At 38.3% G+C, this 48,824-nt stretch carries 44 protein-coding genes and 1 pseudogene; 19 read left to right on the forward strand and 26 right to left on the reverse strand.

What is annotated here, in order from left to right; translation table 11 throughout:
* Positions 1 to 233: 233 nt before the first annotated feature.
* A complete protein-coding gene (gene tyrS, locus ODQ17_RS16425) occupies positions 234 to 1,466 on the reverse strand; it encodes a tyrosine--tRNA ligase (RefSeq protein WP_013196511.1) in 1,233 nt (410 codons plus the stop codon).
* Positions 1,467 to 1,527: 61 nt separating this feature from the next.
* Between tyrS and ODQ17_RS16430 the strand changes: the two genes are divergently transcribed.
* Together ODQ17_RS16430 and ODQ17_RS16435 are read left to right on the forward strand one after the other, a co-directional pair.
* Complete coding sequence (locus tag ODQ17_RS16430) at positions 1,528 to 2,655, forward strand: anhydro-N-acetylmuramic acid kinase (protein ID WP_252611094.1); 1,128 nt, start codon at positions 1,528 to 1,530, stop codon at positions 2,653 to 2,655.
* A 127-nt stretch (positions 2,656 to 2,782) separates the two neighbouring features.
* A complete protein-coding gene (locus tag ODQ17_RS16435; RefSeq protein ID WP_322904998.1) occupies positions 2,783 to 3,625 on the forward strand; it encodes an alpha/beta fold hydrolase in 843 nt (280 codons plus the stop codon).
* A gap of 63 nt (positions 3,626 to 3,688) precedes the next feature.
* Here ODQ17_RS16435 and erpA read toward each other — a convergent pair whose 3' ends face one another.
* The 4 genes from erpA to ODQ17_RS16455 all read right to left on the reverse strand — a co-directional run bounded on the left by erpA (position 3,689) and on the right by ODQ17_RS16455 (position 7,773).
* Positions 3,689 to 4,024, reverse strand: a complete 336-nt coding sequence (gene erpA / locus ODQ17_RS16440) for an iron-sulfur cluster insertion protein ErpA (RefSeq protein WP_003656048.1) — start codon at positions 4,022 to 4,024, stop codon at positions 3,689 to 3,691.
* 124 nt (positions 4,025 to 4,148) lie between these two features.
* Positions 4,149 to 5,153 carry a putative solute-binding protein gene (locus tag ODQ17_RS16445; RefSeq protein ID WP_013196508.1) on the reverse strand — a complete coding sequence of 335 codons (1,005 nt, stop codon included), beginning with the start codon at positions 5,151 to 5,153 and terminating at the stop codon, positions 4,149 to 4,151.
* Between the two features lie 352 nt (positions 5,154 to 5,505).
* Positions 5,506 to 6,513: a putative solute-binding protein gene (locus tag ODQ17_RS16450; RefSeq protein WP_003656045.1), complete on the reverse strand. Its 1,008-nt coding sequence runs from the start codon at positions 6,511 to 6,513 to the stop codon at positions 5,506 to 5,508.
* Between the two features lie 255 nt (positions 6,514 to 6,768).
* Positions 6,769 to 7,773 carry a putative solute-binding protein gene (locus ODQ17_RS16455; RefSeq protein ID WP_322904999.1) on the reverse strand — a complete coding sequence of 335 codons (1,005 nt, stop codon included), beginning with the start codon at positions 7,771 to 7,773 and terminating at the stop codon, positions 6,769 to 6,771.
* A 253-nt stretch (positions 7,774 to 8,026) separates the two neighbouring features.
* Here ODQ17_RS16455 and ODQ17_RS16460 point away from each other — a divergent pair, with 253 nt between their 5' ends.
* A complete protein-coding gene (locus ODQ17_RS16460) occupies positions 8,027 to 9,958 on the forward strand; it encodes an ATP-binding cassette domain-containing protein (protein WP_013196506.1) in 1,932 nt (643 codons plus the stop codon).
* Positions 9,959 to 10,008: 50 nt separating this feature from the next.
* Here the strand turns inward: ODQ17_RS16460 and ODQ17_RS16465 are convergent, their stop codons facing one another.
* The 6 genes from ODQ17_RS16465 to dnaA all read right to left on the reverse strand — a co-directional run bounded on the left by ODQ17_RS16465 (position 10,009) and on the right by dnaA (position 17,771).
* Positions 10,009 to 10,935: a hypothetical protein gene (locus ODQ17_RS16465; RefSeq protein ID WP_013196505.1), complete on the reverse strand. Its 927-nt coding sequence runs from the start codon at positions 10,933 to 10,935 to the stop codon at positions 10,009 to 10,011.
* A gap of 135 nt (positions 10,936 to 11,070) precedes the next feature.
* Positions 11,071 to 11,463 carry a cytochrome b562 gene (gene cybC / locus ODQ17_RS16470; RefSeq protein ID WP_005308364.1) on the reverse strand — a complete coding sequence of 131 codons (393 nt, stop codon included), beginning with the start codon at positions 11,461 to 11,463 and terminating at the stop codon, positions 11,071 to 11,073.
* A gap of 37 nt (positions 11,464 to 11,500) precedes the next feature.
* The gene (gyrB, locus tag ODQ17_RS16475; protein ID WP_004795574.1) at positions 11,501 to 13,969 is read right to left on the reverse strand and encodes a DNA topoisomerase (ATP-hydrolyzing) subunit B; all 2,469 of its coding nucleotides are present in this window, start codon (positions 13,967 to 13,969) and stop codon (positions 11,501 to 11,503) included.
* Between the two features lie 52 nt (positions 13,970 to 14,021).
* A complete protein-coding gene (gene recF, locus ODQ17_RS16480; RefSeq protein WP_005308367.1) occupies positions 14,022 to 15,104 on the reverse strand; it encodes a DNA replication/repair protein RecF in 1,083 nt (360 codons plus the stop codon).
* Between the two features lie 14 nt (positions 15,105 to 15,118).
* Positions 15,119 to 16,267, reverse strand: coding sequence for a DNA polymerase III subunit beta (dnaN, locus tag ODQ17_RS16485; RefSeq protein ID WP_005308370.1), 1,149 nt, complete (start codon positions 16,265 to 16,267; stop codon positions 15,119 to 15,121).
* Between the two features lie 97 nt (positions 16,268 to 16,364).
* A complete protein-coding gene (gene dnaA / locus ODQ17_RS16490) occupies positions 16,365 to 17,771 on the reverse strand; it encodes a chromosomal replication initiator protein DnaA (protein ID WP_005308372.1) in 1,407 nt (468 codons plus the stop codon).
* A gap of 681 nt (positions 17,772 to 18,452) precedes the next feature.
* On the opposite strand from dnaA, the gene rpmH reads away from it, so the two are divergent.
* From rpmH to mnmE, 5 genes are all read left to right on the forward strand, one after another.
* Complete coding sequence (gene rpmH / locus ODQ17_RS16495; protein ID WP_000831329.1) at positions 18,453 to 18,587, forward strand: 50S ribosomal protein L34; 135 nt, start codon at positions 18,453 to 18,455, stop codon at positions 18,585 to 18,587.
* Positions 18,588 to 18,616: 29 nt separating this feature from the next.
* Positions 18,617 to 19,009 (forward strand): ribonuclease P protein component, encoded by a 393-nt coding sequence (gene rnpA, locus ODQ17_RS16500; protein ID WP_004795567.1) that lies wholly within the window; start codon positions 18,617 to 18,619, stop codon positions 19,007 to 19,009.
* Positions 19,010 to 19,019: 10 nt separating this feature from the next.
* Positions 19,020 to 19,340 (forward strand): membrane protein insertion efficiency factor YidD, encoded by a 321-nt coding sequence (gene yidD, locus ODQ17_RS16505; RefSeq protein ID WP_003656027.1) that lies wholly within the window; start codon positions 19,020 to 19,022, stop codon positions 19,338 to 19,340.
* Between the two features lie 5 nt (positions 19,341 to 19,345).
* Positions 19,346 to 21,106 carry a membrane protein insertase YidC gene (gene yidC, locus ODQ17_RS16510; RefSeq protein WP_004795565.1) on the forward strand — a complete coding sequence of 587 codons (1,761 nt, stop codon included), beginning with the start codon at positions 19,346 to 19,348 and terminating at the stop codon, positions 21,104 to 21,106.
* A gap of 90 nt (positions 21,107 to 21,196) precedes the next feature.
* Entirely contained in the window at positions 21,197 to 22,552 is a 1,356-nt protein-coding gene (gene mnmE, locus ODQ17_RS16515) for a tRNA uridine-5-carboxymethylaminomethyl(34) synthesis GTPase MnmE (RefSeq protein WP_322905000.1), read from the forward strand.
* A gap of 49 nt (positions 22,553 to 22,601) precedes the next feature.
* Here mnmE and ODQ17_RS16520 read toward each other — a convergent pair whose 3' ends face one another.
* Positions 22,602 to 22,865, reverse strand: coding sequence for a metal/formaldehyde-sensitive transcriptional repressor (locus tag ODQ17_RS16520; RefSeq protein WP_004795563.1), 264 nt, complete (start codon positions 22,863 to 22,865; stop codon positions 22,602 to 22,604).
* Positions 22,866 to 22,922: 57 nt separating this feature from the next.
* Here ODQ17_RS16520 and dmeF point away from each other — a divergent pair, with 57 nt between their 5' ends.
* Both dmeF and ODQ17_RS16530 read left to right on the forward strand, forming a co-directional pair.
* On the forward strand, positions 22,923 to 23,885 hold the full coding sequence (gene dmeF, locus ODQ17_RS16525) for a CDF family Co(II)/Ni(II) efflux transporter DmeF (protein WP_322905001.1): 963 nt from the start codon (positions 22,923 to 22,925) through the stop codon (positions 23,883 to 23,885).
* A 95-nt stretch (positions 23,886 to 23,980) separates the two neighbouring features.
* Positions 23,981 to 24,679, forward strand: a complete 699-nt coding sequence (locus tag ODQ17_RS16530) for a DsbC family protein (RefSeq protein ID WP_322905002.1) — start codon at positions 23,981 to 23,983, stop codon at positions 24,677 to 24,679.
* Between the two features lie 50 nt (positions 24,680 to 24,729).
* On the opposite strand, the gene ODQ17_RS16535 is transcribed toward ODQ17_RS16530, so the two are convergent.
* The 6 genes from ODQ17_RS16535 to ODQ17_RS16560 form a co-directional block, all read right to left on the reverse strand.
* Positions 24,730 to 24,981, reverse strand: a complete 252-nt coding sequence (locus ODQ17_RS16535; protein WP_000269732.1) for a GlsB/YeaQ/YmgE family stress response membrane protein — start codon at positions 24,979 to 24,981, stop codon at positions 24,730 to 24,732.
* A 172-nt stretch (positions 24,982 to 25,153) separates the two neighbouring features.
* Positions 25,154 to 25,681, reverse strand: a complete 528-nt coding sequence (gene hpt / locus ODQ17_RS16540; protein WP_004795560.1) for a hypoxanthine phosphoribosyltransferase — start codon at positions 25,679 to 25,681, stop codon at positions 25,154 to 25,156.
* Between the two features lie 217 nt (positions 25,682 to 25,898).
* Positions 25,899 to 27,221, reverse strand: coding sequence for a guanine deaminase (gene guaD, locus ODQ17_RS16545; RefSeq protein ID WP_005308391.1), 1,323 nt, complete (start codon positions 27,219 to 27,221; stop codon positions 25,899 to 25,901).
* Positions 27,222 to 27,277: 56 nt separating this feature from the next.
* Entirely contained in the window at positions 27,278 to 28,333 is a 1,056-nt protein-coding gene (locus ODQ17_RS16550; protein WP_322905003.1) for an aromatic ring-hydroxylating dioxygenase subunit alpha, read from the reverse strand.
* A gap of 297 nt (positions 28,334 to 28,630) precedes the next feature.
* Positions 28,631 to 29,587 carry a TerC family protein gene (locus ODQ17_RS16555; protein ID WP_013199302.1) on the reverse strand — a complete coding sequence of 319 codons (957 nt, stop codon included), beginning with the start codon at positions 29,585 to 29,587 and terminating at the stop codon, positions 28,631 to 28,633.
* Positions 29,588 to 29,905: 318 nt separating this feature from the next.
* Complete coding sequence (locus tag ODQ17_RS16560) at positions 29,906 to 30,502, reverse strand: phosphatase PAP2 family protein (protein ID WP_322905004.1); 597 nt, start codon at positions 30,500 to 30,502, stop codon at positions 29,906 to 29,908.
* 135 nt (positions 30,503 to 30,637) lie between these two features.
* Between ODQ17_RS16560 and ODQ17_RS16565 the strand changes: the two genes are divergently transcribed.
* A complete protein-coding gene (locus ODQ17_RS16565) occupies positions 30,638 to 31,888 on the forward strand; it encodes a low temperature requirement protein A (protein WP_322905005.1) in 1,251 nt (416 codons plus the stop codon).
* A 70-nt stretch (positions 31,889 to 31,958) separates the two neighbouring features.
* Here ODQ17_RS16565 and mpl read toward each other — a convergent pair whose 3' ends face one another.
* Positions 31,959 to 33,332, reverse strand: a complete 1,374-nt coding sequence (mpl, locus tag ODQ17_RS16570; RefSeq protein ID WP_322905006.1) for a UDP-N-acetylmuramate:L-alanyl-gamma-D-glutamyl-meso-diaminopimelate ligase — start codon at positions 33,330 to 33,332, stop codon at positions 31,959 to 31,961.
* A gap of 240 nt (positions 33,333 to 33,572) precedes the next feature.
* Between mpl and ODQ17_RS16575 the strand changes: the two genes are divergently transcribed.
* From ODQ17_RS16575 to ODQ17_RS16590, 4 genes are all read left to right on the forward strand, one after another.
* Positions 33,573 to 33,935 carry a DMT family protein gene (locus ODQ17_RS16575; protein ID WP_014207671.1) on the forward strand — a complete coding sequence of 121 codons (363 nt, stop codon included), beginning with the start codon at positions 33,573 to 33,575 and terminating at the stop codon, positions 33,933 to 33,935.
* 286 nt (positions 33,936 to 34,221) lie between these two features.
* A complete protein-coding gene (purE, locus tag ODQ17_RS16580) occupies positions 34,222 to 34,737 on the forward strand; it encodes a 5-(carboxyamino)imidazole ribonucleotide mutase (RefSeq protein WP_002115451.1) in 516 nt (171 codons plus the stop codon).
* 9 nt (positions 34,738 to 34,746) lie between these two features.
* Entirely contained in the window at positions 34,747 to 35,868 is a 1,122-nt protein-coding gene (locus tag ODQ17_RS16585; RefSeq protein WP_004795549.1) for a 5-(carboxyamino)imidazole ribonucleotide synthase, read from the forward strand.
* A 702-nt stretch (positions 35,869 to 36,570) separates the two neighbouring features.
* Positions 36,571 to 37,863: a lytic murein transglycosylase gene (locus ODQ17_RS16590; protein WP_322905007.1), complete on the forward strand. Its 1,293-nt coding sequence runs from the start codon at positions 36,571 to 36,573 to the stop codon at positions 37,861 to 37,863.
* 61 nt (positions 37,864 to 37,924) lie between these two features.
* Here ODQ17_RS16590 and ODQ17_RS16595 read toward each other — a convergent pair whose 3' ends face one another.
* The 6 genes and pseudogenes from ODQ17_RS16595 to ODQ17_RS16620 form a co-directional block, all read right to left on the reverse strand.
* Positions 37,925 to 38,299: a hypothetical protein gene (locus ODQ17_RS16595; protein WP_003656007.1), complete on the reverse strand. Its 375-nt coding sequence runs from the start codon at positions 38,297 to 38,299 to the stop codon at positions 37,925 to 37,927.
* A gap of 101 nt (positions 38,300 to 38,400) precedes the next feature.
* Positions 38,401 to 39,381, reverse strand: a pseudogene (locus tag ODQ17_RS16600) (M57 family metalloprotease).
* Positions 39,382 to 39,492: 111 nt separating this feature from the next.
* Positions 39,493 to 40,410, reverse strand: a complete 918-nt coding sequence (locus ODQ17_RS16605) for a matrixin family metalloprotease (protein ID WP_322905008.1) — start codon at positions 40,408 to 40,410, stop codon at positions 39,493 to 39,495.
* A gap of 329 nt (positions 40,411 to 40,739) precedes the next feature.
* Complete coding sequence (dnaK, locus tag ODQ17_RS16610; protein WP_004795542.1) at positions 40,740 to 42,680, reverse strand: molecular chaperone DnaK; 1,941 nt, start codon at positions 42,678 to 42,680, stop codon at positions 40,740 to 40,742.
* A 118-nt stretch (positions 42,681 to 42,798) separates the two neighbouring features.
* Positions 42,799 to 43,353 (reverse strand): nucleotide exchange factor GrpE, encoded by a 555-nt coding sequence (gene grpE, locus ODQ17_RS16615; protein ID WP_004795539.1) that lies wholly within the window; start codon positions 43,351 to 43,353, stop codon positions 42,799 to 42,801.
* Positions 43,354 to 43,515: 162 nt separating this feature from the next.
* On the reverse strand, positions 43,516 to 44,409 hold the full coding sequence (locus ODQ17_RS16620) for a LysR family transcriptional regulator (RefSeq protein WP_250629496.1): 894 nt from the start codon (positions 44,407 to 44,409) through the stop codon (positions 43,516 to 43,518).
* A gap of 107 nt (positions 44,410 to 44,516) precedes the next feature.
* On the opposite strand from ODQ17_RS16620, the gene ODQ17_RS16625 reads away from it, so the two are divergent.
* On the forward strand, positions 44,517 to 45,383 hold the full coding sequence (locus tag ODQ17_RS16625) for an MBL fold metallo-hydrolase (protein WP_322905009.1): 867 nt from the start codon (positions 44,517 to 44,519) through the stop codon (positions 45,381 to 45,383).
* Positions 45,384 to 45,774: 391 nt separating this feature from the next.
* Positions 45,775 to 46,005, forward strand: coding sequence for a hypothetical protein (locus tag ODQ17_RS16630; protein WP_000733015.1), 231 nt, complete (start codon positions 45,775 to 45,777; stop codon positions 46,003 to 46,005).
* 166 nt (positions 46,006 to 46,171) lie between these two features.
* On the opposite strand, the gene ODQ17_RS16635 is transcribed toward ODQ17_RS16630, so the two are convergent.
* Positions 46,172 to 46,540 (reverse strand): hypothetical protein, encoded by a 369-nt coding sequence (locus ODQ17_RS16635; protein WP_322905010.1) that lies wholly within the window; start codon positions 46,538 to 46,540, stop codon positions 46,172 to 46,174.
* A 211-nt stretch (positions 46,541 to 46,751) separates the two neighbouring features.
* On the opposite strand from ODQ17_RS16635, the gene ODQ17_RS16640 reads away from it, so the two are divergent.
* The gene (locus tag ODQ17_RS16640; RefSeq protein WP_322905011.1) at positions 46,752 to 47,822 is read left to right on the forward strand and encodes an alpha/beta hydrolase; all 1,071 of its coding nucleotides are present in this window, start codon (positions 46,752 to 46,754) and stop codon (positions 47,820 to 47,822) included.
* A 149-nt stretch (positions 47,823 to 47,971) separates the two neighbouring features.
* Entirely contained in the window at positions 47,972 to 48,523 is a 552-nt protein-coding gene (locus ODQ17_RS16645; RefSeq protein ID WP_322905012.1) for a peptidylprolyl isomerase, read from the forward strand.
* Positions 48,524 to 48,824 lie beyond the last annotated feature (301 nt).

Raw genomic sequence — 48,824 nt, forward strand, 5'->3', positions numbered from 1 at the left:
ATTCCAAAGATTCCAAAGATTCCAAAGATTCCAAAGATTCCAAAGATTCCAAAGACATATTAGAGCAAATGCTCTATTCTCAAGCTATATTTCGCTCTATCTTGTTATTTGCTTTGATTACTTTTCATTATTACTGATCTATAAATTGTTCCACGTGGAACGTTGAATTGTTTTTTTAATCCTTAAATAAAAAAGCAGGATTACTCCTGCTTTTTTATCATTACATAACATTCTTAGTCAGTGAACGTTACACGTGCAATTGCTTTTTTACCTGACTGAATAATGAAAGTACCGTTTTCTTTTACAGAGAAACCTGCATCAACAGCATTCCAGTCAACTTTTACTGCACCGCGAGCTACCGCATCTTTTGCAGCTGCAGCATTCGGATTTAATCCAGCTACACGTAGAATCGTGGCAATAAAGATTTCTCCACCAAACTCACCACGCGAAATAGTCACCTCTGGGGTGTCTTCTGGTACTTCACCTTCTGTAATAAGGTTGCCAGCACTTTTATGTGCATTAGCGGCAGCTTCTGCATCATGGAAGCGCTCAACTAGCTCAAGTGCAAGAATACGCTTTACTTCTTGTGGATTACGACCAGCAGCAATTTCTTCTAATAAAGCTTTGATCTCATCTAGAGATTTAAAACTTAATAAATCGAAATAGCGTTCAATTAAAGAGTCTGGCATTGATAAAACTTTTTGGTACATTGCCCCTGGTGTATCAAATACACCAATATAGTTACCTAAAGATTTAGACATTTTATTTACGCCATCTAAACCTTCTAGAATCGGTACAGTGATACACACTTGCGATTCTTGGCCATAACGACTTTGTAAAGTACGACCCATAAGTAAGTTAAAGGTCTGGTCTGTGCCACCTAACTCAACGTCAGCTTCAAGCGCAATGGAGTCATAACCTTGAACTAAAGGATATAAAAACTCATGAATTGCAATTGGCTGATGATTGCTATAGCGCTTAGTAAAGTCATCACGCTCTAACATACGAGATACAGTTTGCTGACTTGCTAGCTGAATAAGGTCAGCAGCAGATTTTTGATTAAACCATTCTGAGTTAAAACGTACTTTTGTTTTATTCGGGTCTAATATTTTGAAAACTTGTTCTTGATAAGTTTTAGCGTTGGCTTCCACTTGTTCACGTGACAACGGCGGACGAGTTGCACTTTTACCAGTTGGGTCACCGATCATCGCTGTATAGTCACCAATTAAGAAGGTAACTTCATGGCCCAAATCTTGGAAGGTTTTTAATTTATTAATAAGAACCGTATGTCCTAAATGTAAATCTGGCGCTGTAGGGTCGAAACCAGCTTTAATTTTAAGAGGACGATTCTCTTTGAGCTTTTTCAGTAAATCTTCTTCTGAAATAATTTCGTGCGTGCCTCGTTGGATGAGGGCAAGCTGTTCTTCGGCGGGCAAGAAATTTGACATCACAAAACCTAAACACATCAGTTATTCAATTTGTGCGATATACTAACATTTTTTCAGCGTCTTGCAGGGGAAGTTGCATATGAGCGCAATCTATATCGGCGTAATGACTGGCACTAGTATGGATGGTGTGGATATTGTTGCGGCTTCATTTGAGCCACTACAACTTCATGCCACTCTTACAGTTCCATTTGAACCCGAGTTACGTGATGAGCTTATGGCGTTAACTTTGCCTGATGACAATGAAATTGACCGCATGGGTAAAGCTGATGTTGCTCTAGCCAAAATGATTGGTCATGGGATTAATACTCTCATTGAAAAAAACCAGTTAGATCGTAGTCAAATTAAAGCAATTGGGTCGCATGGACAAACCATTCGTCATCGTCCAGAACATGGTTTTACTTTACAAATTGGTGATCCCAACATCATTACTGAAATTACTCAGATTCCAGTTGTTTCAGATTTCCGTCGTAGAGATATGGCTGCAGGCGGTCAAGGCGCACCATTGGTTCCAGCTTTCCATCAAGCATTATTTCAACATCCAAGTATTCATCGTGTGATTTTGAATTTGGGTGGTATTGCTAATGTGAGTATGCTGCCTGCCAATAATGCTGACGGCGTATTTGGTTTTGATACAGGGCCTGCAAATATTTTGATGGATGCTTGGTGCCATCGCCATACAGGTCATCCATATGATGAAAATGGTGACTGGGCAGCTTATGGTCATCCTATTCGCTCTTTACTCGACCGCCTTCACGCCCATGAATATTTTTCTAAAGAACCACCTAAGAGCACAGGACGTGAAGACTTTAATATTGACTGGTTAGATGATCAGTTAATCGATTGGCGAAATGATTTAACTTACGATGAATTAGAAGATACACCTGAAAACATCCAAGCCACCTTATTAAAGCTTACTGTGCGTGCTATTCAAAAAGCGATTTATCGTTCCGAGATGGAAACAGGTGAAGTATATGTATGTGGTGGTGGTGCTTATAACTCTTATTTATTAGAACAATTACGTTGGCGTCTTCGTAAGCACAATTGGTCTGTTCAACCTACAGATGTTTTAGGACTCTCCCCTACTTGGGTGGAGGCTACAGCATTTGCATGGTTAGCAATGCGTTTTGTAAATGGTTTAAGTGGTAATTTGCCCGCAGTAACAGGTGCTTCGGATTTCAGAATTCTAGGTACGATCACGGCGGTATAAAACTGTTTATTGATTTGAGTGGTCAGATTCGACCTCATAGCACATTTACTGACCCGAAATGCTGTTATTTAAATGAGCATAAAAACTCATGATGAATGCCAACAAAAATAATTTAAGGCATGTTTGTATGGATCTGACTAAACGTATTTCTCAATATACACGTGGGGCTTGGACATTCGATGTGATTGATTCAGGCCCTATAGATGGTCCACTCGTTGTTTTATTACATGGTTTTCCAGAAACTGCTCATAGTTGGGAGCAAACCTCCGAGTTATTGCATCAGCAACAATTTAGAACGCTTGCGATTCATCAACGTGGTTATAGTTTAAATGCTAGTCCTCAAAGCCGATTTCAATATTCACTGAGTGAACTTGTAGAAGATGTGGCAAGTTTAATTGAGCAGCTTGGTCAGCCAGTTTATTTAATTGGGCACGACTGGGGCTCGGCAATTGCCTCGGGCGTTGCGATGAAGTATCCACAATATATTCAGCATCTCACTTTAGTTTCTGTGCCCCATCAAGCTGCTTTTTTAAAAGCATGTTTAAGCAGCAGACAACTTTTTAAATCTTATTATTTTGCAATTTTTCAGCTACCGATTCTGCCCGAACTTTTATTTAAAAAGATACCTAAATTGGGCCGTAAATTTCTTAAGTCATCAGGTATGACCGAAGAGCAAATTGCGATGTTCGAGGCTGAGTTTATAGAAGAAAATAGATTAACTACGGCGTTGAATTGGTATCGTGGCTTTTTTTGGGACAAGCCTCAAAATCCGTTTAAAGTCATAGATGTCCCTACTCTATTTATTTGGGGTAAACATGATATTGCCGTTACAGAAAAAAGTGCCGAGCTAAACTCACATTATTTTAAAAATAGTTATGACGCAGTTTTTATGGATGCATCGCATTGGATTCCATATCAGAATGCGCCTGAACTGGTGCAATATTTTTTAGAATCTATACGTGATCAATGATGATCTGATAAATAAAAAACCTCTCAAAATAGAGAGGTTTTTTTTTTAATTTTAAAATTCTTTTTAAATCGAGAACGAAGAACCACAACCACATGTTGTTGTCGCATTTGGGTTTTGGATAATAAAACGTGAGCCTTCAAGACCTTCTACATAGTCAACCACTGAGCCAATTAAATATTGATAGCTAAGTGAGTCAACAAGCATTTTTACATCACCATTTACGAATTCTGCATCATCTTCATTTACGCTTTCAGCAAAATTGAAGCCATACGAAAACCCTGAACACCCGCCTCCTGTTACATATACACGTAACATGAGATCGTCATTCCCTTCACTATCACGGAGTTGGCGTACCTTATTGGCAGCATTATCTGTCAAAACTAGAGCTTGGGCATTCATGATGATTGTTCCTCGGATTTTGCTGTGCCTTTCAAAATAAAAAAGACCCTATATTGAGTATAGCATAATCAATATAGGGTCTGTCTCCGAAGTTTAAAGCGAATCTTGAGTATTTTTATCAAGATTATTTGTAATTCTCGTCCTGTAAGCCACATTCAAAGTTTTTAGCATCTTGCTTACAACGGAATTGCCACAGTAGTTTCATCATACGCTTATCGTACACACCACGTTGTGTAAGGTTAATTCGAGACTCCCGCATAAGCTTTTGGTAGCCTGGTTTATCGGCTGCAGGAACATCCATCCAGTATTTTTGTGGAATATCAGCTTTCATTTTACCCAAGATGGTAAAGGCACGTGGTAGCTGACCTGAAACCCATTCTCTAGATTTCTGACCAAAACCAGCTGGGAACTTATCAGGACGGATAATAATATTTCCGGTGACCTGTAAGATCGGATAGTTCACAATCGCACCTTTTGTTCCTAAACCTTTTTGTAGCTCTAAAGGCTTAAATGCTGCTGCTGGCGCACCAATAATATCAACTTGATGGTTATTAAATTTCGCACCGAAATTGGTTACGTCAGCACTAACAGCCTGTGCTCCTACCTGCTGAACCATAATTTTTTGTGCTTCATCATAGTCAAGAACAGCAATTTTCTTACCTGCGGCTTTCGCTACTGTATTGATGCTGCGATCGTTTACTAGAAGGTAAGCATCACCAACTGGAATAACACCGACAACCTCATAGCGACCATTAACCATATATTTACTAAAAGTCGGACTCGCTAAACCTTGCATTATTTTTACAGCAAGCTTGAGGTCAGGAATGGCCCCGATCGCGTCTAATGATCCAGTAAATGAGTTAAATTGACGGCCACGCATCCCTGACACACTAATACCATCACATTTGCCTGCTTTAAAATCTTCAGCAATCACAGCTTCATTCTGGTTTACTTTAAGTTCGATATCAGCTCCCCAGTTTTTAGCGGCAAGTTGATAATCCTTCATTAGTGCATACACATCGCCATTTTTACCAACGAAGTCAAAAACACATACTGTTTGTTTAGCCTGAGCTGCAAAAGAAACTGTAGTAAGTCCCATCGCAAGTAATAGCATTTTGGAAAATTGCATATTCTTTTTCCTTTCCTTGTGGAGTTTTTGTTTTTCGATACCAAGAAATTTCACACCGATCAGGTATGAATCGGATAGGCCTCATATAAAAATCATGATGGAATATTTGTATAGACCCTATTTGCTTTTATGATTTTATTTCCATGAAAAATAGATAGCGATTGCCCCACCTATTAGCAATTATTTTAATCACTCAAGTCCTTGATCCATTTTTATACCTTCATGTTTCCTTATGAAGTTTTTATCTAAATTTAGCTTAACGTCTTTCTAATTAACCACAATGGCAGAATTGACAGCACATATAAAACAAAAAGCCTAGAACTAAGTCTAGGCTTTTTGAGAGAAATTAGAATTATTCACCAGGCATTGAACATTCAAAGTTAGCCTTGTCTACAGAACAACGTGCTTTTTTCAATACAGACATCATTCCTGCATCGTAAACACCGCGTTTAGTTAAGTCCATACGGCCATCACGCAACATTTTTTGATACTTAAGTTTGTCTTCTGCACTTAAGTTCATTTTGTATTTGCCAGGAATTTGCGCTTCTAAACGGTTGATCATTGCAAAGTTCTTAGGTAACTGTTTAACGAACCAGTCACGAGATTTTTGACCAAAACCCGCTGGGAATTTATCAGAACGTAATACTAGATCTGCTGTAACGTGTAATACAGGGAAATTCCACATTACACCGTTTGCACCTAAACCTTTATTTAACTCTAATGGTTTGTAAGCATAAGCAGGCGCACCTACCATATCTACCTGACCATTGTTAAATTTCGCGGCAAAGTTTGAAATATCAGAAAGAACCGCTTGAGCACCTACACGTTGCACCATAATTTTTTGTGCATCGTCATAACCTAACACGGCGAATTTTTTACCCGCAGCTTTTTCAACAGAGTTGATGTTTTTGTCACGTACGAAAATGAATGCTGAACCTAGCGGAGAAATACCAGCAACTTCGTATTTTTTACCACCCATATTAGTGGTCATTTTTGCTGCATTACGCGCATCTAATACATAGGTAATTGCACGTTGAGCGATTTGGTTGTTTGGAACACCACCGAGTGAGTCGATAGATCCTGCGAATTTGTTATATTGGCGTGCACGCATTGCTGTCATTGCTACAGCATCACATTTGCCTGCTTTAAAATCATTATCAGCAACAGCCTCGTCCTGACGAGGAACTAAGTTAATTTCAGTACCCCAGCCTTTTGCAGCTAGAGCCCATTCTTCCATCATTTTATATGAGTCGCCTGCTTTTCCTAAGAGGTCGAATACACATACGGTACTCGCTGCTTGCGCTGAAGCAGAAAAACCAACAACAGAAGCGGCAGCCATAGCAAGTACGATTTTTTTCATTTTCTTCATCCTTCCACGGAACAGATTTTTTGTTTGAAGTTTCCTTTCAAAGACAGATATTAATCATGTTTTTTAGAAAAAAATAGAGCTTTTACTCAAATATTTTTATCTCATTGAACCATTGTTTGTTCAATTTAAATTATTTATTAGTGGTAAAAATCACTAAGTTTCCGTAAGTTACTTTTTATATTCACAATTTTCATACCCATATTCAGCTTTGAAATATATGTAGCGTTTTTGTGTTTAAAAAATAAACTACTCTCCATTAAGGGTACATTCAAAATTAGTTCTTTCAACCGTACAACGAGCACGCTTCAGCACACTCATCATTGTTGCATCGTATACACCTTGTTTTGTTAAGCTGAGGCGACCTTCACGTAAAATTTTTTGATATTTAGTTTTATCTTCGGCTGAAAAATTCATTTTAATTTTTGAGGGTACACCCATTTCTAGCCGTTTTATCATGGCAAAGTTTTGGGGTAATTGCTGTAGAAACCAAGCACGTGACTTTATACCGAAATCTGTAGGGAACTTATCACTTCGAGCAATTAAATCACCCGTAACGTTAACTACTGGGAAAGTAAACATTGCTCCTTTCCCTCCCACCCCTTTACCAATCTCTAAAGGTTTATAAGCATAAGCTGGTGCCGCAATTGCATCGACTTGTCCACTATTAAACTTTTTCACAAAATCGGTAATTTCTGAAGGAATAGGCTGCGCGCCAACACTTTCCACCATAATCTTCTGTGCTGTGTCATATTGCAAAATAGCAAATTTAGTACCGCGTACTTTTTCAATTGAATTCAGGTTTTTATCTCTTACAAATAAATAAGCCAATCCAATCTGAACAATCCCGACGACTTCGTAATTGGCTCCATTTTGTGCAGTTACCATACGATGTTTATTACGTTTATCTAAAACGTAGCTAATTGCTTTTTGGGCAATGGCATTACTGGTTACTCCACCAATCGCATCAATCGAACCTGCAAATTTATTGTAATTTCTCGCCCGCATGGAAGTCATATAAGCGGCATCACACTTGCCTTCACGCAGCTTACGGTCAACCAAAGCTTCATCTTGAAATGGAATTAAAGTGATATCTGCTTGCCACTGTTTCGCTGCAAGCGCCCACTCTTCCATCAGTTTATAGGATTCACCTGACTTTCCTAATAAATCAAACACACACACATTTTGTCCCGCATGTGCTGTTCCCATAGCACAGCAAAATGCTGCGCCAATTATCCCCAATCTTTTTTTCATTTGACTTTCCTTAGTCTAGTTTTATTAGTAGCTCATTAATCAACCAAAATTTAAACTGTTTTTATTTTAGCCATATTTTTTTAAATGTGTTCTATCTTGTTCAATATTTTGAGAATTTCGGACGAATAGCGAAATTTAGAATGTCTTGATATATGTAATTATTAACAGCTGCTCACTAAAATCCGGAAAGTTTTGTTTTCATCGGCAGTTCTCTTTAAAATACAGCATCCCTAACTCACCTCGATACAATAAGATGATTCAATTTGACCAAGTTTCTTTACGCCGCGGTGGACGTGTTCTATTTCAAAAAGCGTCTATGCAATTACACCCAGGTTGGAAGATTGGTCTAACTGGTGTAAATGGTGCAGGTAAGTCAACATTATTTGCTGCATTACTTGGAAGTTTAGGTGCCGATGAAGGTTCACTTACTCGTCCTACAGGCTGGACTGTAGCGCATATGGCTCAAGAAATAAAAGCCTTAGATATGCCTGCAATTGATTTTGTTCTTTCTGGTGATGAAGAATTTTGGGATATTCAAAATAAGCTTGCTCAACCAGATCAACTGACTGATTTTGAATTGGCTAAATTGCATGGCCGCTTTGATGAAATTCATGGTTATTCAGCACCATCTAAAGCAGCCCAACTCATGGCTGGTCTTGGTTTTCTAGAAAATCAATTACGTTTAAACGTTGAGAGTTTCTCAGGTGGATGGCGTATGCGCTTAAATTTGGCGCGTACCCTTATGAGTCGTTCAGATTTATTATTACTAGATGAACCAACTAACCATTTAGACTTGGATGCAATTCTGTGGTTAGAAGATTGGCTTAAAGCCTATGAAGGTACACTCATCCTCATTTCGCATGACCGCGACTTTTTAGATGCAATTACTGATCATATTCTTCACATCGAAAATCAGGAACTCACGCTTTACACCGGAAACTACTCTACATTTGAAACTACGCGTAGTGAACGTCTTGCCCAACAACAACAAGCTTTTGAGAAACAAGAAGAAACACGTGCTCATCTACAAAAGTTTATTGACCGTTTTAAAGCAAAAGCGACTAAAGCTCGTCAGGCGCAGAGTCGTATTAAACAACTTGAGCGCATGCAGCAACTTGCACCCGCTCATGTAGATACGCCGTTTACGTTTAGTTTCCGTGAACCCACCAAAATGAGTTCTCCTTTGCTGACTTTAGACAATGCCAGCATTGGTTATGGTGATAAACAAATAGCCGAAAAAATCAGATTACAAATTACACCAACCTCACGTATTGGTTTACTTGGTATGAACGGCGCAGGTAAGTCAACATTGATTAAGAGCTTGGTTGGTGATTTACCACTCTTAGCAGGTGAACGTAAAGCTTCTGAACTGCTTAACATTGGTTACTTTGCACAGCACCAAATGGATGCTTTAGATGGCCATGCTACTCCAATGTTACAGCTTGCTCGTATAGCAGATAAAAAAATTAGTGAAGCCACCCTACGTTCTTTCTTAGGTAGTTTTGGCTTTAGTGGCGAACGCATGGATACGCCATGTGAAACCTTTTCTGGTGGAGAGCGCGCCCGTTTAGCCCTCGCACTCATTGTATGGCAGCGTCCAAACGTTTTAATTCTCGATGAACCGACGAACCATTTAGATCTAGATATGCGTCACTCACTGAGCATGGCATTACAAGACTTTGAGGGTGCTGTTGTACTGGTTTCCCACGAACGTCAACTTATTGCAAGTGTTTGTGACGAGCTTCTTTTAGTACACGGCGGTAAATGTACCGAATTCGAAGGTGATTTACAGGATTATGCAAAATGGCTACGTGAAGCACGTCAGCAACTTATCAATGCTCAAACTGCTGTGGCTCAAAATAATTCGTCCTCAACCACTGCTGCCGCCCCAGCTAAAGTTGATAAAGAAGCACAGCGTAAAGAAGCAGCTCGCCGTCGTGAACAAACTCGACCTATTCGTAAAAACATTGAAAAAGTTGAGTCTCAAATTGAGAAGCTTCAACCGCAGCTTGCCAAAATTGAAGAATCTCTAGCAGACACATCTCTATATGAGGCTGCACGTAAAGACGATTTACTCAAACTTATGAATGAACAGACTGAGCTGAAGGCTAAACTTGAGCAACACGAAGAGCAGCTTTTAGAACTCATGATGGAGTTAGAAGAAATGGAAGCTTCTTTTGATTAATCTGTTTTCTAAAATAAAAAAGCCGATTTCTTAATCGGCTTTTTTATTAATTAATAAGGGGTATAAAAAGCCCCTAATTCATTTAAATTGCTATTTACAGGTAAAGGCCAAACATTGCTTGATTGGCTATCTGCGATATATAGATCATAACCGCCTCGACTGCCTGTTTGTCCGGCAAGAGACACCACCATGTAACGCTGATCTAAAGGCGCTGGATCTGAAGTATCATAATTAATGCTGTTAAATGGCAAACGTGTGGTTTGTTTATTAGCTATATCATAGAGATAGATCTGATCATGGGCATTTGTTGAGCTATACCAGCGCACATATAAAAACTGACTGCCTTGCCACCATACGGGATAATATGAGGCAATATTGGTTAGTTGTGTATCATAGGCACCTGACTGATCAATACTGAAAACTCTAGAATTATTTCCAGCACCTTTCGCATACAAGATTTGGGTGGTATTTACCATCGGATAAGGCATTGACTCTTCTATGTCCCAACCATTTTGAGTGACAGAAGTAATCGTCCGATCCGTCATTTTAACGATTTTTAAATCACCATTTTGTTTAAAAATAATACGCTGGTTATCTATGAATTTTGGATCTTCATCGCGTTTGTTATTTCCCTGAGTTAAGTTAATGGGTAACTCACTACTACCCACTTTCCAAGCATACACATCCCATGCATCGCCATAATGCTGCCCAGAGTTAACCCCCATAAAAGTTAACCATTTCCCATCTGGGGAAAAATGACCATTCATCATATGGTCGATTTTCCAGTTTGTGCCCAGTAATGTAGTCTGTTGCGTTGTGAAGTTATAAAGATAAAGCTTACTGTCCCATGCGTCATAATCACTATAACGATGAAATACTAATTTGCCATAAAAGGTCGGGACTGTAGCAGCATGCAATTGAAACACACTAGTGACAAAAACAATGCTACCCAATATGAGTTTATAAATCTTTTTCATAATTATATTGCCTATTGTTATTAGTAAGTACCGCCTAGAGAATATAACTTCCAATAGTTTAGGTGTTAAAAAAAATGCTTTTCTGGATACAAAAAAAGGGCTAATGATGATTAGCCCTTTCCCATAAAAAATCAATTATCTAAATTTTTTATGATTTTCATTTCGAATTTTGACTAAATTGATTGCTTCAGTTTTTGCTTGGTCTAATTGTCCTTGCTCAACTAATGCAGTTACTTTATCAATCTCAGTAACCAGCTGATCTAAACCAGCTTGGTACTCTTTTACCTGTACATTTCCTGAAGGTAAACCTTCGAGTTTATGCGGCAAATATTGCTTAGAAGAAACTGCTGCTTCACGCATTACAACAAGTTGTTGTTTCGCATTAGCAGCATCTTTCGCTTCAGCAAATGCTTTAGTGCTCTTAGCTAAAGTTTTCATATTTGTTTCTAAATCAGCTGCCCAAACAGCAGAGCTTCCTAGAAACGCACATGAGATTAATAAACTAGCTAATACTTTTTGACCCATCATCTTCTCTCCCTAGACTGATTTAGAATCGTGTTATCAATTAAGCATCAATATCCGCATTTAAAGCATTTTCTTCAATGAATGCACGACGTGGTTCCACATCATCACCCATCAAGCAAGAGAACATACGATCTGCTTCAATCGCATCGTCAATAGTTACCTGTAACATATTACGGTTTTCGGGGTCCATTGTCGTTTCCCAAAGCTGTTCAGCGTTCATCTCGCCAAGACCTTTATAGCGCTGAATCATCATACCGCGGCGCGAATCTTGCAAAATATGCTGCCAAACTTGATGGAAGTTAGCCACTTGAATACGGCGATCACCTTTTTGTAAATAAGCACCATCTTCAAGCAAACTGAACCAGCTCTTCGAGTTTTTCAACAAACGTGCATACTCAGCTGAATTCAATAAAGCTGCATCAAGCAAATATGCGTGTGGCAAGTTATGAACATATACTGTAATACGCGGCCAATAATGCGCAGATTTTTCACCTTGAGCATTTTCACGCTCAAATGACTCTAGTGTAATTTCTGGGCGTAGACTTGGCTGTAATCTTGTAATGATAGCTTTTACTTGATCAGCCCATTGTTGTACATAAGCCTGATCATGATTTTGATCGCTCTTGAATGCTTCTACTTCAAGTAAAGCATCCAATAAGCTAGCTGGATAACGTAAAGTTAAGCGCTGTAAGCTCTTTTGTGAAACTTGATAGTCTTGAATTACTTTTGCAAGAGCTTCACCCGTAATAGCAGGTGCTTCAGCATTGGTATGCAAAGATAGCTCATCAATCGCATTTGAAATTAAATAAGTTTCCAATGCATCATTATCTTTGATGTATTGTTCCTGCTTACCTTTTTTCAATTTATACAAAGGTGGCTGTGCAATATAGATATGCCCACGCTCAACCAATTCTGGCATTTGACGGAAGAAGAACGTTAATAACAAGGTACGAATGTGCGAACCATCAACGTCGGCATCGGTCATGATAATGATTTTATGATAACGTAGCTTATCGGGATTATATTCTTCACGGCCAATACCACAGCCAAGAGCGGTAATTAATGTACCTACTTCCTGACTAGAAATCATTTTGTCAAAACGCGCACGTTCAACGTTCAGGATTTTACCTTTCAACGGCAAAATAGCCTGCATTTTACGGTTACGGCCTTGCTTGGCACTACCACCTGCAGAGTCACCCTCGACAAGATATAGTTCAGAAAGTGCTGGATCTTTTTCCTGACAATCTGCCAATTTACCTGGTAAACCAGCGATATCAAGCGCGCTTTTACGACGCGTCATTTCACGTGCTTTACGTGCAGCATCACGTGCACGTGCAGCATCAATAATTTTACCTGCAATCGATTTTGCAGCTTGCGGGTTTTCAAGTAAGTAAGCAGAGAACTCTTTGTTCATTGCTTGCTCAACTGCTGGTTTTACTTCACTCGATACCAGTTTTTCTTTGGTTTGAGATGAGAACTTCGGATCAGGTACTTTTACCGAAATAATAGCAGTTAAACCTTCACGCGCGTCATCACCGGTTACATTGACTTTTTCTTTCTTGATAATATTTTCATTTTCAAGATATTGGTTAAGACCACGCGTCAACGCTGCACGGAAACCTGCTAAATGCGTACCACCATCTTTTTGAGGAATGTTATTGGTAAAACAACGAACGTTTTCTTGATAACTTTCGTTCCACTGTAAGGCTACTTCTACAACAATGCCGTTATCTGTATCCGCAGTGAAATGGAAAATCTCATTCAGATGAGTTTTACCTTCGTTAATGTATTTTACGAACTCAGATAAGCCACCTTCGTAGTCATACACATGTTCAAGGTTAATTCGTTCATCACGTAAAACAATACGCACGCCCGCGTTTAAGAATGAAAGCTCACGTAAACGACGCGCTAGGATTTCTACATTAAAGATAGTTTGACTAAAAGTTTCTGCACTCGGCCAAAAACGTACTGTTGTACCGCTTTTATCTGTTTCACCAATCACACGTAATGGATATTGCGGATCGCCGTGTTGATATTCCTGCTCATGCACTTGACCAGCGCGAGAAATCATTAAATGTAATTTACGCGAAAGTGCGTTTACAACAGAAACACCTACGCCGTGCAAACCACCTGAAACTTTATAGCTGTTGTCATCAAACTTACCACCTGCGTGCAGAATGGTAAGAATTACTTCCGCTGCAGAAACACCTTCTTCGGGGTGAATATCGGTTGGAATACCACGGCCATTATCAGAAACGCTTACTGACTCATCTTCATGAATAGTGACAATAATTTCATCACAATGCCCAGCTAAAGCTTCATCGATCGCGTTATCGACTACCTCGAATACCATATGGTGTAAACCGGTACCGTCGTCTGTATCCCCAATATACATACCCGGACGTTTACGAACTGCATCTAATCCACGTAATACTTTAATACTAGAGGAATCATAAGCCTTTTCATTGGTTTGTTCTGTTTGAGAGGCTGATTGAGACTCTGAACTCATGGTTTCTCCCTAGCAAATATAGGTTTATTCAAAGATGGTTAACATCAAAAAATTATGGTGAAGCAAGACTAACTTGACCGGATTCAACATTGAATAATTGATATGAAATAGACAGATCATGTAAGTGTTTTTTTACCGATGCATGATCTAAAGTTGTCATAAAAACCTGGCTACCAAGTTGGCTTAATCGTTCAATTAAACGTTGTTGTGCGGTTAAGTCTAATTCTGCTGTCAGATCATCTAATAATACCACAGTTTCCTTATTACTCGCATGTAACATTGCAATTTGTGACAGTTTTAAAGCAATAATCAGCAGTTTTTTCTGACCTCTTGATAAAACCACATCAGCGTGTCCAAACGGGGTTTTTAAGCGCAAATCTGCACGATGTGGACCATATTCGGTATACCGTCTTTCGATATCTTTTTGGTGTTGATTTAGCAGGTCTTGCATGAGTCCCTGCTCTGTATGAAAACCTGGACTATATTCCAGTTCAATTTCAAGATCAGGGAGTAATTGGCTCAAATCGTTTTGAAAAAACACATTCCATTGTTCCACAATACCCAAGCGCTGAGAGTGCAAAATTTCACCATAATCACTCAGCATTTTGTTCCAAGGCTCTAAATCAGCCAATGACAAATTTCTTCGGGTTTTAAGTAATGTATTTCGCTGTTTTAATGCGCGCGAATAGTATTGCCATGCAAAATAAAATTCAGGTTCCACGTGGAACATCAGCCAATCTAAAAGTTGGCGCCGTGGTTTTGCACCATGGTCAATAATGTCGGTACTTTGTGGATCAAGATGCTGCAATGGAAGCAATTTGGCAAGTTGGCCTTGGGTAGCTACGGTATCGCCATTGACCTTCATCAACTGCTCACCAGATGCTAACTTTTGCATGCCAATTTTCTCAGTACTAGACTGTGCAAAAACAATCGCATCTTCGGCAGCATACTGAATATAATTTTTAGGAATATGAGTACGAAATGATCGTCCAGTTGCAAGCAAATGAATTGCTTCCAGAATTGAAGTTTTCCCTGAACCATTAGCGCCATAAAATATATTAAACGGTTGCAACCCTTGGAGTGCAACCGTTTTTAAATTACGCACACGTTCAATGTTTAAGCGCGTAAGATGCATATTAGATAGCCAGACTATACACGCATCGGCATAACTACATAAGTTTGATCAGTATGTGCTGGGTCTTGAACCAAAACAGACTGATTCGCTTCACTCATACTCATGTTTACGTCATCGCCATCAAGTACACCCAATACTTCAAGCAAATATTGCGCATTAAATGACATTTCAAGCGGTACGTTTTGATATTGGATAGCTAAATCTTCAATCGCCTCATCTTGCTCAGGGTTATTCGCACGAAGCTGTAAAGAATCTTGATTAAAATTCAAGAAAACACCACGCAATTTCTCATTACTCAAAATTGCAACACGTTGTAATGATTGCTTAAATACATCATGGCTAATTAATACATGTTTATCGCCACCACGTGGAATTACACGACGATAATCAGGGAATTTTCCATCAATCAATTTTGTTGTAAAACGAACAGTAATATCACCCTGCTCTTTGTCACGACTTGGCGTATTGATGGTTACATTTAACAACTCACGACCAATCAACAATGTTAATTGCTCATCTTCAATACTCAATAAGCGCTGTAATTCACCAACAGCTTTACGAGGTACAATGGCCTGAACCAATTGAGATGATGTAGAAGAAGCCGTAATTTCACAAAGTGCTAAACGGTGTCCATCTGTTGTTACTGCACGTAATTGATTTTCATCAATTTCCAATAAAGTACCTGTTAAATAGAAACGTACATCTTGTACAGCCATCGCAAAAGCAGTTTTTTCAAATAAACGCTTTAACTCACGTTGAGTTACCTGTACTTGAGTACCTTGACTATTTTCAGTCGTCAATAATGGATAATCTTCTGCTGGTAAAGTTCCTAATACGAAACGGCTATTACCAGATTTTAAGATACATCTTTGATCTTCAGTAATTTGTAAATCAATTAATGCAGCTGTAGGCAATGATTTACAAATTTCCATTAATTTACGCGCAGGGACTGTGGTTTCCCCTGCTTCAAGGCATGCCCCTTCTGTTAAAACAGTGCTCGCAACCAGTTCGACCTCTAAATCGGAACCAGTAATGGTGAGCGCCTGAGCATTAGTCTGAATTTTGACGTTTGAAAGAATATTCAATGTATGACGACGTTCTACCGCACCGACAACATGCGATAAAACATTGAGTAAACTTTCTTTAGCGATTTTCAAACGCACGATTCATTCCTCTAGCAACTTGGAGCAAATATTTCATTTTTTAGCTGTGTACTATGCTGCACTTACGTAGACTTTGCAACAATGTCTTATTATTTCATTAACTCTGAAGTAGACGCAGTAGATTTTTATAATCTTCGTCAAAAATTGGATCTTCTCCGCGCAGACTGGTTACTTTTTCACAAGCATGCATCACGGTACTGTGGTCGCGTCCACCAAAAGCCATTCCAATTTCAGGAAAACTATCACCGGTCAATTCACGAGCAAGTCCCATTGCTAACTGACGTGGTCGAGCATAAATTCGCGTACGTTTGGGCCCTACTAATTCTTTTAATGGGATACGGAAATACTCACTCACCACACGCTGAATATTTTCTACACTAATCGTTCGTGCACGGATAGCCAACACATCTTTTAAAGACTCACGCACAACGTCAAGATCGATTGGAGCACCTTTAAAACGAGAAATTGCAACGACTTTATTAAGTGCCCCTTCAAGTTCACGTACGTTAGCAACGACTTGTTGTGCAATAAATAGTGCACAATTTCGAGGTAAATCAACGCCGCTATTTTCCGCTTTCTTTAATAAAATTTCGATACGAGTTTCAATATCTGGTGGTTCAACACCTACTGAAAGTCCCCAAGAAAAACGGGAAACTAAACGTGGATCTAACTCTGTTAATTCTTTTGGATAACGGTCTGAAGTTAAAATAATTTGTTTAGATTCATCAAGTAAAGCATTAAATGTATAGAAGAACTCAACTAGACTCGCCTCTTTACCTGCTAAGAGATGAATATCATCGACCAATAATAAATCCAAAGAACGGCAGTTCTTCTTAAATTCTTCTACTTTGCCTTTTTGTAAAGAACTCACAAAATCCTGAACAAAACTCTCAGAAGTCATATACATCACACGAGCATTTGGTTTGGCTTGTAATAAAGCATTACCAACTGCTTGCATTAAGTGTGTCTTACCTAATCCTGTAGGACCGTATAAAAACAAAGGGTTATGCTGTGAAGCACCTAATTGAGTTAATACTTTTCTACATGTTTCAGCAGCCATCTGGTTCGAACGGCCTTCAACAAATAAAGAAAAAGTAAACTGAGGATTCAGTAGTTTCTTTTTTGATGTTTTCGGATTGACGACACTATTCGCATGTGGGCTAGAAACAGACTCAGGCTCTTTTTTTACTTTAATACTTTGTGGTGGTGCAGTTTGCAAAGCAGCTGTAGTGGTTGCTGGTTGTTCGCTCGATGACAAGATACTGCCAGGACGAGAATCAACTAAAATCTCAACCTGACGTACACGTCCTTCTGACAACTGCTCAGCCAATATAGAAATTAATTCTAAATGATTCTCTTGAATGTAACGCGTCCAATAAGGGTTAGGAGCATAGAGACGTAGTATCCCTTCTACTTCTTCAGCAACTAATGGGCGAATCCACATCGCAAAGACGTTATCAGAGAGCTCTTGTCGCAAGCGAGTTAAGCAGTCTGTCCAAAGCATGTGTATCCCCTATTTTTGCGTTTTTAAATTCAAACAATCTAAAGATTCACCCTTCCATATGAGAAGGGGTCGCCATTCTAACCAAGTTATCCACATCTGTCATGACGAATTCGAGTGATTTTGTCTAAAAAGAAAACTCTTGTGAATAAATTTAAATTCAAAACCACTTGTGTATAACTTTTTGCACAACCTGTGGATAAATTATCACACAAACTTATCCACAATCCATAAATATAATAAAAACAGAGTTATCAACAACCCAAATACATGTTTTTTAAATTTAAAAGTACGAAATCCACAGAAAAAACCGCTCCTAATAAGAATAAATATAAATTTTAAAATTTGAATTTATTTAATAGGGGTGTGATCTTTTGTGGATAACTACAAAATATGAATTTAAATTCAAATGCAGCAAATCAAAGCCAAGATCATATCTTGTTTTGTTGATAAATATGTATATAAGGTGTGTATATAATAAAAGTTCTAATAAAAATAGACAATTACTTTGTGTATAACTTTGAAAACTATATATTGCACTGAATTATGACAATCATAAAAAGAAGTAGAGAGATTAAAAATTTGGGTTAAATACAAAACTTTCTTGGTTTTTCATTGACAGCGTAAACATTGCACAATAAAATCGCGGACCTTTATAGAAAGATCATTTTTGGGAGTTTCGATATGAAACGTACTTTCCAGCCATCTGAATTAAAGCGTAAACGCGTTCATGGTTTCCGTGCTCGTATGGCAACTAAAGCTGGTCGTCAAGTATTAGCTCGTCGTCGTGCAAAAGGTCGTCATAGCTTAACTGTTTAATACTGTTACGCTGACCAGACTTGGGTGTGATGACACTTTACAATTTTAGCACAGATGTGCGAATACGCTGTGCTGCAGATTATAAAAGTGTATTCGATGGTGCGCTTTTTAAAGTGCATCAACCCCATTTTTTATTTCTTGCAAAATTAACCGAACAGCCTAATAGCCGTTTGGGTATTGTTGTTGCTAAGAAAAAAGTGCGCCGTGCGCATGAAAGAAATCGAATAAAACGTCTTGCTCGTGAGAGCTTTCGTCTACATCAGCCGAATTTTGGATCAGATATAGATATTGTGGTAATGCCGAAAGTCGGTATAGAAGCGATTACGAATGCTGAGCTATATCAACAATTAGATTTTGCTTGGCAAAAATTACAACGCTTAGCAAAAAAACATTCTAAAGTTGGCACAACCTCGCAGAATTAAGAGATAGCCAATGGTTCGTTTTCTACGTTGGTTGATTCGACTGTATCAAATTGCGATTAGTCCGCTTCTTGGACCCCGTTGTCGTTATATCCCGACCTGTTCCCAATATGCGATAGAAGCATTGCAAACTCATGGTGCAATCAAAGGCGTTTGGTTATCTTCTAAACGAATTTGTCGTTGTCATCCGTGGGGCGGATCTGGATATGATCCGGTACCGCCAAAAGCAATTCGTTTTATTTCGTTTCATCAAATAGATTCTCAAACGCATCATGTTGCTGTACCCTTTCGTGATCGTTTACTGAAGCAAAATCTCTCTAACCATTTGGGGTAATAGATATGCAACAATGGGCCAGGTTTGCAATTCTCGGGGCCATGTTTGTCACCGCATATTTGCTCATTTTGGCTTGGCAAAAAGATTATGGAAATGCTGCAACTGCACCGCAAAAACAAGCGGCGGCTGTAAGTTCACATGAAGTATCTGCTGATTTGCCAAATGCTAAAAATGCAACAGTGGCTTCCGATGTGCCACAAGCAAATATTGCGCAGTCACAAACCACAGATGCAACTGCACCTGTGAATCAACAGCTTATTTCAGTACAAACTGACCTTTACCATATTTGGATCAATCCAAAAGGTGGTGATATTGTTCGTATTGAATTACTCTCACACGACAAAAGCAAAGACAGCGATCAGCCATTTGTTATGCTTGAAAATGATGCCAAGCGTACATATGTTGCTCAATCTGGCTTAATTGGTTTGAATGGACCAGATAGCAGTCGTGGTGGTCGTCCATTATATGCGGTTGAAAAAACATCATATACTTTGGCTGATGCTAAGGGTGTACAGGATCAAAAGGGTCAATCTGAAAAAGTTTTAAACGTTCCAATGGTATTTAAAACACCTGAAGGCGTTGAAATTATTAAAACTTTCACCTTTACCCAAGGGCAATATCCAATTGTTGTAAGACATCAAGTGATTAACCGTAGCCAACAAAGCTGGCAAGGTCAGATGTTTGGACAATTAAAGCGTGATAACTCTGATGATCCTGGTAAATCTTCTCAAGGTATTTTCACTCTAGGAACTTTCTTAGGTGGAGCTTGGGGAACACCTGATTCACACTACAACAAGCTTAAGTTTGCTAATTTCTCAGAAGAAAAAGTAAATACTGAAGCGAAAGGTGGATGGGTTGCGATTGTTCAGCATTATTTTGTAAGTGCTTGGATTCCTGGGAATCTTAAACTGACTCAAGCAAATGGTCAGCCTTATGTAGCTAAACTTGAATCTCGTCAATCTGCTGATCATATGAATATCATTGGTTTTACCTCACCAGTGATTAATGTTCCGGCAGGCACTTCAATGGAAGTGGACGCAAAACTTTATTCAGGTCCGAAAGTACAATCTGAATTAAAAGATTTAGCGGTTGGCTTGAATCAGACTGTCGATTATGGCTGGTTATGGCCGATTGCCAAGTTATTGTTCTTAGGTCTTCAATTCTTCCATAGCATTGTGGGCAACTGGGGATGGTCAATTATCTTACTTACCGTGATGGTGAAGATGATTTTATGGCCTTTATCTTCAAAAAGTTATCGTTCTATGGCGAAAATGCGTGTGATTGCACCAGAAATGCAACGCATGAAAGAAGAATTCGGTGAAGACCGTATGCGCTTCTCGCAAGAAATGATGGCTTTATACAAACGTGAGCAAGTGAATCCACTTTCAGGTTGTTTACCATTGTTGCTACAAATGCCAATTTTCCTTGCTTTGTACTGGGTACTCATGGAAAGTGTGGAATTACGTCACGCACCGTGGTTAGGCTGGATTCAAGACTTGTCAGCAATGGATCCTTGGTTCATCTTGCCGTTGATCATGGGTGCTACGATGTTTGCGCAGCAAATGTTGAACCCGCAACCTGCTGATCCTATGCAGGCAAAAGTGTTCCGCATTATGCCGATTATGTTCACGGTATTTATGTTGTTCTTCCCAGCAGGTCTCGTGCTGTACTGGATTGTGAACAACAGTATTACTATTTTACAGCAGTCGTTTATTAATAAGAGCGTTGAAAAAAGTCGTATAAATAAGACTGAATCAGCTTCTTAATCGTTGAACTTTTGCTGAATAAATCCGCTTAAGATGGTAATCTTAGGCGGATTTTTCTTTGGCTGGATTTTAGGTTTTTAGGTGAATAATATGCAAAGTCAAACCACGATTGCCGCAATTGCAACGCCACCAGGGCGTGGTGGTGTGGGGGTGATTCGCCTATCGGGACCTAAAGCTTATGAGATTGCTCAAAACCTGACAGAGAAAAACTTGCCTGAAGCACGTATGGCGGGTTTTCGTAAGTTTTATGATGCTGATGGCAGCATTATGGATGAAGGGATTGTTCTATGCTTTCCTAATCCCCACTCGTTTACAGGTGAAGATGTTGTAGAGCTACAAGGTCATGGTGGTCCAGTCATCCAAAATGCTTTGCTGGGACGTCTATTTGAGCTTGGTGCAATTGCTGCAAAAGCTGGTGAATTCTCCATGCGGGCTTTTGAAAATGGCAAGATGGACTTGGTACAAGCAGAAGCAATTGCCGACTTGATTGATGCGACTTCACAAGCTGCAGCACGTTCTGCTGTTCGCTCTTTACAAGGCGCTTTTTCAACAAAAATTAATACGGTTTTAGAAAAGCTGATCCATTTACGCTTGCATGTTGAAGCGGCAATTGATTTTCCTGAAGAAGAAATTGATTTCTTGGCAGACGGTAAGATTCTAGCTTTACTTGAAGATGTTCAGCAGTCAGTCCATGCTGTTCAAACATCTGCACGACAAGGTCAATTACTACGTGAAGGTTTACAAGTCGTTATTGCGGGTAAACCAAATGCAGGTAAGTCGAGCTTGTTGAATGCGCTAGCTGGCATTGAGCGCGCAATTGTGACCGATATTGCTGGTACAACTCGCGATGTTTTACATGAAAAAATTAGCTTAAATGGCCTACCAATCACCTTAACAGACACAGCTGGCCTACGTGAAACAGGTGACATTGTTGAAAAAGAAGGGATTCGCAGAGCAATTAAAGAAATTGAACAAGCTGATTTGTTATTGCTGGTTTATGATTTAAATCAAGGCGATGACCCATTAAAACTTGCTCAAGAATATTTTGCTGAACACATTGAACCGCGTCGCTTAATGTTAATTGGCAATAAATGCGATTTAACTGGTCAATTAGCTGAAATAAACGATTTTCAAGGGTTCCGTCATATTTCAGTTTCAGCAAAACAAGAGATGGGCGTACAAGGCCTCGTAGATGCGATTACAGCGCATGCAGGCTTCCACCCTGAGGAAGACACCTTTATTGCAAGAACACGTCATTTAGACGCAATGAAGCGCACACAGCTCTATCTTTCAGAAGCACATGAGCAACTTGTTGTGTTTAACGCAGGTGAACTCGTTGCTGAATCATTACGCCTTGCTCAAAATGCTTTAGGTGAAATTACTGGTGACTTTAGCGCTGATGACCTATTAGGCAAAATCTTTGGTTCGTTTTGTATTGGAAAATAATTAAAAAAACTCTGAATGATGCACATGGCTGTGTCATTCAGTCACCTCGTTAACCGTATCTTTTTAGAACCTTTAAAAACTCATCTAACTCATTCTGATCAACTTGTGCTTCTTTGAGCACATGGTGATGTAAGTGTTGTTCCATCAATTCACTCATCAAACCGTTTATCGCACCTTTAATGGCAGCAACTTGTTGCAGTATTTCTATGCATGAAATATCAGGCTGTTCAACGGCATGCTCAATACTATTAATTTGCCCTTTTAGTCGTTTTACACGATTAACTATTTTTTTATCCTGACCAATGTGACTCATCTGTGTTCTCTTGTATAATTCAATATACTGGTATGGAGTATATTGGGTTTAAATTTTATGCAGGATTATAGTGTATCACGTCATCATCAACATCAGTTTGATGAAGGAAATCCACTTGCACAAAAACGTATTTTGATTGCAACGATTTTAACGGCATCTATGATGGTGTTAGAAATATTCGGCGGATGGTTTTTCAATTCGATGGCGCTTCTGGCTGATGGTTGGCATATGAGTTCACATATGTTGGCACTCGGTTTAGCCTATTTTGCTTATCATGCAGCTCGTCATTATTCCAAAGATCGTCGGTTTAGTTTTGGAACTTGGAAAATCGAGATTTTAGCGGGTTATAGCAGTGCGATTTTGCTGATGGTTGTCGCCATTTTTATGGCTTTTCAGTCGATACAACGCTTATTTAATCCAGTTGAGATTTTTTATAATGAAGCGATTCCCATTGCAATTTTAGGTTTGGTCATTAACTTGATTTGCGCATGGTTACTTCACGATGATGGGCACCATCACCATCACCATCACCATCATGAGCATGAACAAGGACATCACCATCATGATTTAAACCAAAAAGCTGCTTTTTTACATGTGATTGCAGATGCTGTGACCTCCGTTTTTGCAATTATTGCGCTTTGCGCGGGTAAATATTTCGGTTGGGATTTTTTAGATGCACTTTTAGGAATTCTAGGCGCTATTTTGGTTGCAAAATGGTCTCTTGGGTTAATGAAAGAGACAGGAAAAACCCTTTTAGATGCAGAAATGGACCATCCTGTGGTTGAAGAAATTCGTGAAGTGATTGCTGAATTTCCTAAACACATTGAAATTACGGATATTCATGTCTGGAAAGTTGCAAAAGGTAAGTTTTCTTGTATTTTAGCGCTCGAAACTGATGATATTTCTTTAACCGCAGATCAGATTCGTCAGGCTTTATCAATTCATGATGAAATTGTGCATATATCGGTAGAAATTAATATTCTAAAACCTGCTTATGTTCCACGTGAAACATTGGCATAAATGAGTGGCAGTTTGGTTATAACTCGGTAATCAGTTCTGTTTTCAAAAGCTGAACTGATTAAAATGATCTCCTCTCCTACCTATGAGTCGGTTTTATGCTTAAAAAATTAGGAATATTGGCGTTATTTAGCTTAACTGCAAGTGTGAGTTTCGCTAATGTAGATACTGTTAGGGAAAATATTAAAAAACAATATCCTAATTTGAAAATTAGCAATATTCAGAAAACCGAAATGCCTGGGCTATATAGTGCTAATCTCGATCAGCAAATTATTTATATTGGTGAAGATGGTCAGCATATGCTTGTTGGTTCTATGATTCGATTAAAAGATCAGAAGAATTTGACCAAAGATCTGGTGTTAGGACAGAACTCAATTGATTGGAAACAATTACCTTTAAAAGATGCGATTAAAACGGTTAAAGGTAATGGACAGCATGTTTTAGCAGTATTTTCTGATCCAAACTGTCCTTATTGTAAGCAGCTTGAACCTGAGCTCGATAAGCTGAAAGATGTGACCATTTACACGTTCATCTATCCTTTAAAACCCCAGTCTATTGTTGTTTCTAGACAGGTGTGGTGTGCACCAAATCAATCCTATTCATGGAAAAAACTGATTCAACAAGGTGTTAAACCAACAGTTGCAAGCTGTGCTAATCCAATTGACCGTAATTTAGAGCTTGGAAAGAAACTAGGTTTTAATGGTACCCCTACCTTAATTTTTGCAAATGGATTTAAACTGGTAGGCGCTCGATCTGCCGAAGAAATTCAGGCAGTGTGGAAAGAATTAGGTTTATAAAATGAATTAAAAAAAGCACCATCAGGTGCTTTTTTATTGCCTAAAAGTCATTAACTTTTTCGTGCAATTAAATTGTAAATAAAGAGAATAATGACTGCACCAATTACAGATGCGATAAAGCCCGCAGCTGAATTTTCTCCATAAAGGCCAAGTAAACGACCACCATAAGTGGCTAGAAGTGAACCTGCGATACCAATTAGGGTGGTTACGATGAAACCTGCTTTATCATCCCCTGGATGTAAGGCACGAGCGATTAAGCCAGCAAAGAAACCAACTACAATAGCGACAATGAGTGACCACATATTTGTTCTCCAGTTGTTTTTTTGATGAAGTTAATGATTTTGCTTCATATTCTATCGTGCGGCAGAGTCATCTATTTTGTCTGTAGCAGATTGCGACTTTTTGTGTCTTTTTTGTTCGAAGCTAAAGTTTTATATAAAAAAATAGCACCTCGCGGTGCTACTTTTTTGAAATTTATAAACCAATTTCGCCAATAAATGGTAAGTGGCGATATTTTTGATCGTAGTCTAATCCGTAACCCACAATAAACTTGTCTTCAACTTCAAAACCTAAAAATTTCACTTCGAGATCAATTTCACGGCGAGATGGTTTACTCACTAACGTACACAATTGAATCGAATTTGGTTCGCGAGTTTGCAGCATTTCCATAACTTTGCTTAAGGTATTACCTGAGTCGATAATATCTTCAACGACCAGTACATCTTTACCGCGAATTTCACCATCAAGATCTTTTAAGATTTTAACATCTCGACTTGAAGTCGTACCGCCGCCGTAGCTAGACACTGTCATAAAGTCGAGTTCATGCGGTTTGGTAATCGTTCGGCACAAGTCTGCCATGAAAATAACAGAACCACGCAGTAGCCCAATCAGGACTAACTCTTTGTCGCTATTTGCATAGTGAGCGTTAATTTGCTCGCCGAGCTCTTTGACTTTTGCTTGAATTTCTTCGGTTGAAATCATGATGCTCATTGCAACAGTCATGTCAGATTCCTACAAGATATAAAAGAAAAAATAAAAAAGGTGTTGACCTGCAACACCTCTAAAATCTGAGTTAATGGTAAAATTTTAAAGCAAAATGATGTTTCATGCACCCTTTGATGACTCTGAAATTTTATCATTTTGGGCAATATGTCGATCCTGCTTTAATACAAGAGCACATATTCCAAATAATAACAAAAACTTAACAGCCCGATTTTTATTAGGCTGTTTCTTTTTGATAAGCACGGTTTCCATAAATATAAGTCGCCTCAATATTACGGTCATCACCTAAAGTGAATAATGCAAACAACGAATCTTCAACAGATTTGGATTTAGACTGGCGAAGTTGCTGTAATGCAGTTGGCTTAAGGTTGAGTACCACAAAGTCTGCTTCTTTACCGATGTTGAAATTGCCTAACTTGTCCTGCAAATCAAGCGCTTTTGCTCCGCCTAGTGTCGCGTGATAGAGCGCTTCATAAGCTGAAAGTTTATCGCCTTGTAACTGCTGGACCTTATAAGCCTCGTTAACAGTTTGCAGCAAACTAAATGATGTACCTGCACCGATATCTGTACCCAAACCTACTTTCACTTGTTTTTCCCAAGTTTTTTTCAATGGAAATAAACCACTGCCTAAAAACAGGTTTGAGGTTGGGCAAAATGCGATAGCTGACTGCGTATCATGCATACATTGCCATTCTTCATCTTCTAAGTGAACACAATGAGCAAAAACAGAACGTTTACCAGTTAGGCCATAATGTTGATAAACATCTAAATAGCCCGCTTGTTCTGGAAATAAAGATTTCACCCAAGCAATTTCATCTTTGTTTTCGCTTAAATGGGTATGTACATAAACATCTGGAAACTCTTGTTTTAACTGCCCTGCTCTTTCTAATTGTTCAGGTGTAGACGTTGGTGCGAAACGTGGTGTAATCGCATACAGAGCACGACCCTTGCCATGCCATTTTTCAATGAGTGCCTTGGTGTCACTGTAAGCCGTTTCTGGTGTGTCACAAAGCGCTTCAGGGGCATTGCGGTCCATGAGTACCTTACCAGCGATTAAACGCATCTGAACGCGTTCTGCGGCTTCAAATAAGGCATCAACAGACTCAGGATGAACTGTACAGAAAACGAGGGCCGTGGTTGTACCGTGTTTTAAGAGTTCCTGAACAAAGAACTGGGCAATTTCATTAGCATATGCTTTGTCTTGAAACTGGATTTCAGTTGGAAAAGTATAGGTATTGAGCCAGCTTAAAAGTTGTTCGCCGTAAGCTCCCACCATTTCAGTTTGCGGAAAATGAATATGGGTATCAATAAAGCCAGGTACAATCAATTGTTCTGGGTAATGTTGAACCTCAACCCCAGCAGGAAGATGCGCTTGAGCTTCTTCCCATGCACCAAACCATTTGATTTTTCCATGTTCACTAATCAATACACCATCTTCTAAATAACGCACTTGATTTGGAATATCAGTTGGCTCAGAGACGGTTTGCTGGATATCTAAAAAACGACCACGTACAACGGTGGTATTTGCGATCAATGACATGGAAAGCCTTTATATTTTCACTTTTTTCGATTGATTGTACCCCACTTAGCCAATATTTAAACGGTATAACGTTTACTTAGTCCCCATTCAGCCAAAATCCGTCGATAAGTCGTTGATGAACGGTCTGCTTCAAAATGTGCTTCCATCATTAAATCAAGCGGCAGGTCTTCTGGTTTTTGTGATTCGACCATGTCTTGGTCTTCTGCAAAAATTTGGGCATTGAATGCATATACTTTTTCTAAATCCCCTGTTTGGTCAAAGTTACGGGTAAGTGGAACAAATAAACGGGTTTTATTACTTGAGATAGGACAACAAGCATTCAAGATTTTTAAGACCCCACCTTCTGGAAAATCGACCGTAAGCACGGCTGAAAAAGGTGGATAAACATCAAAGGTGCGCTTCCACAAAAAGCCTTCTGGTTCGAGATGTTTTAGTTCGTGTGGATAGTTACTGACATTGCTGATATAGACCGTTTTTAAGCCATAGCTAGTACATTCGGTGTGATATTTAGGGACAATAGGATTCTCTCGATTCGCAAAGGCATTGTGATGTACCCAGGCAAAATGTGCGACATCGATAAACCCTTCAAGTTGACGTCCACTAGAACCGCCAATATCGACAAAAGGCGGTAAAATTGATTGATGTTCTGCATGCTCCCAAGTATCTAATACTGGAATATTAGCTCGAGTAACATCCCGACTCTGAATACTGGTCCAAATCAAGCCATATCGTTTAACAACTGGAAATTTGGTAAGAGAAAAACGATCAGAAATTTTGGTTAACTCAGGTTGAGCTGGTATTTGGGTACACTTCCCTTCGGTGTTATAGCGTAGACCATGATAGGGACACACAATTTCTTCACCATCTACCCACCCTTTGGTTAAAGGCACACCACGATGTGGGCAAATGTCTCGGACCAGATGAATTTCGCCACTTTCTGTCTTATATAGGGCCATATTCACATCTAATAACGTCACTCTTTGTGGTGCAGTAGAGACATCTTGAATACGGGCAACCGGATACCAGTGAGTAGATAAAATTTCCCAATCTTTTGCTTCAAAACTGCTGTTACACGGCATTGCTAGGGGCGTTAAAGTTGGAATCGCATTCATGGCATCACTCCTTAAAAAAATCAGGGCTCTCGCGAGCCCTTAAAATCTAGGCTTTTTTCTTTTTAGGAAATGCAAAGAGCTTGCCAATATTGATTTTTAATGAAGAAAATAAGAGTAAAATTATTAAAATACATAAACTTATTTAATTATATTTTTGAATTTTTGTTCTAATTTAGCTTTGAACATGAAAGCTTATTATTTGTTAAGTACTTAAAATGCACTGATTGATCGCAAGCAAGACCCAATAAAAAAGCACTTTAAAAGTGCTTTTTTATGTAGATCCCTTTATAGGATGAATTAAGACTGCAATTGCTTTTTGTTGTGTCGTAAAGAGAGATAAGCGGTAATTGCTAACACTATTACGATAAAGCTTAAAGAAATCCAGATTGGCATGTGGAATACATCAAGCAACAACATTTTCGCGCCAATGAACAATAAGATGATGCCTAAACCATATGGTAAGTAATGCAGTTTAGAAGCAGCGCCAGCAAGCAAGAAGAACATTGCGCGTAAGCCTAAAATTGCCATTAAGTTCGCTGTTAAAACAATAAATGGATCACTGGTTACCGCGAAAATAGCAGGAATAGAGTCTACTGCGAAAATCACGTCTGAAGCTTCAACCAAAATCAATACTAAAAATAACGGCGTTGCCCACAATAAACCATTTTGACGTACAAAGAATTTGTCACCTTCAAGCTGCGGCGTAATACGCATGTGCTTACGTAACCATTTTAAAGCTTTGATGTCTTCAATATTGGTTTCTTCTTCTTGGCCTTTTAAGAATTTGAAACCTGTATATACCAAGAACGCACCAAAGATATAAAGCACCCATGAAAACTCTTGAACAAACCATGCGCCAATAAAGATAAACAGAGTACGCAGTACGATTGCGCCTAATACGCCGTAGAGCAAAATTTTACGTTGTAGTGCAGCTGGAATAGCAAATGCCGCAAAAATCATTAACCAAACGAAAACGTTGTCAATTGCGAGGGACTTTTCAAGTAAGTAACCTGCGAAGTATTCCATGGTTTTTTGATTTGCTAAGGTCACGCCAGCAGTTTGCTGTAGATATAGCCATAAACCACCACCAAATAAGACCGCGACGCTTACCCACGCCACGCTCCAGTACGCAGCTTGCTTAATTGAGACATCCTGACCTTGCTTTTGCTTAAAGCCTAAAAAGTCCACTAAAAGCATGACAATGACAATGCCAAAGAATGCTATGTACAGCCATAAATTGCCGATTGTTTCCATAAATCCTCCTCACATCCGGCAATTGGGCATAAAAAAACCTCGACCAGTTGCCAGATGAATTAAACATCTGTATCAACATGATCAAGGTCTTGCCTACATCATGAATTTCACGATGCTCAGATACCGACTTTTTAATAAAAGTGTATTGACGATATCTGACACATAACATTGCTGTTATGTTTGGAGGAGGCTACTCCCCTTGTCAAACTAAATTCTGTTTTGGATAAAACATATCCAATTTCACATAGAATGGCAGATTTTTTTATATTACGCAACTGAACTTAATCTCGTGGTTTTAATATAAAAAAGATCTACGGATTATTTAATCAAACCGCGGTCTAAAAGTGGTTTGCATATAATCTGGTAAAGGTGAATAAAGAATGCGGTCAAACTTGTACCATAAGCATTCCAGAAGTAATAACCTGCCGTATTGACCAGTAGCGTGACAATAAAAGCACCCAACATATCTAAAGGGAAATGCACACCTAAATAAATACGTGACCATGCCACCACAAATGATAAGAATAAAAGAATGATTCCAATCATTTTGCGCTGAGCAAACAAATAAGACAGAGCAATGGTACTGAAAATCAGCATATGATTACTTGGAAAAGATGCTGTTGGCGCATGCTCGATAAACGTGGTGCCAACACCCATCACAAACGGTCTTGAGTGATGATAAAACAGAGAAATAACGTAACCTACTAAAAGGGATATGCAGGTTAAAAAGACAGACTTAATGACTCTATTTTTTAAATCTTGATCACCATAGAACCATAAAAATGTAAGGATGAATAAAAGAATATAGAGGAGATCATTAGCAAAAAAGATAGCAAGACGAATGATAAATTGACTCGCATCCTGAGCACCATTAATCACATGGAATAAGCTAAGGTTGAGTGTTTCTAAAGACATTCATATTCCAAACAAGAACAAAAACGTGGGCTATGATAAAGAATTAAGCCTATTGTCTTGATAAAGAATTGTCACAAAAATGAAATATAGTTTGTTTGTGAGTAAAGATTAAACAGCAGGTCTAGATATTTTTTAATGCGTGTTCTGGGCGTTAATATTAAAGTGTTAACGTGTTGGCACTTTATTCGAGAACGTTATTTTATGACTACTCAAGAAAAACAGAAAAAATTAAGTTTGAGGCCCCTATCTCCAAGAGATCCAAAACAGCCGCATAGAGCAGCAACTCCCCTCGAATTATTGTTCGATTTAATTTTTGTGGTCGCGATTGCAACAGCGGGTCAGCAGTTACATCACGCGATTATTGAAAATCACCTCTGGCATGCATTACCAAGCTACCTGATGGTATTTTTTTCGCTGTGGTGGGCATGGATGAATTTTTCGTGGTTTGCTTCAGCTTACGATAACGACGATGCATTGTATCGATGCCTTACCTTTGTACAAATTGTGGGGTCATTGGTGATGGCCGCTGGTATTCCTGATGTATTTCGTAGTCAGGATTTTGACATCATCATTATTGGTTATGTGATCATGCGCATGGCACTGGTTACCCAGTGGTTACGTGCAGCAAAACATGATCCAGAGCGGCGAATTACCGCCTATCGCTATGCGGTAGGTATTGTCTTGGTTCAGGTGGGTTGGCTCGTTGCTAATTTTGCGCACATACTTTCAGTTCCTTTATTTTTATTTCTGGTTGCGATGGAATTATTTATTCCTATCTATGCAGAAAAATATTCACCAACGCCGTGGCATCCTCATCACATTGTAGAACGTTATGCTTTACTCACGATTATTGTTCTGGGTGAATCAATTGTCGGTAGTTTTAATGCCATACGTGACGCCTTAGCCGCTCAGTCAATGAATATCCCAGCCGTTTTCTTAATGATCGGTGGATTGATGTTGATGTTCGCAATGTGGTGGGCTTATTTTGATCGCAGTGAACAGCATCATCATGTTAAAGGTGTACGCCCATTTGTATGGGGATATGGTCATTATTTTGTTTTTATCAGTATTGCTGCGGTGGGTGCAGCGCTTGCTGCCGCAGTGGATGTCACAACCCATCACGCACATATTTCTGATTTATATATGGGAATAGTTGTTGCGGTGAGTGTGGTGCTCTATACCACCTGTATTTGGATACTTTACGAGTTCCAATGTTTATCTGGAATCACGAAATGGTTTTACCCGATCACCGCGCTTATTATTTTATGTATTCCATTTATTTGTAATAACGTGGGATATAGCGTTTTTGCGATGGGTATTGTCTATAGTTTACGTTTAATCGTTTCTAATAAATTTATGACCAATATAGAGCCAGAAAAAGTTTAAAAATAATTGATATAAAAAAACGGGTTTCAATTTGAAACCCGTTTTTTTATTGAATCATATAAAGCGGAAGTTAAGCAGCTTTTGCTTTTAATGCGCTCATGAGTTTTTGATGTAAGCCACCAAAGCCACCATTAGACATAATCACAACGGCATCGCCCTCACCTGCTTCATTGACAATACGCTCAATAATTTCATCAAGAGAGCGGCTCACTTGAGCACGGTTTGATGCAGCTTCAATTACAGGTTGTAAATCCCAGTCTAAACCTTCTGGCTGGTACCAGATAACGTCATCTGCTAAGCGTGCAGAATGCGCTAAGCCATCCTTATGGCTGCCCATACGCATGGTATTTGAACGCGGTTCAATAATGGCCCATAAACGGCGTTCGCCTAGGCGTTTACGTGCACCATCTAAAGTGGTGTCAATTGCTGTTGGATGGTGAGCAAAGTCATCATAAACCTCAATACCATTCACGGTACCGAGTAACTCCATACGACGTTTTACACCGCCAAAGTTAGACAAAGCTTCACAAGCTTGTTCAAGCGTAACACCTACATGTTGAGCGGCTGCAATCGTTGCCAAAGCATTCGCTACGCTATGTTGCCCTGTCATGGTCCATTTAACTTCGCCAACGACATTGCCATTTTCGAGTACTTTAAAATGGCTGCCATCAATTGAGATTAATTCGGCAGACAATGCAGCTTTTTCATTCGCTTCTAAACTTGTACGAATTACTGGTGTCCAGCAACCCATTTCAAGCACTTCATCAATATGAGTTTCAGTAATTGGCGCAATAATGCGGCCTTCACTTGGAATGGTACGAACAAGATGATGGAATTGCTTTTGAATCGCTGCTAGGTCATCAAAAATATCGGCATGGTCAAATTCAAGGTTGTTTAAAATCGCCGTTTTTGGGTGATAGTGAACAAACTTAGAACGCTTATCAAAGAAAGCAGAGTCATATTCGTCGGCTTCAACGCAGAAGTATTTTCCACCGCCTAAACGAGCGCTTTCACTAAAACCAAGTGGAACACCACCAATTAAAAAGCCCGGATTTAAACCAGCCTGATCAAGTACCCAAGCCAGCATGGTGGTAGTCGTGGTTTTACCATGAGTACCCGCCACACCAAGGACATGTTTGCCTTGTAAAACGTGATCAGCAAGGAACTGAGGACCAGAAATATATGGCAAACCTTCGTTAAGCATATATTCCACGGCATCAATACCACGTTTCATGGCATTTCCGACAATGACTAAATCTGGGTGAGGCTGTAAATGACTACGATCGTAGCCTTGCATGAGGGTAATGCCTGCGTTTTCTAACTGGGTAGACATTGGTGGGTAAACGTTTGAATCGGAACCGGTTACCTTATGTCCTAAATCACGAGCTAAAAGTGCTAAAGAGCCCATAAAAGTGCCACAAATACCCAAGATATGCAGATGCATTGCTCGCCTTCTCCACTGCTTTTGTACACAATATTCGTATGAATGACTGTGTGTGCATTATTGATAAATTTGCCAGCAACGATAGCAAGGCTAAACTCGAAAAGATAGTCAAAAATCGTTGTTGTTCTATGTGTTTGAGGCCCTAACAAAAGCTCATCTTTATTTTTTCGATTTAAGCTGAATTACAGTTTTATCTTTTATAATGTTTTGTATCTTTAAAATACTTAAATCATCGTAAAGATGAAGGATGTGCCTTTGAGCCCAACGGTTTTAGCTTTTACGCTATTAATTATTTCTAACTGCTTTATGACACTTGCATGGTATGGGCATCTTAAATTTTTGCACCATGCTCCACTTTGGCAAGCGATTTTATTTGGTTGGATTATAGCCCTGCTTGAATATAGTTTTATGATTCCGGCAACTCGTATGCTGAGTGCACAAGGCTGGTTACTCGGTGAAATGAAAATTACACAGGAAGTGGTCACACTGATTGTGTTTGTACCGTTTATGCTTTTCTTGTTTAAACAACCATTTAAACTGGATTATTTGTGGGCGATGGTATGTTTATTTGGTTGTGTCTACTTCGTATTTAGAAGCCAGTAAGTTGCAATGGCTTGCATTGAATGATTTTTTCTACTTTGCAATAAGCCATTGCTCTTCCAAATGCCTGTTTATCTTGCAGGATGTTTAAATAATATTAATAAAAATTGAGAATGTGTCATTGTTAAAGCATGACATTTTTCTATCAGATTAAAAATATTCGCAGAGCTGGTCAGTTAAATTTTCGTGAGATGAAAAATCAGTCTATAATAATGGGCTTCCGAACCATTTAAAACTTGGCTCTCGTCGAGATTTATCTTCTTTTACTTTTGTCTCTGGAACATTAGCAATGAATGCGGCCGCAGCACAAGACGCTCAACCTCTCGTTGGAATTATTATGGGTTCTCAATCTGATTGGGCAACTCTCGAAAACACAGCCAATATGCTTAAACAGCTTGGTGTCCCATTTGAAGCGGAAGTGGTATCTGCTCATCGTACTCCAGACCGTTTATTTGAATACGCAGAAACTGCGCGTGATCGCGGTATTCAAGTGATTATTGCTGGTGCAGGTGGTGCAGCGCATTTACCTGGAATGTGTGCCGCAAAAACTGATTTACCAGTTTTGGGTGTGCCAGTTAAATCATCAATTTTAAATGGCGTAGATTCTTTGCTTTCAATCGTACAAATGCCAGCTGGTATCGCCGTTGGTACTTTAGCAATTGGTCCAGCTGGTGCGACGAATGCTGCAATTATGGCGGCACAAATCTTAGGTTTAACTCGTCCTGAAATCGCAAAAAATGTTGCTGATTTCCGCGCTGCGCAAACTGATAAAGTTGCAAGCAAAAATATTCCGGGTCAGGTGTAAGAGGCTGAGATGGATAAAACTATCGGTATTTTTGGTGGTGGACAACTTGGCCGAATGATGGCTCAAGCAGCGTTACCATTAAATATTCAGTGTACTTTTTTTGAAGCAAATACAGATTGTCCTGCAGGTGTTCTAGGCCAAGTCTTTTCTAGCCAAGATGAGCAAGGCTTAAAGCAGTTTATTGAAAGTGCTGATGTTTTTAGTCTTGAGTTTGAAAATACGCCCGTTGAAGATGTGGATGTTTTAACACAAACCAAAGCATTGCACCCTCCCCGTGTTGCTTTAGCAACTGCGCAAAATCGTTTGTCAGAAAAAGCGTTGTTTGATGAGCTTACTATTCCTGTTGCGCCGTATCGTGCTGTAGATAGTCTAGAAAGCTTGAAAAAGGCTGTTGCTGAGCTTGGTTTACCGATTGTGCTTAAGACTGCAACTGGTGGATATGACGGTAAAGGTCAGTTTGTACTTCGTTCAGAAGACCAGATTGATACTGCTTGGGCTGAACTTGGGCCTGCAAAAAGTCTAGTTGCCGAAAGCTTTGTTAAATTCTCTCGTGAAGTTTCAATTATTGCGGTGCGCGGCCAAAATGGTGAAGTAAAAACTTGGCCACTGGCTGAAAATCACCATCATAATGGCATTTTATCGCATTCAATTGTTCCGGCACCGAATAGCGAAGCTTTGCAACCTGTGGCTCAAGACTACATTACTCGTTTGTTGAATCACCTTAACTATGTTGGCGTGCTGACTCTAGAGCTGTTTGTGACAGAACAAGGTTTATGTGCAAATGAGATGGCACCGCGAGTGCATAACTCAGGTCACTGGTCCATTGAAGGTGCTGTTTGTTCTCAGTTTGAAAACCATATTCGAGCTGTTGCAGGTCTACCATTGGGTTCAACAGATGTTGTTCGCCCAACGGTTATGATCAATATTATTGGTCAGCATCCTAAAACTGAAGATGTACTTGCCTTAAATGGTGCTCATCTGCACCTTTATAATAAGTCTGAACGTGCTGGTCGTAAGTTAGGCCATATCACTTTAATGCCTGTGGATAGTAATGAATTGACGAATTTATGCCGTCAATTAGCAGAAATTTTGCCAGAACCACTCGCTTTAACAGCGGATATGACGCTCTAAAGCATTTCTAATTCTCTAAAAAGCGATCTTCGGATCGCTTTTTTTATCTTTTAAATTTAAAAAATAATAAATCCTGAGCAATTTCTTATTTGTGGATAACTTTTTGTGAAAATTTTTGAATTTAAATATTGATGGTATTTTTAAATTTAAAAAGTGAAGCTTGATTGTTTTGAATTTAAAGTTAGTTATCCACAAGAGTGTTTGATTTGTAGCTGACGATAGATCTCATAGTTTTTGAATTCAAAAATTAATGGTGTTTGTTGAAGTGTTTTAAATTTAAAATAATGCGGTAAGTTTGAATTTAAATTATTGCGCGATTTTTGAATTTAAAAATATAGATTGTTTGGGTGGTTGGATTTTTCGTGTCATTAAGAATAATGAAATATAGAATGGAATCAATAAAGAGTGCTGTTTTTGCTTGATTGTGGATAAGTTTATCCACAGAAACGCCTGCGTTATAGTTTAAATTTAAAGTAAGGCTTTTGAATTTAAACTATGCGCTATTGTTTTGAATTCAAAACTGGTGATGCACATCGGGGAAGTTTTAAATTTAAAATAAAGTGGGAAATTTGAATTTAAAACACTGAAAATGAATTTAAAGAAGAGATTATGAATTCAAATTTACGTTTTCTCTCTGAAATTTTAGACTCATAATGGTATGGTACTTAAAAATTTAAATTCAAAAATTGAAACTGGGATAATATGCGACGTTTTTCTTGTATTGTTGGCTCTGTATTTTTAGCAATGACTCAGGCTCAAGCAGAGCTCGTAATTAATGGTTCTACAATATCTAGCAATGCTACTGTTCCAGTAGTAACTAGCGAAGATTATACGCCTAATAATAATTTCCAAAGTTGTTTGGCAAATTTGCGTTCTCAAGCAATTGCTGCGGGAGTCTCGGGAACAACTTATGACCGTTATACTCAAAACTTAACTCCAGATTATTCAGTTATTGATAAATTAAACTATCAACCAGAATTTTCGACACCAATTTGGGATTATCTTTCTGGCTTAGTCGATGAAGAGCGTGTTGAGCTTGGAAAACAAAAACTGGCGCAACATCGCGATGTTTTAAATCGTGCTTCTCAAACTTACGGCGTGCCACCAGAAACAATTGTGGCAGTGTGGGGTGTAGAAAGTAATTTTGGTGATATTTCTGGAAAATATCCTTTATTACAAGCGCTCGGAACTTTAAGTTGTGAAGGTCGTCGACAAAGTTATTTCCGTACTGAATTTTTTGCCACCATGCGTATTTTGCAGCGTGGTGACTTAACCGAAGATCAACTGAAAGGTTCTTGGGCTGGGGCGTTTGGACATACACAATTTATGCCATCGACCTATGAGCGTTTAGCTGTTGATTTTGATGGAGATGGTCGTCGCGATTTAGTGTCGAGTACTGTAGATGCATTGGCATCAACGGCTAATTTCTTAAATAAAGCTGGTTGGCAAACAGGAATGCCATGGGGTTTTGAAGTAAAAGTTCCTCAAGGCATGTCAATTGATGGAGAAGGGCGACGCTCAAAGAAAGCATTAAGTAGCTGGAGTGCACGAGGTGTAACTCGAATTGACGGCTCTCCACTTGTTCAAGGAGCTTTATCTGGCAGTACTTCGGCAGGTTTAATGACACCAGCAGGTGTAAATGGTCCAGTATTTTTAGTATTTAAGAATTTTGATGCTATCTATAGTTATAACGCAGCGGAAAGTTATGGTCTTGCAATTGCCCATCTATCTGATCGTTTAAAAGGCGCTCGTCCTTTTGCAGCCTCTTGGCCAACTGATGATCCAGGAACTTCGCGCGCTGAACGTCGTGAAATCCAACAGTTTTTGATTAATCGCGGCTACGATATTGGTGCAGTTGATGGTCTTATTGGGGATAAAACCCGTGTAGCTATTCGTCAGGAGCAAACTCGTTTAGGTTTAAATCCATCAGGACGAGCAGGGCAACAAATCTTACGCGCATTTCGCCAAGAACAAGCCCAAAAAATGATGCAATAAAATGAAGATATAAAAAAGGTCTGCATGTGCAGACCTTTTTATAAGTATTTGTATTAGATTGCTAATCTAATTTTACCGCTTCTAAAATATCAAAAATAACTGAAGTGACATCTTGGCTTAAATCTCGATCATTAAAGATTTCATACGCAGTGATCGTAACATCTGTATCACTTGGTAATTGCTTTTGTTCTTCTTCAATTAAATGTTCAATCGGTAACAGAGTCTGTTTCACTTCAAGATGTAGAATATCTTTATATTCGATATTTTCATCTTCAAGCTCGATTTCATGCTCATTGAAAAAGGGAATTAGAATAGAATGGAGGTATGGTTTAATTTCAATAATATCAAACAGTTCAATATCACGTGTTTGTTCAATTGTGCTGATATGATCATTTACTTCAATCAGGATATGATAGTAACTCATCTTGATCTCCATTCTATTTTAGTTAGCTCTTATGACCACAATAACATGACTTTGATATGAATTTCGATGTATCTACCTAGAAATAGATACATCATTTTATATCAAGTCCTTAATTATTGAGGTAAAGCACTTAATAGATCACGATCAGCATCTGTAAGACCAGTGACTTTTCTATCACCATCTTTACGTACTGAGTACATTAATGCATTTGGTTGATCGCTATGTTTTAAACCAAGCGCATGTCCTAACTCATGAGCAATTGTTAAACGTAAATCATCAATAGACTTAAACTCATAAATCACAATTTGCTTGCCATTATAAATACCTTTTTTAAAGACATCAGCTTGGGCATTTTGCTTAAATTGGGTCAAGGAATTGTTGAACTCATTGTTAATCTGATTAAAGTGAGTAACTTTGACATTTAAATCTTTAGCTTGCTCATTATATGCAGCAATTTCTTTCTTTAAAGCAACAGTTTGTTTTTGCAAATCTTTCTGAGTTTTAGCCAAAGATTTAGCACTGTATTCAGGTGCCAATTTGCCTTGGTTAAGCTGCATCATTTGCTCGTCAAGATTTTTCAATTTGCCATTCAAAATCTGCTTCTTATTTTCAAGGTCAGATTGAGTTTGGCCAAGAGTTTGTTTCAATTGCTTAATTTGTTGCTGTTCATCAATTACACGTTGCTGTTCTTGCTGAAACTGAGCAGCAATTTTTTGACGCTGTTCAGAACGACTCTGGCTATTATCGTAAACTAAACGAATTTCTAACTTTGCATTTGGATCATAAGTAAAATAATCCTGTCCAGTACCTTGCTTCCAAATATCCGCAGCTTGTTGGCTAATTTGAATTAATTGGTCTTGGCTTAAACCAAAACGTGGATCAATATCAGCAATTTTATAAGTCAAATGTTGACCTGCTTTTTGCTGAATTTGAGTGTGAGCTGGTGTAGCAAGATTAGCATTAGCCTGAAAATTAGAAAAAGCAAAGGCTACGCCTAATAACAAAGATGTTAAACGCATAATCGAAGGGGGGAGATTTTAAAAAAAACGTATTATAAGAATATAAAATGAAAAATCAATCAAAAAACGTACGATTTAGATAAATAAATGAGACTTTAGTCTCATTATTTTTTACCAAATGCCAAATTATTTTTTAGAAAAAATTCATTTAGTTTGGTTTTGTTTAGTTTTTTTAATTATTTAACTTTAATGATTTTCCTTAATTGAACTATAAATTGAGCCTAATAACTGTAAATCGGAATCTGTTAATTTGAAATTATGGAGATCTTGCTCTTTTAACCGTGGATACATTAATGATTTAGGATCAGTAGTATGTTTTAGTCCTAATGCATGGCCAAACTCATGAGCAAGGGTTAAACGTAAATCATTTAAAGAAGCGTAACCGTAAATTTGAATTTGGTTTTGGCTGAATAAGCCTTTATGGAAGGGTTGAATACTGGCTTTTTGTTCAAGTTTGAATCGTGTTTTTAGAGAGCTTAAATCATTTTGCTCTTGATTGAGTTCCCTAATTTTTAGATTAAGTAGTTGAATTTTATAATTTAAACTATTTGATTCGTTTTGTAGATTTCCAGATTTTTGCTGGAGTTGATTTTGCTGCTCTTTTAGCTCATCAGCACGATAGTATTGATGTTCTCCTTGGTTAAAGCGTATTACGTCTTGTTGATATTGCTCAAACTCAGCTTTCAGATTGATCTTTCTTTTGTTTAAATCAGACGATAGCTGATCAATTTCTTGTTTATTTAAAATAATTTCTTCATTTTTAAGACGCCATATTTCCTGCTTTTGCAAAAGTACATTCAAATTTTCCTGTTGCTCGCTTTTCATCAGTTGATGCTCATCATAAATTAAGTTAATTGCCAACTGAGCTTCTGAATCATAGATAAAATAGGTTTTTCCAGTCTCTTTATGCCAGATTTCAGCAGCTTGTTGGCTAATCTCAACTAATTTTTCTCGAGTTAATTGAAACCGTGGATCAATAAAAGCAATTCGATACTTTAAAGGTTGATTAGAGGAACCCATTGCTAGATTATTTTGAGCAAAGCTCGTCGTTTGAAAGCCTATGCATAAACATAAGCTTAATCCCCACCATAGAATTTTTTTCATGGTAAAATAAAAAATATAAATAAAATCTTATTGTTAGCTACTTAATTTAATTCGTCAAAATGATAAAAAGTACAGGAGAGTGGGAGAGCTTTGTGATCTTGGTAGAAAAATTTAAAAAGATGTTTTTAGACTTGGCAATAATGGAATAATTAATGTAATAAGTAACAATGTATTTTTGTTTAGAAAATCTTTTTTATAATGAATACATTAGTTTTTATAATTGACTTTTTTGACATTAAATAATTTAAAAATATATGAAAAAACGTATTGTTATTTTTTGTAACCAATAAAAAACCGCGCCTAAGCGCGGTTTTTATTAAAGAAACAAATTATTTTTTGTCATCTTTAACTTCAGTAAACTCTGCATCTACAACACCATCATCAGCTTTTTGTTGACCCGCATCACCACCTTGGAATGCATTTGGATCAAAGCCTTCAGCACCACCAGCTTGTTGCGCTTGTTCATAAGCACGTTGAGTGATAGGCATCAAGATGTTTTGTAAAGCTTCAGTTTTAGCTTTGATATCTTCTACATCATTTTCTTTTGTTGCTGCTTCAAGTTCAGAAACGGCAGTGCTTACAGCTGTTTTTTCATCTTCAGTAACTTTGTCACCAAGATCTTTAACTGCTTTGTTCGAGCTTGAAATTAATGCATCAGCTTCGTTACGAGCTTTTGCAAGTTCTTCAAACTTACGGTCTTCTTCAGCATTCGCTTCTGCATCTTTAATCATTGCTTCGATTTCAGCATCAGACAAACCTGAGTTTGCTTTAATCTGGATCGATTGCTCTTTACCAGTGCTCTTATCTTTAGCAGATACTTTCAAGATACCATCAGCATTGATGTCGAAAGATACTTCAATTTGTGGCACACCGCGTGGAGCAGGCGGAATGTCACCTAATTGGAAGTTACCCAACAATTTGTTTTGTTGAGCCATCTTACGTTCACCTTGGTAAACAGAAATATCTACAGCAGGCTGATTGTCAGCAGCAGTAGAGAACACTTGTGATTTCTTCGCAGGAATCGTCGTGTTTTTCTCAATGATTGGTGTTAATACACCACCCATTGTTTCAATACCTAAAGTTAATGGCGTTACGTCTAATAAAAGAACGTCAGTTTTGTCACCAGACAATACCGCACCTTGAATTGCAGCACCGATTGCAACTGCTTCGTCAGGGTTCACGTCTTTACGTGGCTCTTTACCAAAGAATTCTTGTACTTTTTGTTGTACAAGTGGCATACGAGACTGACCACCAACCAAGATTACGTCAGAGATGTCAGAAGTCGAAAGACCAGCATCTTTAAGCGCGATACGGCAAGGCTCAATTGTACGAGCAACTAAATCAGCAACTAAACCTTCAAGTTTTGCACGAGTTACGTTGATCACTAAGTGTTTAGGACCAGTTGCATCGGCAGTGATATATGGAAGGTTAATTTCAGTTGCATTTGATGAAGAAAGCTCAATTTTTGCTTTTTCAGCAGCTTCTTTCAAACGTTGTAACGCAAGTGGATCATTTTTCAAGTTCACACTTTGTTCTTTCTTGAATTCTTCAACCAAGAATTCAATTAACGCGTTATCAAAGTCTTCACCACCAAGGAAAGTATCACCGTTTGTTGATAACACTTCGATTTGTTGGTCGCCATCAAGGTCTGCGATTTCAATGATTGATACGTCAAAAGTACCACCACCTAAGTCGTAAACTGCAACTTTACGGTCGCCTTCTTTTTTGTCCATACCGAACGCAAGTGCAGCAGCAGTTGGTTCGTTGATGATACGTTTAACGTCTAAGCCAGCGATTTTACCCGCATCTTTAGTTGCTTGACGTTGAGCATCGTTAAAGTAAGCAGGAACAGTAATAACTGCTTCTGTAACTGTTTCACCTAAATAGTCTTCTGCAGTTTTTTTCATCTTTTTCAAGATTTCAGCAGAGATCTGTTGAGGTGCTAATTTTTTGTCATTTACTTCAACCCAAGCATCACCATTGTCAGCTTTGATGATTTTGTAAGGTACAAGACCAATATCTTTTTGTACCGCTTGATCTTCATAACGACGACCAATTAAACGCTTAATAGCGAATAATGTATTTTTCGGGTTAGTTACTGCCTGACGCTTAGCACTTTGACCTACTAAGATCTCGCCATCTTTATAAGCGATGATCGATGGAGTTGTACGTGCGCCTTCAGCGTTTTCGATTACTTTTACTTTATCGCCTTCAAGTACAGCAACGCATGAGTTGGTAGTACCTAAGTCAATACCAATAATTTTTGCCATGTGACGTTTTCCTCAAAAATTCTTTTGCAATGTTTTTGCTTGTTATCCGATATGAGAGTGAATCTATTTTTTTCAAGCGTTTTAGCTAAAAAAAATCTAAAAACTCTCAAAAATTTACTTATTGACCAACCATAACCATAGCAGGGCGCAATAAGCGGCCATTTAACGTATAGCCTTTTTGTAAAACAGTACCGATTTCATTTGCTTTAGCATTAGGATCAATACCTACTGCTTGATGTAAATCTGCATTGAAACCATTTTTAGTATCAGCTTCTACAACGCCAAATTTCTCAAGCGCAGTTAACAGTGACTTTAAGGTTAATTTGATACCTTCAAGTACTGGTGTTTCTTCATCACCCGCTGCTTGAATTGCACGCTCTAGATTGTCTACAGAATCCAGTAATTCTTTAGCAAATTTTTCAAGCACAGTTTCTTTATGCTTATCAGACTCACGTTGAATACGCTCTACACTTTTTTGTGCTTCGTAAACAGCATTTGCTGTACGTGCCTTTTCAAGTTTCAGGCTTTCTTCTAATTTGGTGATTTGCGCTTGTAAAGATTCAACGGTAACGTCGTTTGCTTGCTCTACACCTTCAGCCTGAGTTTGCTCATTAGATTGCTCTGCTTGCTCGTGTTGAATGTCTTGAGCTTGCTCGTTTTGCTCATTAGCCATTGATGATCTCCGTTTAAATGGGTTTTTAAACATGTACAGTCCTTTTGGCATCAGCATTTACTGGGTAAAACCTGAACTGCCATGCATATGCTGTAATTCATTAATAGGGATGAAGTATGGGCATTGCCTAAAAATTCAAGCGTACACGGCAATTTAAAACTTTTAATTTTGCGGTTTTAAGTAAAAATCTAAATTTTCGATCATAAAAGCAATAAATTCCTGCGTTATTTTGGGTAAATGTTGCCTCGATGCATATACCACTGACAAACTTAATTCCGGAGCTGAAAAGTTTTTAAATAAAGGAACTAGTCTTTTTTCTTTTAAATCTTTTTTAACTAATAGTGAGGGCAACATTGCCACACCTTGAGCATGTACACACATGTCATAAACAGCATTTACATCATTACTTTTAAAGGTCACGTTTAAAGGATAATTCTGGGGTTGTTGCTCTTCATCAAAAAGTGTCCAAAATTGATGTTGGCTATGGTGAGCTAAACATTCATGTTGAATAAGTTGCCTTGGATGGGAGAGGGGGCTGTGCTGTTTTAAATAATCAGGATGTGCACAGAAAACGGACTCGATTTGGCAAACAGGTCGTGCAATTAAACCATCTGCAACTTTTTGGGTTATACGTAAAGCTAGATCGACCTGAGCATCAATTAAGTCCATCGTATTTTCAGTCAGATATACATCAAATTGAATATGTGGATGTTGCTGTTTAAATTGACGAATACATTCCCCAACCCCTAATTGAAATAAAAACAAACCACAGGTAAAGCGAATCGTACCGTTATGTTGCTCGGGTGCTGCCAGCTCTTGTAGAAGTTGCTGTTGTTGTAAAATATTTTCGCAGTAGAGGAGGGCTTTTTCACCTGCTGGTGTGAGTGATATTTTTCGTGTATTTCTTTGAAATAGTCGAGTTGAGAATGTGTGTTCAAGATGCTCAAGATAACGAGAAACCATCGCACGGGAATAATTCAGGTGTTCTGCGGCTTTGGTTAAATTGCCATGCTGAGCAATAGAAACAAAGACTTGTATGGCTTTTAATGTGTCCATATGCATTATCATTATTACAATATATGCAACAGTTTATCTTAATTTAGTGCATTTACCTTACAGAAATTGCAATTTAAAGTATTTCTCATGAAATTGGAGAATACATAATGAAATTTTTTAAATTAACTGCTTCAGCCCTAGCAACTGCCACAGCTTTGACAATGGCTTCCTCTGCTTTTGCACAAGATCTAAAAATCCAAAGTTTTCTAGCTAAACCCGAACATTTTGGTGTGACCTCTACTTTAATTGAAGGCGATAAAGAAGTTCTATTGGTTAATGCGCAATTCTCAAAATCTGAAGCATTACGTATTGCTGCAGACATTATTGATAGCGGTAAAACGCTCAAAACAATTTTTGTAAGCTATGGCGATCCAGATTATTACTTTGGCTTAGACGTATTTAAACAATACTTCCCAAATGTACAAATCATCGCAACGCCGGAAACTGTTAAACATATTCAAGATACTCAAGCGCTCAAATTGAAGTATTGGGGTCCACAAATGGGTGCAAATGTGCCTAGCCGAATTATTGTGCCTCAAGCTTATACTGCTAAAACTTTAAAGCTAGAGAATGAGTCAATCGAGATTAAAGGTAAGAAAGAACTCACTTATTTATGGATTCCTTCTTCTAAGGCAGTAGTAGGTGGTATTCCTGTATCTTCAGGTATTCATTTATGGATGGCAGATACACCAAAAGTTAAAGACCGTAATGAAGTAATTCAAACGCTAGAAAACATTAAATCACTACAACCTCAGACGGTTGTTCCTGCCCATATGGTTGAGGGAGCTCCACAAGGTTTGGATGCGGTTAACTTTTCGATCGACTATCTCAAGAGCTATGAGAAAGCCGTTAAAGTAAGTAAAAATGCGAGTGAGCTGAGTCAACTCATGCAAAAACAATATCCAACATTAAAAAGTGTGGATAGCCTAGAGCTGGGTGCAAAAGTTGTAAAAGGCGAGATGCAGTGGCCGTAATTTAAATCGAAATATCGTAAATTTTTAGAGAAGCCGTGGTTTATACCCGGCTTTTTTAATGAGAATAGGAATTTTTAAGCAAAAAACCTCTGTAACATTCTACGCACCTTATATAGCGTTTCTATAAAGAGAATTTTTTTGAGGAGAGCAAAAGGCTCAGATAAAAATTAAAAATTGATAAAATTAAACAAAAGCTTAAGTTGCTAGTTTTATATAAAAGATAGAGCTAAGAGTAAGGAAGCGAATTTAATAAAAAATTGCACAATTTGTACTTCTATTACTACAAAAGACAACCAATGATACGCACGCCAGAAAAAAAAATTGTGAATTATAGGCAGCGCGAAGATGATCTTTGCATTTAAGTGTTTGTCGTAATGAAAGGAAAGCGATTATGAAAAAATTAGGTCTTATCTCTGTAGTACTTGCTGGTGTTGCTTTTACAGCTGTTGGTTGTGCATCTGAAGCTGGTTTAAACGCATCAGGTTCTGCTCAAACAAGTGCTAGCCCATCTGGCGTACAAGCTGGTGTAGGTGTTGATGCGGGCGTTTCTGGCCAAGCACAACCAGGTCAAGTTGATGCTGGTGCTTCTGGTTCTGTTTCAGGTTCTGCAACAGCTCAGTAATTCTTAGTGATAAGAATAGTTAAAAGATTATAGAGTCATATATTTAAGATGCCGATTTATGTATGAAGTGAGCTGCTACTCATTACTCTATAATTAAGAGAGTTTAGAATTCTCAAAAAAGCCCCAAAAGACGTAGCTTATTGGGGCTTTTTATATAGTAATGAATTTAGTCATCATGACGAGAATCTCGACGATTATGATCACGATCTTCTACCCGTTTTTTATCCCACTCGTGGCGTCTTTTATCGTCATCCCAGCGTTTCTTATCCTCGTCATGGCGTCTTTTATCCCATTCATGACGATTTCGATCTTGTTCGCGAGCAACTCTTCGTTGTTGTTCATATATTCTTTGACGTTCTTCCCAGCGTTTCCGTTCCCAATCGTTATATCGACGTCCATCATTGCGATCATAGCGATTACTATCATGATCATGGTAACCATAACCACCACGATAAGAAGGGTCGTCCGTATAAGCCACACAGCCTACAGTTAAAAGACTGGTTGCTAATAAAGTAACAACTAGTTTTGTTGACATAATCGTACCTCTTTTTGTCTGTTAACAATAATTGGCAAAAAAGTCCTGTTTTAAGTGACAGATTTGTTAATGACATTTGCTTGAAATCAGATTAGCGTAATTTGGGTTTTACCTTTGTATCTTGATTACATGAGTTGTATGCGAATATAGTCAAATAACAACAGAATTCTGTAGAAAATATGAAGGATAAGAGGAATTCATGGAGATAGGCATGACAGCATTTAATCAAAAAATTCAAACATTGCTAGAAAAGGGCCAAGGGCCTGCTGCTCGAGCTCTTGATAAGTTACCTCGATTAGCTCAAGAATCACTTGCTAAAATTCTTGGATATTCTTATCAATATCCAGATCTCGACTCATTTACTAAATGTATGATGGCTGTACAAATTAAACAGGGTCATATCGGTTTCATTGGTTCAGACCCAATTGAATCTAGAAGGCAGTTCGATACGCAAATGCTGGCTATACGCCACAAGTCAACAGAGATTGACTTAGTAGAAGATATCCGTTTACCACTCCAAAGTGGAACCGTTTTTGCGAGACACTATCATCCAGCACCGAATAAAAAACTCCCTTTTATTGTTTTCTATCATGGAGGAGGATTTGTTGTTGGTGGTTTAGATACTCATGATGAGGTTTGTCGTATATTGGCAAAATATGCAAAAGTACAAGTACTCAGTATCGATTACCCTCTAGCACCTGAGGTTTCTCCTCAGCATTTAATCCAATCTTGTGAAGATGCTTTAGCTTGGGTATATCAAAATCGTAGACAGTTAAAAATATTAAAAGGTCGAATTGCGGTAGCAGGGGATAGTGCTGGTGGAAACATCAGTACAGTCGTGGCTCAAAGATCAGTAAATAAACCTTATGCTCCTCAGGCCCAACTTCTTATTTACCCTGCCGTCGATTTCAAGAGTCGACATCCTTCCTTCTATGCCTATAACGAAGGATTGGTTTTGACGGATAATGATATCAATAATGTCACTCAATATTATGCAACCCAGCATAACGTAGAACTAGATGATCCAATTATTTCTCCAACCTACGGCAACTTGAAGAAGAATCCTCCGGCTTTTGTGATTACTGCTGGGCATGATGTATTACATGATGAAGGAAAAATCTATAGCTATAAGCTACGCCAAAATGGTGTCAAAATGCATTATGAAGAATATTCAGATCAAACTCATGGTTTTATAAATTTGACGCCTATTTCCAAAAAAGCCAAACGGTACACCATTGAGTTCAGTAAAAACTTTAGAAAATTTTGGGATAAAAATAGCTAAATAAAAGTTTAGTCCATGTTTCACGTGGAACATGGGCACATCCAAAATATTAGGCCTTAAATAAAAGATAATAAATACTCACTAGAATTCTTTTATATAGACGATTAAATTTAACCTCTATTAAGTTTTGCATTTTACTGTAGGAAGATATGAAAAAATTATTAATGCTATGTTGCTTAGGTCTAAGCAGTCATTCAGTTTGGGCTGACACTTTAGTTGAAATGCAAACAAATTTAGGCAACATAGAAATACAACTTTATGACGAGAAAGCCCCAATCAGCGTAAAGAATTTTAAAACCTATATAAAGTCGAACTTTTATAAAGATACGATCTTCCATCGCGTAATTCCTGGTTTCATGGTGCAGGGCGGTGGACTTACTGCAAATATGCAGGAAAAGACAACCCGAGCACCAATCAAAAACGAAGCCGGAAATGGAATTGCTAACACCCGCGGAACTTTAGCAATGGCTCGTACTGCAAATCCTGACTCTGCTACTAGTCAATTCTTTATTAATGTCGCAGATAACAATTTTCTAAATCGTTCGGCTGGTAACCCAGGTTATGCAGTTTTCGGAAAAGTAACTAAAGGAATGGATGTGGTTGACCGTATTGTAAAGGTACCTACAACCAATGATGGCATACATCAGAACGTTCCTAAACAACCTATTAAGATAATAGAAGTGAAAATCAAAAAAGAATAAAAATAAATAATTTAATATTTATTGTTTATTATCAATAACTTAATTAATTATTTTGGCTTTTTTGTTTTTTTGTTGGGTAAAAAAGAGTCGGTCGAACACATATATTTAGAAAAGTGCTTGCGTACCAGTTTTTTTTCCCTATAATGCACTCATCCCGACGCGATACACGAGAATATCTTAGCTTACAGGGTTAAGATGAAAACTTAGTATTGCGTTGAATTCTGTCTCTGACGAAGAGCAGAAAAAATCATTAAGAGAATTGAAGAACAACTTGTGTGGATTTTTACTGATTGATCGATCG

Origin of the sequence: Acinetobacter sp. IRS14 (assembly GCF_034650275.1) — a bacterium.
GTDB lineage: Bacteria > Pseudomonadota > Gammaproteobacteria > Pseudomonadales > Moraxellaceae > Acinetobacter > Acinetobacter oleivorans.

What these genes read in the sequence shown, in the direction of transcription:
- tyrS (WP_013196511.1), bottom strand. Translation starts at nt 1,466, where the DNA reads ATGTGTTTAGGTTTTGTGATGTCAAATTTCTTGCCCGCCGAAGAACAG.
- ODQ17_RS16430 (WP_252611094.1), top strand. Translation starts at nt 1,528, where the DNA reads ATGAGCGCAATCTATATCGGCGTAATGACTGGCACTAGTATGGATGGT.
- ODQ17_RS16435 (WP_322904998.1), top strand. Translation starts at nt 2,783, where the DNA reads ATGGATCTGACTAAACGTATTTCTCAATATACACGTGGGGCTTGGACA.
- erpA (WP_003656048.1), bottom strand. Translation starts at nt 4,024, where the DNA reads ATGAATGCCCAAGCTCTAGTTTTGACAGATAATGCTGCCAATAAGGTA.
- ODQ17_RS16445 (WP_013196508.1), bottom strand. Translation starts at nt 5,153, where the DNA reads ATGCAATTTTCCAAAATGCTATTACTTGCGATGGGACTTACTACAGTT.
- ODQ17_RS16450 (WP_003656045.1), bottom strand. Translation starts at nt 6,513, where the DNA reads ATGAAAAAAATCGTACTTGCTATGGCTGCCGCTTCTGTTGTTGGTTTT.
- ODQ17_RS16455 (WP_322904999.1), bottom strand. Translation starts at nt 7,773, where the DNA reads ATGAAAAAAAGATTGGGGATAATTGGCGCAGCATTTTGCTGTGCTATG.
- ODQ17_RS16460 (WP_013196506.1), top strand. Translation starts at nt 8,027, where the DNA reads ATGATTCAATTTGACCAAGTTTCTTTACGCCGCGGTGGACGTGTTCTA.
- ODQ17_RS16465 (WP_013196505.1), bottom strand. Translation starts at nt 10,935, where the DNA reads ATGAAAAAGATTTATAAACTCATATTGGGTAGCATTGTTTTTGTCACT.
- cybC (WP_005308364.1), bottom strand. Translation starts at nt 11,463, where the DNA reads ATGATGGGTCAAAAAGTATTAGCTAGTTTATTAATCTCATGTGCGTTT.
- gyrB (WP_004795574.1), bottom strand. Translation starts at nt 13,969, where the DNA reads ATGAGTTCAGAGTCTCAATCAGCCTCTCAAACAGAACAAACCAATGAA.
- recF (WP_005308367.1), bottom strand. Translation starts at nt 15,104, where the DNA reads ATGCATCTTACGCGCTTAAACATTGAACGTGTGCGTAATTTAAAAACG.
- dnaA (WP_005308372.1), bottom strand. Translation starts at nt 17,771, where the DNA reads ATGCTTTGGACAGACTGCTTAACTCGCTTGCGACAAGAGCTCTCTGAT.
- rpmH (WP_000831329.1), top strand. Translation starts at nt 18,453, where the DNA reads ATGAAACGTACTTTCCAGCCATCTGAATTAAAGCGTAAACGCGTTCAT.
- rnpA (WP_004795567.1), top strand. Translation starts at nt 18,617, where the DNA reads ATGACACTTTACAATTTTAGCACAGATGTGCGAATACGCTGTGCTGCA.
- yidD (WP_003656027.1), top strand. Translation starts at nt 19,020, where the DNA reads ATGGTTCGTTTTCTACGTTGGTTGATTCGACTGTATCAAATTGCGATT.
- yidC (WP_004795565.1), top strand. Translation starts at nt 19,346, where the DNA reads ATGCAACAATGGGCCAGGTTTGCAATTCTCGGGGCCATGTTTGTCACC.
- mnmE (WP_322905000.1), top strand. Translation starts at nt 21,197, where the DNA reads ATGCAAAGTCAAACCACGATTGCCGCAATTGCAACGCCACCAGGGCGT.
- ODQ17_RS16520 (WP_004795563.1), bottom strand. Translation starts at nt 22,865, where the DNA reads ATGAGTCACATTGGTCAGGATAAAAAAATAGTTAATCGTGTAAAACGA.
- dmeF (WP_322905001.1), top strand. Translation starts at nt 22,923, where the DNA reads ATGCAGGATTATAGTGTATCACGTCATCATCAACATCAGTTTGATGAA.
- ODQ17_RS16530 (WP_322905002.1), top strand. Translation starts at nt 23,981, where the DNA reads ATGCTTAAAAAATTAGGAATATTGGCGTTATTTAGCTTAACTGCAAGT.
- ODQ17_RS16535 (WP_000269732.1), bottom strand. Translation starts at nt 24,981, where the DNA reads ATGTGGTCACTCATTGTCGCTATTGTAGTTGGTTTCTTTGCTGGCTTA.
- hpt (WP_004795560.1), bottom strand. Translation starts at nt 25,681, where the DNA reads ATGACTGTTGCAATGAGCATCATGATTTCAACCGAAGAAATTCAAGCA.
- guaD (WP_005308391.1), bottom strand. Translation starts at nt 27,221, where the DNA reads ATGTCATTGATCGCAAATACCACCGTTGTACGTGGTCGTTTTTTAGAT.
- ODQ17_RS16550 (WP_322905003.1), bottom strand. Translation starts at nt 28,333, where the DNA reads ATGAATGCGATTCCAACTTTAACGCCCCTAGCAATGCCGTGTAACAGC.
- ODQ17_RS16555 (WP_013199302.1), bottom strand. Translation starts at nt 29,587, where the DNA reads ATGGAAACAATCGGCAATTTATGGCTGTACATAGCATTCTTTGGCATT.
- ODQ17_RS16560 (WP_322905004.1), bottom strand. Translation starts at nt 30,502, where the DNA reads ATGTCTTTAGAAACACTCAACCTTAGCTTATTCCATGTGATTAATGGT.
- ODQ17_RS16565 (WP_322905005.1), top strand. Translation starts at nt 30,638, where the DNA reads ATGCGTGTTCTGGGCGTTAATATTAAAGTGTTAACGTGTTGGCACTTT.
- mpl (WP_322905006.1), bottom strand. Translation starts at nt 33,332, where the DNA reads ATGCATCTGCATATCTTGGGTATTTGTGGCACTTTTATGGGCTCTTTA.
- ODQ17_RS16575 (WP_014207671.1), top strand. Translation starts at nt 33,573, where the DNA reads ATGAAGGATGTGCCTTTGAGCCCAACGGTTTTAGCTTTTACGCTATTA.
- purE (WP_002115451.1), top strand. Translation starts at nt 34,222, where the DNA reads ATGAATGCGGCCGCAGCACAAGACGCTCAACCTCTCGTTGGAATTATT.
- ODQ17_RS16585 (WP_004795549.1), top strand. Translation starts at nt 34,747, where the DNA reads ATGGATAAAACTATCGGTATTTTTGGTGGTGGACAACTTGGCCGAATG.
- ODQ17_RS16590 (WP_322905007.1), top strand. Translation starts at nt 36,571, where the DNA reads ATGCGACGTTTTTCTTGTATTGTTGGCTCTGTATTTTTAGCAATGACT.
- ODQ17_RS16595 (WP_003656007.1), bottom strand. Translation starts at nt 38,299, where the DNA reads ATGGAGATCAAGATGAGTTACTATCATATCCTGATTGAAGTAAATGAT.
- ODQ17_RS16605 (WP_322905008.1), bottom strand. Translation starts at nt 40,410, where the DNA reads ATGAAAAAAATTCTATGGTGGGGATTAAGCTTATGTTTATGCATAGGC.
- dnaK (WP_004795542.1), bottom strand. Translation starts at nt 42,680, where the DNA reads ATGGCAAAAATTATTGGTATTGACTTAGGTACTACCAACTCATGCGTT.
- grpE (WP_004795539.1), bottom strand. Translation starts at nt 43,353, where the DNA reads ATGGCTAATGAGCAAAACGAGCAAGCTCAAGACATTCAACACGAGCAA.
- ODQ17_RS16620 (WP_250629496.1), bottom strand. Translation starts at nt 44,409, where the DNA reads ATGGACACATTAAAAGCCATACAAGTCTTTGTTTCTATTGCTCAGCAT.
- ODQ17_RS16625 (WP_322905009.1), top strand. Translation starts at nt 44,517, where the DNA reads ATGAAATTTTTTAAATTAACTGCTTCAGCCCTAGCAACTGCCACAGCT.
- ODQ17_RS16630 (WP_000733015.1), top strand. Translation starts at nt 45,775, where the DNA reads ATGAAAAAATTAGGTCTTATCTCTGTAGTACTTGCTGGTGTTGCTTTT.
- ODQ17_RS16635 (WP_322905010.1), bottom strand. Translation starts at nt 46,540, where the DNA reads ATGTCAACAAAACTAGTTGTTACTTTATTAGCAACCAGTCTTTTAACT.
- ODQ17_RS16640 (WP_322905011.1), top strand. Translation starts at nt 46,752, where the DNA reads ATGACAGCATTTAATCAAAAAATTCAAACATTGCTAGAAAAGGGCCAA.
- ODQ17_RS16645 (WP_322905012.1), top strand. Translation starts at nt 47,972, where the DNA reads ATGAAAAAATTATTAATGCTATGTTGCTTAGGTCTAAGCAGTCATTCA.